We start from the raw sequence: 53952 nt of genomic DNA on the forward strand, positions 1-53952 counted from the left end.
TGAAAGAAAGCCCTGACGGGGAACTCCGGTTCCCTGTCAGGGCTTTCTTGCGTTTGCGCGTCCTTGCCCTCATGCCAGCCTTTCCAGTTCCTCCCGCCGTACCCTCCCCAGCAGTGGCATTCCCCGCACCCATCTCTCGACCTCTCCCACCGCGAACGCCCCGAGCCGCCGTACCTCGCTGCCCTGGGCGCCGGCGATGTGCGGAGTGAGCAGGACGTTCGGCAGAGCGATCAGCGGGTGCCCACGTTCCAGCGGTTCCGGATCGGTCACGTCGAGGATGGCGTCCAGGCGCCCCGAAGCGCATTCGTGCGTCAGTGCTTCCGTGTCGATCAGCGAGCCCCGCGCCGTATTGATGACCGTGCCGCCGTCGGGAATGAGGGCGAGCCGCTCGGCGTCCAACAGCCACCGGGTTTCGGGGAGTTCGGGGGCGTGCAGCGTGACGATCGTGCTCGCCCGGCACAGCGTGTTCAGGTCGACGAGTTCCACGCCCAGCAGTGCGCCCTCCGTCGCGGAGACGTATGGGTCGTACAGCAGGACCTGACAGCCGGCCTCCGACCTGTTGAGCCGGTCGATCACCCGACGGCCGATGCGGGAGGCGCCCACGACCCCGATGGATCTCCCGTCCAGACCCTGGCGGTCCCGCAACGCGGGCCATTCGTCTCCGTACGCCGCTGCCGTGCTCAGGGCCTTCTTTCCTGCCAGCAGAATGGCGGCCATGGTGTAGTCGGCGACGGGGCCGGCGTTGGCGTCCGCTGCGGAGGAGACCGCGATGCCGCGTTCCCATACGGCTTCCGTCACCAGTGACTTCACCGAACCCGCTGCGTGCACGACGGCTTTCAGCCGAGGTGCGGCGGCGAGGAGTTCGTCCGTCAGGGCGGGGCATCCCCATCCCGTGATCAGGATGTCGGCCGGTCCCAGGGCGGACTCCAGCCCCGGCTGCAACTCCAGCGACTTCGCCACCACATCGGGCCCCGGTTCCGCCACCTCCGCGAGGCGGGCCCGGAGTTCGGTGTCCAGGACGGCGGCGGCCAGCTCCGCATCTCTCATGACCACCACAACGGTCGGCCGCGTCGGGCGCTCGCTGTTCACGGGCACCCGTATGCCCTGTGCTCCGAGAGGGAAAACACATTGCCCGTGGCTTCACCCGGGAGCGACGATTTTGCGATGGACCACACCATCAGATCCGTACGGGCCGACGAATGGCGGCAGGCCAGGGAGTTGAGGCTGGAGGCGCTCCAGGACCCGGCGGCACCCATCGCCTTTCTCGACACCTATGCCCAGGCGGTGGCCCGGCCCGACAGCCACTGGCAGGAGCGGACAGCGGACAATGCCACGGGGACGGCCGGCATTGCGTTCGTCGCCGAAGGGCCTGACGGCGCATGGGCGGGCAGCGTGACCGTTCTCGTCGAACTTCCCGGTGCCGAGGGCCTCTTCGGTGAGGCGGCTGCTGCACCGCAGACCCACATCGTCGGCGTCTACGTCCGTCCCGAGCACCGCGCCTCCGGGGTCTCCCGCGCTCTGTTCGAGGCGGCCCTCGAGTGGTCCTGGGCGCTCACCGAGCCGCGCGTGGAGCGTGTACGCCTCTTCGTGCACGAGCAGAACGACCGCGCCCGCGCGTTCTACCGGAAGACGGGCTTCGAGCCGACCGGCCTCACTGTCCCCCTGCACGACGACCCCTCGCAGAAGGAATACGAGCTGGCGGTCGTCCGCCCGCGCACGGCTGGTTGATGCTTTTTCCGTGAAGCAGTTCTCCGTAAGACAGTTCTCCGTGAGGCGGATAAGGCTCGGCAGCCACTGGGCCGTTGATGCGCTGGTCGCCGTCGTCGTCCAGGCGGCGATCACGATCCCGTTCGTCGTGCCGCGCGCGGCGGACGTGCCGCCCGCCACCTGGGCCACGTACGCCGTGACGACACTTCAGGTGCTGCCGCTGCTCTGGCGCACGCGGGCTCCCCTGAGCTCGCTGGTGGCGGTCGTCGCCATGGGGTTCGTGTACCTGACGATGCACGGGCCCGGTCAGCCGTTGCCGTACCCCGCTCTCGTGGGGGTGTTCACGGTCGCCGCCCGCGGCGGTGTGTGGCAGCGGCGGGTGACGCTGGCGCTCGCCGTGCCGGTCACCGCGGTCGCCGCGGCCGTGCGTGTCGACTCGGCCCGTGAATACCTCTTCGCCTTCTTCCTCTTCGGCATGGTGTACGCCCTGGGCGTGCTGACCCGTACCCGGCAGGCGTACACCGAGGAGGTGGAGGCGCGTGCTGCCGAGCTGGAGCGGGCGCGGGTGGTGGAGGCCGAGCGCGCGGCGGAGCGGGAACGGGCGCGTATCGCGCGGGAGATGCACGACGTCCTGTCGCACGCCGTGAGCCTGATGATGGTGCAGGCGGAGGCCGGACCGCTGGTCGTGCGGTCCGATCCTGCGCGTGCCGAGGCGGCGTTCGACGCCATAGCGGGGGCCGGCCGTGAAGCGATGGTGCAGCTGCGGCGGATGCTGGGGGTCCTCCAGGATTCCCCCGGCGCCGTGGACACGCCTGGTGCCGCGTCACGCAGCCCCCAGCCGACGCTGGAGGGGCTGGAGGACCTGGTGCGCGAGGTGCGGCGCACCGGGCTGGCGGTGAGCCTCGATGTCGAGGGCACGGCCCAACCCCTTGCGTCCGATGCCCAGGTGACGGTCTACCGCGTCGTCCAGGAGGCGCTGACCAACGTTCTCAAGCATGCCGACGATGCCCGTGACGTGTCCGTCCGGCTCGTCTGGGAGGCGGCAGCGGCGGCGGAGGGCCGGTGGCTCGTCGTCACCGTGGAGAACGACGGGACAGGCGTGCCTGCCGTGCTGTCGGGCACCGGGAGCAGCCGGGGACTGGTCGGCATCCGGGAGCGGGCCGTGGCCCACGGCGGCACCGCGGAGTTCGGGCCCGGCCCCGGCGGGCGGGGTTTCCGCGTTGCCGTGGAACTGCCGGTCGTGGTCTCCTCGCCCGGGGAGGTGGGAGGGTGACGATCCGTGTGGTGGTGGCCGACGACCAGGAACTGGTGCGCAGCGGCTTCGCGATGATGCTGGGGGTGCAGCCCGACATCGAGGTGGTCGCGGAGGCGTCGGACGGCCTGGAGGCGGTCGAGGCGGTACGGAGACACGCGCCCGACGTCGTGCTGCTCGACATCCGGATGCCCCGCATGGACGGCATCGCGGCGGCCCGCACGGTGTGCGCGGAGTCGGACTGCAAGGCCGTCATGCTCACCACCTTCGACCAGGACGACTACGTCTACGAGGCCCTGCACGCCGGGGCCAGCGGCTTCCTGCTCAAGGACGTGCGCCGGGACGACCTGGTGCACGCGGTGCGGGTGGTGGCCGCGGGGGATTCGCTGCTGGCGCCGTCCGTGGCGCGCCGGCTGGTCGCCGACTTCATCAGCCGGAGGCCTGCGCGGCGGGAGTCCGGGGCGTCCGCCCGCCTGGGCAGGCTGACCGCGCGCGAGCGGGAGACGCTGGTCCTGCTGGGCCGGGGCAGGTCCAACGCGGAGATCGCGGGCGAACTGGTGGTCAGCGAGCACACGGTGAAGACGCACGTGAGCAACGTGCTGTCGAAGATGGGGCTGCGGGACCGGATCCAGGCGGTCATCTGCGCGTACGAGACCGGGCTGATCGCCCCGGGAGGGTGAGCCGGCCGGGAGACCGGGTCCCTCGCGCGGGGGAGTTGCGCGGGAGGCAAGACCCCTCGCGTCGGCGATTCGCCGAGGCGGCGGTTTCACGAGGATGGAATCCGTCAGCAGATGCCGACGATCCAGATGATCCGGACGATCCCTCGGGGGAACCGCCATGCGCCGTAAGAAGATTGCCCTTGCAGCCGCCATCGCCGCTGCCGCCGTGAGCATGGGCGTGGTCGGCCCTGCCGCTGCCGCCCAGCCCGACGACGCCGCTCTGCGCCAGGCCATGGCGGGTCTGCCGAGCGCGGACGCGACGGCGGCCCAGGTGCGGGTGGGCGGCACGGACAGGCACTGGGCGGGCGTGTCCGGTCAGTCCGACATCCGCACGCACCGGGCGGTGCACGGGGACGAGCGCTTCCGTGCGGGCAGCGTCACCAAGGTGTTCACGGCGGCGGTGGCGCTCCAGCTGGTGCACGAGCACAAGCTGGACCTGAAGGGGACCGTGCAGCAGTACCTGCCGGGCCTGCTGCCGGCCGGCTTTCCGGAGGTGCGGGTCGAGCAGCTGCTCAACTACACGAGCGGGTTGCCCAGCGGTGACACCGGCGGGCGCTTCACCACGTGGGACCACCGCAAGCTCGTCCAGGCCGGCTTCGGCCAGGGCATGGAGTTCCAGCCGGGCACCCGGCAGCACTACAGCAACATCGGGTACAACGTGCTCGGCCTGCTGATAGAGAAGGTCACCGGGTGCAGCTACGAGCAGGAGCTGCGCGACCGTGTGCTCAAGCCGCTCCACCTGAAGGACACCTACAGCCCGGGCAACGCGATCGGGATACGCGGGCCGCACACGCACGGCTACCAGGCGGTGATGGACAAGGACGGCACCACGCACCTGGAGGACGTCACCGCGTGGGACCAGTCCGGCACCTGGGCCTCCGGCGACCTCATCTCCACGACGGCCGACCTCGAGCGGTTCATGACCGCCCTGTTCAAGGGCCGGGTCGTGCCGCAGCCGGAGCTGGAGCTGATGTTCACGGTTCCGGACGTTCCGATGTACGGCGGTGGCAAGGCCGCGTACACGAGCGGACTGACCCGGATCAAGGTCGGGGACAAGGTGATCTACGGCAAGACCGGTGCCCGCTACGGCTATCAGGACGGGATAGGCGCCACGCGCGATCTCTCGCGGACCCTCGTGTACTCGGTGAACGCGACGGACGCCAAGGGCGAGGAGGGAAACGCGGTCGTCGGCAGGATCATCAAGACCGGCTTCGGGGACCGGTGAAGCGGACTGCCGAAGCGGATCGGTGCAACGGACTGGCCAAGCGGACCGGCGAGGAGGATCGGTGCAACGGACCGGTGCGACGACCGGTGAAGCGACGGGCCCGGATGCGTTCCCCCGTTGCGCATCCGGGCCCGTCGTTTTCCCCCGTGATTCGTTTGTCACTCTCTCCTGCGGGCCCGGAGTTCGGTAGTGGCATTTCTAGGGGCAAGATGTGATCCGTGATGATCGGCGATCTCATCAGGGACCTGCGCAAGGCGCAGGGGTGGAGCCAGGGCAGACTGGCCGCGGAGGTCAACCGCACCTCCGGAGCGAACCTGACGCGCGAGTACGTCAGCGGGTGGGAGCGCGGCAAGGTCCGGCCCGGGCCCTTCTATCTGCGGCACCTGGCCGTGGCTCTGGGCGTTCCGCTGAGCGTCCTGGAAGGGACGGGGCCCGGGCCGGGCCCCGCCGGGGTGCCGGACGCCCTCGTGGCCAAGGTCGCGCCCGCGGTGGCCGACGACCTGCTGAGCAGGGGGTTCGCCGTACGACTGCGGGGCGGGCCCGCGCTGGAGGAGTGGGAGGCCCGGCTGACCCGGCACGGCGTCGACTACCTGGTCCTGGGTGCGGCCGAGATGCAGCGCCGGCTCGCCGACGACCTGGTCGTCGTCCAGCAGCAGCTCGACGAGCCCCGGATGTGGGCCGTGGCCGCCCTGCTGATGACCATGTACGCCACGACCTTCTCGCAGGCCGAGGAGGCCAGGGCCGCGTCCTGGTACCGGTCGGCCGCCGAGGCGGCGGACCGCTCGGGGGACCGTGCGATCCGCGTCTGGGTGCGCGGCCGGGCCGTGCTGTCCCTGGGGTACTGGGGCACATCCCTCGGCCTCGCCGACATGTTCGCCGACCAGGCTCTGGCCCTCGACGGGCAGCCGTCGCCGGGGCTCGTGGCGGCCAACCTGAGCAAGGCCTGCTCGGCTGCCATCCGCGGGGACCGGACGGAGGCCCTGCGGCTCGCCGACGACGCGCGCAGGACCTTCGACGCCACCGAGGCCTCCGGGAGCCCGAGACCGTTCTCCATATCCGGGAAGGTGAGCGACTTCGACATCCCCGCCTGGCGCGTGAACGGCTTCCTGTCCCTGCTGTCGACCCGGCTGGGGGACGAGAAGCGGGCCGACATCGCCTACGACGAGACGCAACGCGAACTGCCCCCGCAACTCCTGCGGTTCGCCACGCACATGGAGCTGCACCGGGGCCTCGTGCTGGCGCGGTCCGGAGACGTGGCCGGCGGCCTCGCCTACGCCCAGGCCGCCCTCGACGCCCTGCCTCCCGGCAACTCCACCGACCTGCTGCAGCTGCTCATAGCCGAGATCAGGTCGCAGTCGCCCGACCGCACGCCGGACGAGTGGGCCGCGGGAGCCGCGTGAGCGAATGCCGTCCGGCTACGTCCGTGCGCCGAAGGTAGCGGCGCGGGGCCACCGGGCCCGGCCCTGCTCCTGCGAGCGCATCAGGGCCAGCGCCGGAAGCCCCAACTGCTCACCGTGCTCCAGGAGTTCCGGCAGGGACGGCAGTGGCGCCACGGCCGCCACATCGTCCAGCACCAGGGTGAGTGGTGGGTCGAGCCGACCGGAGGATGACCGTTCGGCCATGCCCCGGCCGCGCTCGACCACGCTTGCGGCGAGTGCGGTCAGCAACGGCATCGCACCCGGGCGGGTGCGGGGATCCTCAATCGCCTCACCCACCACGTAGAGAGTTCCCCCTTCGGCGATGAATGATTCCAGCGCCAGCAAATCCGTACGATGAGGATTGCACGCGTCGCGGATGTGGATGGAGTCGAGCGCGCCCAGCGCGCGTGCCGTCAACTCCTGGGCCATGTCACGCCGTTCCGGGTGGGCCGTGAGGGCGGACTCCAGCTCGCCCGCCGCGCCGCCCACCGCCTTGGGGTTGGTGCGCAGGATGCGTACGGGCTCGTGCGACGCCGAACCCTGGGCCCAGCGGTGCAGTTGGCGGAAGGGTCGGCCGTCCACGGCGGCCGCGTGGAGCCAACAGCGCAGCAGCGTCTCGGCGGTGTCGGCGGTGGCCGAGTCGAGGGCGCTCGGGGGGCGTACGGGTGCGAGGAGCGCGGCTGCGCGGGCGCCGGCGGTGGCGCGGGACTCGCAGCCCGCGGTGGGGCTCCAGCGCAGGCGGTCGGGGGTGTCGAGGAGGTGGCTGGGGTCGAAGACGTGCACCGGGCCCAGCTTGGCGCGCGATCCCCGGGTGTCCGCCCAGAGTTGGGGGTCGCTGGTGGTGACGAGGACGGGCCCGGCGGCCTCCAGGACCGCGCGGGCCGCGGCCGGGCGGCGTGCGGCGCCGTTGGCGTAGACGAGGCGAGCGGGCGCGGCGGCCGGTGCGGCGGCCTCCACGGCCGGTACCGGCACGGTGACGGGGACAGGGGCGGGGGCTGGCTGCGGTATCGGGGGTTCCGCGGCCACGGGAGCCGCAACGGCCGCTGCGGCAACGGCCGGAGTCTGCGTCGGCAACGTCCCTGTCACCGTCATCGTGCCGGTACCCGCCGCGGGCTCCCTCTCCCGTGCCCGGGCCCGCGCCCGTTCCCGGACCGCCCGCCACCGGGCCAGCGTGCCGATGACGAACACCATCAGCACGATGGCCACCAGCAGTTCGCCGACGAGGATGCCCCAGAAGAGCCCGTACCCCGACAGTTCGCCCCGAGTGGTCTCCGGCCAGGCCGCGGGCAGGTCGCGGGGTTGGGTCATCAGGTGCCGCATCGCCTGCGGGGTGTGCAGGACGGTCACCCCGTGCGGCCAGCTGCCGTGGACGGCGAGGGCCGCGAAGCCCGTCGCCGTCCAGACCAGGAGCGTCAGCCCCAGCAGGAACGCGATGACGCTGACCAACACCCCGTCGGGAATGCCCCGTTCCGGCCGGGACGTCCCCGGCTCGCCGCCCCCCGGCACCATCTCACGCCACCGTCGATTCGGACGATCCGTACGGCTCGTCGGCGTACGGCGTGCCTATCGCCGCCTGCGCCCGTTCCGCGGCCTCGGCCTCGGCGGCGAGTTCGCGGGCGGTGCCCTCCTCCGTCATGGCGCGGTCGGTGTAGACCAGCGGGCGTTCGGCGTCGGTGACGAGGTGCTTGACGACCTGCACGTTGCCGTTGACGTCCCACACGGCGATACCCGGCGTCAGGGTCGGAATGATCTCCACCGCCCAGCGCGGCAGGCCCAGCACCCGGCCGGTGGCCCGGGCCTCGTCCGCCTTCTGCGCGTAGATGGTGCGGGTGGACGCCATCTTGAGGATGGCCGCCGCCTCCTTCGCGGCAGCGCCGTCGACCACGTCCGACAGGTGGTGCACGACCGCCACGAACGACAGGCCGAGCCGCCGCCCGAACTTCAGCAGCCGCTGGAACAGCTGGGCCACGAACGGCGAGTTGATGATGTGCCAGGCCTCTTCGACCAGGAAAATGCGCTTCCTGCGGTCCGGCCGGATCCAGGTGTGCTCCAGCCAGACGCCGACGATCGCCATCAGGATCGGCATGGCGATGGAGTTGCGGTCGATGCGGGAGAGGTCGAAGACGATCAGTGGTGCGTCGAGGTCGATGCCGACGGTCGTCGGCCCGTCGAACATGCCGCGCAGGTCTCCGTCGATCAGGCGGTCCAGCACCAGGGCGACGTCCAGGCCCCAGGCGCGGACGTCGTCTATGTCGACGTTCATCGACTCCGCCGACTCGGCCTCGGGATGCCGGAGTTGCTCCACGATGTCCGTGAGCACCGGCTGCCGGCCGGTGCCGCCCTCGCGCCCCTCGGCCGGGTTTCCCTCGGCAGGGTTGCCTTCGCCCGAGCCGAATTGATCGAGCACGGCCGCGTGCGCGACCTTGAGCGCGAAGCCGGCCCGTTCGTCCAGGCCGCGGCCCGTCGCGACCTCGATGATCGTGCGCAGCAGGGCCAGCTGCCCGGTCGTGGTGATCGCCGGGTCGAGCGGGTTGAGCACGGTGCCGCCCTCGCGGGCGGACATCGGGTCCAGCCGGATGGGGGTTATGCCCAGTTGCTGGGCGATGAGGTTCCACTCGCCGACGCCGTCCTCGCCCTGTGCGTCCAGGACGACGACCTGCCGGTCGCGGAACCGCAGCTGCCGCAGGACGTACGTCTTCTCCAGGGCCGACTTGCCGTTGCCGGACTCGCCCAGGACGAGCCAGTGGGGTGCGGGCAGTTGCTGCCCGTAGAGCTGGAACGGGTCGTAGATATAGCCCTTGCCGGAGTACACCTCGCGCCCGATGATCACTCCCGAGTCGCCGAGGCCGGGGGCCGCGGTGGGGAGGTAGACGGCCTGTGCCTGGCCGGTGGAGGTCCGCACCGGCAGCCGGGTGGTCTCCACCTTGCCGAAGAGCAGGCTGGTGAAGGCCTCGGTGACGGCGGCGAGCGGATCGAGCACGGGAAACCCCTCACATCCCTCTATCGTCGGATGCCGGTCGCGAACGGCAGCGTGTTGACGAAGGCGCGGTGGTGCTCGCGGTCGCACCACTCGAGCTTGAGGTAGCTCTTGCCCGCCGAGGCTCTTATGGTCCGCTTGTCGCGCGCGAGCGCCTCCGGCGACCGGGACGAGACGGTGATGTACCCGACGAGGTTGACGCCGGCCGCTCCGCTGGCGAGGTCCTCGCCGCGCTGGTCGACGCGCGAGTGGTGGGCGACGTCGCGCGGGTCGACGACGCGGTTCATCTTGGCGGCGCGCGAGGCGTCGGCGTCGTCGTTCGTCTTCTCGGTCAGCATCCGCTCGATGGCCACCTCGGTCGGCTCCAGGTCCATGCACACGGCGACCGTGCGGATGACATCCGGCGTGTGAACGAGCAGCGGGGCCAGGAAGTTGACGCCCACCGGCGTCATCGGCCACTCCTTCACCCAGGCGGTCGAGTGGCACCAGGGCGCCCGGGTGGCCGACTCGCGCGTCTTCGCCTGCAGATAGGTGGGCTCCATCGCGTCCAGCTCGGCCGGCCAGGCGTTGCGTTGTGTCATCGCCTGGATGTGGTCGATCGGGTGGTCCGGGTCGTACATCGAGTGCACGAGCGAGGCCAGCCGGCTCTGGCCGAGCGGCTGCCGGACCCGGATGTCGGCCTCGGCGAGCCGGGCGCAGATGTCCGTCAGCTCGCGTGCCATGACGACGGCGAGCGCACCGTCGCGGTCCAGCCTGCGCCTGCCGCCCTCGTGCTTGGAGGCGCGGGCGATGGCCTGGGCCTCGGCGGCGAGCTCCCGGCTGTAGTGCATGCACGCGACCAGGTACGCGCGGTGCTGCTCGGACGACGTCGACACCATCGACTGCAGCTGGTCGTACGAATCCTTCAGCCAGGCCGGCGAGGTGTCGTCGCCGCGCCGCTCGACGTCCTTGGCGTGCGCGTCCGGGTCGGCGGGCAGCGTACGGGCGAGCATCTGGATGCGGGTGACGTAGCCGTCGCCGTTGGCGACGTGCTTGAGCAGCGTGCCGAAGCGCTCGACGAGCGCCTCCTGGTCCTCCGAGTCGCGCAGGCCCACGCCCGGGCCCTCGATCTCGATGGCGGCCGTCACGGTGCGCCGGTCCGCGTGCAGCAGGACGGCGATCTCGTCCGGACCGAAGGGCGCGGCCAGCCAGTTGATCCGCCCGATGCCCGGCGGCGGGCCGACCTCGACCTCCCGCCCGTCCAGCCGCGTACCCGCCTCGGCGGTGGCGGAACGGTACGTCGTTCCGCGGCGCACGGTGCGCTTGTACGAGCGGTTGATTTCGAACCACTTGTAGAACGTACGGCCCTTGTACGGCACGTAGACGGCGGCGAGGGCGAGCGCGGGGAAGCCGCTGAGCGTGACGATCCGCAGCGGGAGGATCGGCACCAGCAGCCCGCACATCATGCCGAGGAACGCCCCCGCGATGATCAGTGCGATCTCGCCGGTCTCCCGGTTCTTGCCGACCACCGCGTTGGGGCGGGCGCGGCCGATCAGATACGTACGGCGGGCCGCGATCGGCTGGGACTGCGCCGGGACCGTCAACTCCGCTCACCTCCGGAAGACTTGCCGTTGCTGCGGTTCTGCGCGCGGGGCGCGGGGACTGCGGAGGGGGCGTTGCCGCCGCCACTGCCGTTGCCGCCGGGGGCGGCTCCGGGGCGGGCACCGTGCGTGGACACGCCGCCCGAGACGGGGTTGGCGGGGCGCGGCTGCTGGGGGGCGGAGCCGTTGCCGCCCCCGTCGCCGCGGGCGCTGTGGGTGGTGATGCCCTGCTTGACGAGGGCGGCGGGCGAGGAGATCACGGCGGCGGCCTGGCGGGACGCCGCGTCCTTGCTCGCGTTGCGGCTGCTGACGATCTCGTCGCCGAAGCCCGGGACGAAGCGGTAGATCATCGCGCTCGCGAAGATGGCCAGCACGATGATCGCGAGGCCGGACACCACGGCGGAGAAGGAGTTGGGCCCCTTGCCGGACGACAGCGCCCCGGCCAGGCCCAGCACGACCACGATGATCGGCTTCACCAGGATCACCGCGATCATGATGCCCGCCCAGCGGCGGACATGCCCCCACATGTTCTTGTCGACGAGCCCCGCGTACACCGCGGTTCCCAGCAGCGCGCCCACGTAGAGCAGCGCGGCCCGGATCACCAGCTCCAGCCACAGCACGCCTGCGGCGAGCACGGAGACGAGCGAGACCACGATCAGCATGATCGGGCCGCCGCCGATGCTGTTGCCCTTCTGCAGGGCGTCGGCGAAACCGCCGAAGAACGCGTCGTTGTTGGACGACGAGCCCGTGGCGATCACGTCCGTGACGGCGTCGGTGGCGTTGACGACGGTGTAGAGGATGAGCGGCGTGAACGCGGAAGCCAGCACGGTGAGCCAGAGGAACCCGACGGCCTCGGTCACCGCCTCGGTGAACGGCACGCCGCGCACCGCCCGCTTGGCGACGGCCAGCAGCCACAGGACGAGGGTCAGAACGGTGGAGGCGGCGAAGACGACGGCGTACTGGCGGAGGAAGGGCGTGTTGGTGAAGTCGACGTTGCCGGTGGCGTGGACGGCCTCGGACAGCTTCTTGATGATCCAGGCGGCGGCGTCGGCACACCCTTTGGCGAGGGAGGAGAGGGGGTCGAGGGTGGATTGGGGGTCGTTGGGGGACGGCGCCGTGCCCGTGTTGCCTTTGCCCCTGCAATAGTCCTTGGCCTGGCCCACGATGAGGTCGCACGGGTCGCTGCCGCTCTGGGAGGGGCTGGGCGTCGGCGTGGCCGCGGGGGAGCCCGAGGGGAGAGTGGAAGGCGTAGTGACGGGCGTCGGGCCCGGGGCGGCGGACGCCCGGGTGGCCCAGGACATGAGCGTCACCTGGACGGCGACCACTGCAGCGGTTGCCGAGAACGCGCGTGTACGGCGGCTACCTGGCATATGTGAACCCTCCGTAACCACTGACCGCGTTGGCGATCTCGTCGGCTCCCGCTGCGCGGTCGTCTCCGCTCACGGGCGCTGGTCCCTGCTTCTGGCTGGACGACGCGACCTTCCAGTCGTTGTCCACCCAGCGGAGCTTTTCGGTGAGGGTGAACCAGGTCTGCGCCACAGGCTTCGTCGACCCTTGGCCCGCGAGGCCCACGAGGCCGGTGCACCAGACCTCGACGGTGGCGCTGTCGTCGCCGTACTCGGCGGCCTTCGACCCCACCGGGACGGTGCGCGAGACAAAGGTCAGGCCCTTGGGAGTCGTACCGTCGGGCTGGAGGCCGACGTTCCTGAGGAAGTCCGGCGAATAGGCCTTGTCGAGGTCGCCCTGAAGGGCGGGCCCGGCATCGGGTGTGTGAACGGCAGTGACGATCGCATGCCGCGTATCCGCCCGGAACATCCCATCACTGCCCAGCACCACCGCAAAGTTCGCGGCAGCGGACTGCACCCCCTGCTCCGAACGTGCGAACCCCGAAGGAATTCCCGAAGCCCCCTTCCCCTCCACGGGCTTGGTGCCCGTGGGCGCCGTCGCCCGGCTGCTCGCCCCCTTGTCGGTGCCGGAAGCGGAACCTCCGTTCCCCGAACTGCCGTCGCCCCCGCCCCGGTTCGCGAAGGCGATGGCCGCGATGAGCAGCACCACCACCCCGACGACCGTCACCAGGTTCCGCCCGGAAGGGAGCCCGCGCCGCGGCTGCGCATGCGGGGCGAACTCGCCCTCGGGGAGGCGCGTGCGGGTCATGTGGCGGTCGTCGTCGTATCCGTCGTCGCCGAGACTCATCGCTCGCCTGCTCCCTCGTACGTCGTGGCTGGCTTGCCGCCCCCGTAAGACGGTAGCGGGGTCAGCGGATTCCGGGGGGAGCACGTGGGGGTGTGAGGGGGCATCAGGAGGCAGCCTCGGTGGCGGGGGGAATCAGGGACGGGAGGGCCTGCGCGGGCGGATGCGCGGGGGGATGGGAGCGAGGCGCGTCGAAAACGCGGTCGGGCGTCAGACCGCCATGCCGTAGACGATGGTGAACAAGGTGCCGAGCGAGCCGATGATGAACACACCGGTCAGGCCGGCGACGATCAATCCCTTGCCCTGCTCGGCGCTGAAGGTGTCCCGCAGGGCCGTGGCACCGATGCGCTGTTTCGCCGCGCCCCAGATGGCGATGGCCAGGCAGAGCAGGATGGCCACGGCCATGATGACCTCGATCATGACGCGGGCCTCGTTGCCCAGTGTGCCGAAAGGCCCCCAGTTGGGGGCGATTCCGCCAATAATGGTGTTGATGTCGCCCTTACCGGCCGCCAAAAACATTTGTAACTCACCGCCCCTTATGGGTAGTTGTGCCCGCCCTGCTCAGGGCAAAGGTCGGGACCTATCTTCGCTGAAACCCCGTCATCGCATGTCGATTTGGCGGCAATTTTTGCCTCAACCCTTATGCGGCGTATTGCCGCTGCACTGACCTGCGGTGACTCTGTGTATCACGGGTGTGAACGCGGAGCAATTTCCGCCGGAGGGCGGGTTCGGGCGACAGGGTGTTCGGTCGGTACCCTGCTGCCTCAGCGCATCGCGGGGTCGTCGAGTTCAAGGTGGTACGGGTGCTGGTTGCCGGTCGGTACCGATTGGGGGAGCCCCTCGGCCGCGGCGGAATGGGCGAAGTCCGGCGCGGGACGGACGAAGTGCTGGGGCGTCAGGTGGCCGTGAAACTGCTGTTGCCTGAAGGGAGTGACGAGTCGTCGGCGGCCCGGTTCCGGATGGAGGCGCAGACCGCGGCCCGGCTGAATCACCCCCAGGTCGTCGCGGTCTACGACTTCGGCGAGTGGGACGGCCGCTTCTACCTGGTCATGGAGCTGGTCGACGGCGTGAGCCTGGACCGCGAGGTCGCGGCCCGCGGCCCCCTCGCACCGGAGCGCGTCGCCCGCATCGCGGCCCAGGCGGCCGGCGGACTGGCGGCGGCCCACGGCCAGGGGGTGGTCCACCGCGACATCAAGCCGGCCAACCTGATGCTGACCCCGAACGACACCGTCAAGATCGGTGACTTCGGCATTGCCCGCTTCGTCGACGCGACCTCGGCCGGGCTGACCCGCGCGGGCCAGATCGTCGGTACGAGCACGTACCTCGCCCCCGAACGGGCACTGGGCCGCGTCGCGGGCCCGGAGTCGGACGTCTACGCGCTGGGCTGCGTGTTGTACCAGCTGCTGACCGGCCGCCCGCCGTTCTGGTCGGAGAACCCCACGGCGCTGCTGTACATGCACGTGGACGACGCCCCGGTGCCGCCGAGCCGGCACCGCCCCGGCATTCCGTACCCGCTGGAGCAGTTCGTGCTGCGCATGCTGGCGAAGGAGCCGGGGGAGCGGCCGTCGGCACAGGAGGTGGCGGAGTGGTTCGCGGGCCGGGAGTGGTCCGGGGGACGGCCGGGGGCGGCGCCGGTACGCCCGTTGCCGCCGCAGCAGCCAATGGCTCCGCCGGTGCCGGCGGCTGCGTACGCCCCGCCCCCGCCCCCGGCCCCATCCCCGCCCGCTAGGCCGAAGAAGCGGCGCAAGACGCTGATCGGAGTCATCGCCGGCGTCGTGGCGTTCGTGGTGGCGGCGCTGATAGGCGCCTCGCTCTTCAGCGGCGGGGACAAGGGGGGAACGGGAACAGGAGGAACGGGCTCCGTAGTCCCGCCCGTCCCGAGTGGCCCGACGTCCCCAACCGCCCACACCACCCCCAACACCCCAACTACCCCGAAGCAGAAGCCTCACAATCACCACAAGCCACCGCATTCACTCCCGCCGGGATAATGGTCACTCCTCGACACCCTCGACGAAGTGGTCGAACTCCCCGGCCTTGACGCCCAGGACAAAGGCATCCCATTTGCGCTGCGTGGTGATGACGATGTTTTCGGGGTCGGTGTTGACCCGGATGTAGACGTTGTCGGCGTCGTCGCCTTCCCCGAAGGCGACTTCGAAGTACTCGGGTTCGTCACCCTCGGCCGCTTTGATCCACTTCAGCTTCGGCTCAGCCACGATCCCCCCTCTTGGGATGCCTGTCCGCGCCCACGATAGGACCCTCGCCGCGGAGCCGCTGGAGTGCGTCCTGGACGGTACGGATGAAGCGTCGAGGCCGCCGGAAGACGTCGTCATAGGTGAATCGCAGGATCTCCCGGATCTCCGGGCACCCGGCGAGCTCGTTGAACCGGATGGCGTCGTTCTGGTGAGCGCTGCGACTCCCGTGCCAGGCCAACCCTTCGATCTCGACGCCGAGCCCTTCGGCCCGGAAGAGGAAGTCCAGCCGCCGCACCCGCCCGTTGGGCGTGATGATTTCGGCCTGCGATTCGGGGAACAGCCCCGCCTCATGCATCTCCAGCCGCGCCTTGGACTCGGCGGGTGACCCCGCAGCGGGATCGGTGAGGGCCAGTGCCCGCCGCGCGGCACTGACACCGGTGCGGCGGGGACGCGGGGACGCGAGAGCGTCGGCAAGGTGCTCCCGTCGCAGAAGCCTCCGGGCGAGCACGGAGTCGGCGGCGATGACGGCTTCGTGGAGGGGGAGGGTGAGCATCAGGTCGCAGGTGGTGCGGAGGACCGTGGTGGCACGTACTCCTGCGACGACGGTGATCTCGCGGTCGGCCAGGGGCGCCGGATGCAGAGCGATCCCGGCAACCCGTGTCCGGGGGCCGCGGCGGGGAACGGTGAGCTCGATGCTGCTGGGCCGCACCATGTCGATGTCGTGAAGTGAGGCGGCTGCACTGTGACTGGCAACCCAGTGCGGACATTTGAGCTGCACGGCGCGTAACTGCAACCGCAAGTCCACACGCCGTCCGGGCTGCCCCCATACGCCGAGCAGCAACTTGGTCCAGCCTGCGCGCCGCAGGATGTCGGCGGCTCCGCTGCGCAGCAAGCCGCAGGCGACGGCCTGGGAGGTGAGCAGGATGCCCCCCTGGGATGCGGCAAGGCGGTGCAGTGGACGGTGCTCTTCTTTCACCTTCATGCACTCAGCACAGCGGATTTGGGTGCCAGGCGTGCGCCCCTGTGGATAACTCACGGAGTGAGCTCTTCCGGCAGTCCGCATCACGAGGAGGCGGCCCGTGGATTCGTGATGTGGACTGCCGGAAGCGTCGGCCTAGCGGGATGTACGGGCCAGGGTTCGCAGCCGGGCGACGTGGGCGCGGACGTCGGCGCCGTCGGGCGTCACAGCTGTGCCGTCATCGCCGCGGCAGGTCCGGCAGAGCCCGCCGGGTAGGGCCTCGGGGCGGCCTGGGACGCCGCAGCCGGTGCACTCCATGATGCGGAGGGGGACGGGCGCGGGCTCCGGCTCGGGCGGCATCTTGTCGACGAGCCGCTTGCGGGTGAAGGAACCTGGGCAGTGGACGGTGCCGGGAAGGCCGCTGGTGAGGGCCTGTACGAGCTGCGGCGCGGGCACGCCGCGGGCGAGCCACTCGGCCGCCAGGGGCTCAAGTGCTGTGCATTCGGCGGCGGACAGGGTCATGCGGGGGTCGGTGCGGCCGAGTCCGGCGAGGGCGGTGTAGGCGGCGGTGCGCTCGGGCGGGTGAACGGGCCGTGGTGGTACGGCTGCCGTCTCTACGGGCGAATCGCCGGACAGGAACTGCTGCCACCAGGCGTCGCTGTGCGGGGTGCGGGAGAAGTAGGTGCGCTGGACCCACTGCGTGCGGTCGCCGTCGAGGCGTTCGCGGACGCGGCGCAGGTGGCCGGCTGCGGAGATGGCTTTGAGGGCGGAGGCCACGGCCTGCTGCCCGTAGGCGGCGATCTCTTTGGCGAGGGTCTTGATGTCCATGGCGGCGCCGTCGGGAAGTCGGTCGATGTGGGCGGCGACGGAGGCCTCGCGGGGCGGGAGGTGCGCGAACGCGTTGCCGCTGCGCGGGGCTTCGTCGGGTACGGAGCGCTTTCCGTATCCGGGTCGGGCGATGGGCGGGGCAGGGCTAGGCTGAGCGTCAGCCATGGGATCGTCCTTACCGATCGTGATGGTCAGACCCCCGTTCCGGTGTTGCGAGCACCGGGCGGGGGTTGTTTGTTGCTGCGCACGCTACACGGCGGCGGAGGGCCGAAACGCCATGCACCGGAAATGTCATCCGGACGTGTAAGCGCGGGAGTTGGGAGGGTGGGTGGGTCTTACGTCCCACCATTCCTTGGAGAGAGCGCTCGGGTCCCGGGGCCCGGATCTCGGCCGGCTCAGGGTGCGGCTGTGCGGCCGCTGGAGAGGGGACAACTACGGACCGTCGCCTCGAGCTTCGAGACCCGGGGCCGGCCGCTGGGCCCGTTGAGCCGGAATTCCGCTGGCGGAAGCCGACGACGACATCGAGGTATCTCGTACGTGGGATCAACTGATGGATGTGTCAGCGGGGTTGCGGGTACGGCCGTACGCTCCGGAACGGACCTTGGAGGAACGAGGGGGCTGCCATGGCGCGCCGAGCACGAGAGTTGAAGCCGGACCGGTCGGCCAGGGATCTGTTCGGAGCGGAGCTCCGCAGGCACCGCGAACGGGCAGGCATGAGCCTGGAGCAGCTGGCGAAGGTCATCCGTTACAGCCGCAGCCACCTGTCACGGATCGAGGCGGCGGAGTGCATGCCACCGCCAGGCCTGGCCGAGACGCTGGATGCGGAGTTCGATACCGGGGGGCTCTTTGCGGCGATCTACAAGATCGCCCAACGCGAGGCCCACCCGGACAAGTACCGTCGAATTCTGGAGTTGGAGGCGAAGTCACGGTGCGTGAAGGAATACGCGGGAAGCTTCGTCCCAGGGCTCATGCAGACTGCGGACTACGCCCGCGCTCTCTTCCTCACCGGCGATCCCGCGCGGTCAGAGGACAAGATCGAGGAGATGGTGGCGCTGCGCATGAGCCGTCAGGCGGTGCTGCAGGCTGATCGGCCGCCGGAAGTCTCGTACATCATCGACGAGGCGGTCCTACGGCGGCCTGTCGGAGGCAGCCGCATCTGGCGCGCACAGTTGACGTCCATGGCTGCGATCACGTCCAGCCGAACAGCCCTTGTGCAGGTTCTCCCGTTCAAGCATGGTGAACACCCCTTCATGGGAGGGCATTTGATGTTATTCACCTCGGAGGGTGGTTCGACGGTGGCCTACGAGGAGACCATCACAACGTCCGAATTTCTGGAGGACCCAATCCGAACCGCTCGTCATCGTCGCGCGTACGAAACGCTCAGCGCGTGCGCGCTGTCGCCGAGCAACTCCGCAGCCTTCATCGAGACTGTCATCGAGGAGATCCCGAGATGAGCACCACCCCTATGAAGTGGGTCAAGTCCAGCTTCAGCAACAACGACGGCGGCGTGTGTCTCGAATGGGCCCCCGCCCGGATACCCACCGGCACCGTCCCCATAAGGGACAGCAAGACCGCCCCGCACGGGGCAACCCTCCTCTTCCCGGCCGCCGCATGGCAAACGTTCGCCATCGCCATCAGCACAGGCGCGCTGCACTAATTGCGTCACCTTGGCATGCTTCTCGCATGTGCATCCCGGGCCTCAGCCCACATGGCCGCGTATGCGGGATCGATCGATTTCAGCATCCCACCACCCCGCTCAACCAGAACCAGGGCGACGGAGATGAAGCCGCCGAGCAAGGACCTCAAAGCCCGGTTGTTTGAATCCTGGTAGGCCCTGACGAGGCCATCGACGAAGCCGACAAACGCCGGGAAGTCGATCTCGCACTCGTCCTCGACGATCGGGCCGAGCCCAGAGGCGCGTCCCACCAGCCGGGACAGCACCTCACCTTGCCCAAGGAAGGCCCTGGCGACGGAGTTCGAGGGGTTCCACAGGCCTTCCTCGTCTACCTGAAAATAGCAGCTCATTCTGTCCACCTGACCCCAACCCGGTTTCAAGCCGATAAAAAGAGCGAAGGAGGGTCCCGTTCCGGAATGATGTCTTCCGGTGGAAGCAACCCTCAGTTCTGGGTCGGCGAATTCGGGGTTTCTGCCGCCGGAGGTACCCACTCCTCATGGCAGAGGACGCAGCCGTCCCAGAGCGGGAGCCCGGTGAGCACGCGGTGCCTGACGCAGGAAGCCATGGCGGCCTCGTCCGGTGCGGGAAAGGGGCGGCCGAGTCCGCTGGGAGGGGTGGCCGGGTCGTACGCCTCGGCCATGGCCCGGAACTTCTCCAGGTACTGCGATGCGTAGGGCGGTTCGTAGCCCAGCTCGCCCCACCGGTGTCGGGCCAGCGCGAGGTCGGTGACGCGCAGCACGAACTCCTTGGCCGCTTCCTGCTCTTGAGGGGATGCCCCCCAGTCGATCTCCTCAAGGTCGAACCCGACGTTGCCACGACCCATGAGGTTCTGGTCCTGCAACGCGATGAGGGCGGCGAAGCGGTAGTGCCACGGCTCGTCGGCGAGCTCGGAGACGGCCAGCGTCAAGACATCGACGAAGACGGCAGTGCCGCCATTGGACATGGAGAGACAATGATCGCCGCCGTCGAAGCAGTTGCCCATTGGGAGCGGCACCTTTCTTCAGTCAGCGACGTCTTGGGCCGCGTATCCCAACAGACCGACCCCGTAAAGTCCGGGCACCATGGCCCCCAGGTACCACGACAGATCAGTCATCTCGTCCGCGATGGCCAGGCTTCGGCGGTTGATCCTCGGGGAGAAGGACACTTGCATCCTGTCCCGGAAGAACAGGAGCAATCCCCCGGTGTCCGCCTGGGAGTTGTAGAGGGAGACCCCGACGAGCTGCCCGCTCTTCTGACGCGAATCGAGGTCGGCGAGGATGCGTTCAGCCGATTCGGGCTCTCCCCTCTCCCATTCCAGGTCGCCGTCCTCGTCCTCCATCGCATACGAGACCCCCAGCGGTTCCACGGGCGACCAACCGTCCTGGGAAAGGGCCTGAACAAACGCAGAAGGCGTAACCGGCTCCTGGAATGTGAAGTCGATGTCTGCTGTTCGAGACATGTAGATCTACTCCTTTGGGATGATCTTCCAGCTGTAGCCCTTTTTGTCGAGCCACTTGACGATATTCTCAGGTATTGGATTCTCGGATATCAGGACGAAGTCTTTTCCGCGGCGAGCTGCAATGCTTCTCGCCTCGCCAAGATTGGATTTGAACTTCTCCATCACCTTAGGGTCGCTGTTAGCCCTGTCCCAGTAGGCGCCAGACTTGGCCTCGTACCACGTCGTCGCCTCTTCCTTTCCTCCCGGATAGCTGCCGTCGAATTCTCGCTTCCCTTCACGGAACGAATCGCCGCCTCCGAGCTCTTGCTTCAAGTACACTTCATATTTTTTGCCGCGCTGCTCGGCAAGGACGCCCCTCGATTGCCCGGATGCCCCTTCCTGCGGGTCGGGGTTTTGCCGCCCGGGGCCGTCATGCGCAGGGGTGTCATGGGGGCTGCCATCGCCGCTACCGCCCGATGCTTCATGACCGCCGTGAGTCGGCGACTGCCCGTTGTGGTCTGTCCCGTTTGCCTCTGCGGCCGTCCGGTGCCCAGACTCCGGGTGGTGATCAGGGCCTCCAAGGCCGTTGCCGGCTGTCGAGCGGTCGTTGCTGTGTACACGTGCGCCGCCTGAATCACGACCGGGGTCATGGCTGAAGTGGGCACCCGAATGCCCTGTTTCGCCCCCACCCGCATGCCCGGCAGCGCGGCATACATCGTCGCCGCCCCCGCCCGCGTGGGCGAAAACGCGGTGCTCCCGCCCAGCTGTGAGCTCATCGCCCCCAGGCTCCTTCCGAGCCTGCTGTCCCGGCTGTTCGACCTCGTGTTCCGTGCCGCGGATCGTGCCGTCGTGCTCCAGGTATCGGGTCTCGCCGTCCCAGCTGGGAAGCTTGACGGAACGGTCGGCGGCCGGTGTCGGTACGTGGTGCTCAAGTCTGCCCAGGCTCCGGTTCAATTCGGCGACGACATCCCCGATTTTGGGGAGTGCCACCTTCGCCGCAGCCCCGATGACTTTGCCGCCCGCGTTCGTGACGTGGGTCATCGGGTCGATGACCTCGCCGACCTTGGCGACGCCTCCCAGCACTCGTCCGGCCGTGGACGCCCCCTTCGCGGCTGCGCCCGCACGGGCGAGAGGGACCAGCGACGTCAGGCCGTTGAAGACGAGCGTGCCGCCCGCGCGGGAGGGGTTCGTCCTCCATTCGTCCCAGGCCACGAATCCCTTGTCGTTGGCCTTCATGACCTTCTTGTAGTCCTGGACCGCCTTGGGCAGCCAGGAGTCGGGCATGACGCGGGTGCCCTGGAGCCATATGAACGACGGGCTGGCGCCCACGGCGAGGATGCCCATGCTCTTCCACGCCTCGCGCGCCTTCTCACCGCCCTCCGCGCCGAAGAGCGTGCCGATGCCCTTGGCCATCCCCACGACCGTGTCGACGGCGAAGCCCCGGACCATCTGGCCCACGTCCCAGGCCGGGTACTCGCGTTCGTCTACCGTGCCCCACGGCGTGCTCTTCGCCTTCGCCGCATCGCTCGGCTTGTAGCCGTACATGTCCGGCTGGTGCGAACCGTCGTCCGTCCGGTAACCGGGGCGGCACGACAGGGCGTTGATCTTGTTCGCGCACGTGACCTCGGCGGCCTGGAAGCGGGCTTGGGCCACCGCCACCGCCTGGATCAGTTCCTCGTTGCGATCGAACTTCTTCTGGTCCCTGCGCCAGTGATCGTCGCCCTTGACCGACTCCTGGAAGGCCGACGCCTGTTCGGCCAGGTGCTTCAGCTCCTTCACCACCGGGCGGATCTCCGCCGCGTACTCCGCCAGCGCCGACTTCACCGTCTCCAGCTGCTTCGCGAAGTCGCTCCCCCGCTGCCGCACCGGGAGCGTCGCCGCCAGCAGCTGCTCCCGCTCAGGAGTGTCGAACGCGGGCGAGATGCCCTGGAACGTGGAGTGGATGGCCGCGCCGGCCCCGCGGACGCCGGACGCCGCCTTCGCCAGGGCCGACACGTCCTGCTCCAGTGCGTCGACGTCCCCCGTGAAGTGGGGTATGAACATCGGGTCGATCACCGTCACGACCGCTTCCCCCCGCCCGCGGCCTCGCCCAGGGTGTCCTTCGGGTCACGCCCCTCGACCGCCGCCCGCTCCAGGCGCTCGGCCATCTCCTGGTCGCCGTCCTCGTACGCCCCCACCGCCAGCAGCGCACCCTCCAGCGTCCGCTGCGTGCGCTCCACCATGAACTCGAGATCCGGCGTCACACCGTTCGCCCACGCCACCAGCGCCGGGCCCACCAGGCCGCCGGGCGCCTCGCACGGGCCCGCCAGGCAGCCGGCGTGCGTCGCCGCCGACTGCACATGCTTCGCATACGCATCCGCCGGGCCCTGCAACTGCCCCGCCGCCTTGGCCGTGTTCCCGACCACCGTACGAACCGTCTCCGGCTGGATGTCCCAGCGCGACATGACGACGCCCCACCCCTTCCACGTACCCCCGTGTCATCAGCAGTTACTGAAAGAAAGTATCCAATAGAGCACTGACAGTGCTCATGAGTATCCGTACTCAGACCGGAGGCGAGTGCGTCCGGCCGGACGCACGTATGACAGAGTCCACCGCCGTGGAAGAGCTACGTCCCCAGGACCCCACCAGCATCGGTACGCACACGGTTCTCGCCCGCATCGGGGCGGGCGGCATGGGGCAGGTGTATCTCGGCCGGACGCAGGGCGGGCGGCAAGTGGCCATCAAGGTCATCCGCGAGGACTTCGCCGGGTCGCCCGAGGCCATGGCGCGGTTCCGGCGTGAGGTCGAGACCGTCAAGGCCGTACGGAGCGCGTACACCGCGCAGTTGATCGACTCGTCGCTCGCCGCACCGCCGTACTGGCTCGCGACCGAGTACGTGCCCGGGCCCACGCTCGTCCAGGCCACGGCGGAGCGCGGTGCGCTGCCCGCCGAGACGTGCTTCCGGCTGTTCGCCGCGCTGGCCGAGGCGCTTGCGCAGGTGCACGAGCACGGTGTGCTGCACCGGGATCTCAAGCCGCACAACGTCCTCCTCTCGCCCGTCGGGCCCAAGTTGATCGATTTCGGGATCGCGCGGGGCGCGGAGCAGACGGCGCTGACGCAGGCGGGCTCCGCGCCCGGTACGCCCGGTTACACCGCACCCGAGGTGATCACGCACGATCAGGTCGGCACGGCGTCGGACGTCTTCGCGCTCGGCGCGACCATGGCGTGCGTCGCCACGGGCCGGCCGCCGTACGGGCCGGGGACGCTGGAGTCCGTCACCTACCGTGTGGTGCACGGCGAGGTCGACGTGGCCGGAGTGGAGCCGCGGCTCGCCGAGTTGATACGGGCCTGCACGGCGGCGGAGCCGGGGAAGCGGCCCGCGCCCGCGCAGATCATCGCCCGGTGCGGGGTGACATCGGCGCTGGTGGACGATCCGGTGTACCGGGAGCTGGCAGGGGGCGGGCAGCACGCCGTGCCGCAGCCGGCCGGCGCTTATGTACCGACGTTCGTGCCCGGCGTCGTCCCGTCGTCCGGCGGAAGAAGACGTTGCTCGCTGTCGTGGCGGCCGTGGCCGCGTTCGGCGTCGGGACGGGAGTCGCCCTGTGGGCGACGGACGGGTCGCATGCGAAGGCGAGCACGGGTGCCAAGGACGTTACGACGGCGGGCAGTACGCCCTCTTCCGCCCCTTCCGCCGTCCCTTCCTCCGCCTCCGCGCCTTCCACCGGTAACGAGCCCGGCTACATCGAGGCCACCAACCCCAACCGCGACTACTGGACCCCCAACGGCAACGGCCTCGCCGGCGGGACGTGCAATCTGCCCTCCGAAGAGCGCGCCTCCGGCTTCCAGATGGCGGTCGGCGACGTCCACGACGGCAAGGTCAAGGTCTCGTTCCGTCTCAAGTTCGCCGATCCGGCCCTCGGCAAGCCCTATTTCGTGTCCGTGGCCGTCAAGCCTCCGCACGAGATCGACTCGGACACCGGCAAGCCGATCGCGGGACTGCTTCAGCAGAACCTTGACATGGGGTACACCAGCAAGCCGGTCGACCTCTTCACGAAGGATCCGAAGCAGTGGGCCGGCCTCACCTACCCCGACGACTTCCGGCAGTTCGTGCGCGGCAAGTCCATCGGCGGCGGCATCCCGACCGGGAACGATCCGGGCAACTGGACCGTGCTCTTCTACCACGTCAAGAGCCCTGGTGAGTATGCCGGCATCTCCTGTGACGGCTTCACGGTGAACTAGCCCGTGAAGCAGGCGGCATAGACACGCACCTGACGAACCCTGAAAACTGCAGTGCGAGGAGTCTGCGTGGGGGAAGGTTGACGGGTGCGGAAGATCTGGGTGGTGGGCGGGGCGGCCTTCGGGCTGTTCGCGGCGTTCCTGGCGCTGCTCGTGCTCGGCGTGTACACGGCCGCGTGGAAGCTGGGCACTCCGGGGTCGGGGGCCGTGGGGCTGGCCGAGGGGGCGGTGCCCGCGCAGTATCTGCCGCTGGTGCAGAAGTGGGGGAACCTCTGCCCGGCCCTCAACCCGGCCATCCTCGCGGCGCAGCTCTACACCGAGAGCAACTGGGACCCGAAGGCGGTCAGTCCGGCCGATGCGCGGGGGATAGCGCAGTTCATTCCCGAGACGTGGGCCATCTACGGGTTCGACGCCGACGGGGACGGCAAGGCGGACATCTGGGACCCGGGTGATGCGATTCCGTCGGCCGCCCGCTACGACTGCGCGCTGTCGGGCGATGTGAAGAAGGTGGGCGGTGACCTCACCGACAACATGCTCGCCGCCTACAACTCCGGCCCGTACAACGTCATCAGCGCCGGCGGAGTGCCGTCGATCAGTGAGACGCAGGGCTATGTGAAGGAGATCCGTACGCTCGCCAAGAGCTTCGCCCGGCCCATCGGGCGGGTGGCGCCGCCCTCGCAGCAGGCGGCTGCCGCGATCTACTTCGCGCAGGAGAAGCTGGGCACCCCGTACCTGTGGGGCGGGGAGGGCGGCAAGGAGGACAACGGGCGGTTCGACTGTTCGGGGCTGACCAAGGCCGCGTACGAGTCCGTCGGGATCGAGCTGCCGCGCGTGGCCAACGACCAGTGGAACGCCGGGCCACACCCGAGCCGGGACCAGCTGCTGCCGGGGGACCTGGTGTTCTTCGCGCACGACTTGAAGGACCCCCGGTCCATCCACCACGTGGGGCTGTACGTCGGCGGCGGGTACATGATCAATGCGCCGTACACGGGGGCCGTCATCCGGTTCGACAAGATCGATATGCCCGACTACATCGGTGCCACCCGGGTCACCGCGGACGGGGCGAGGGCGCTGCCCAAGGCCAACGGGGTCTGAACGCCCGCCCCGGGAGGCGGGTGCGAGTCACCCTTGGGTAACGTCCTGGTGATCATTGAGTGGAGAGTGGAACGCCTGGCCGGATCAGGGCGTTCCATGGAAGTGGACAGCAGCGGCAGCGCCGTCGCTGCGGCGCACGACCACGGGGGTCAGCAGCGGGATGTAGGCACAGGCGACAGACAAGGGGCCGGGCAGTGGCTGGACTCGCGATGGGGTACACCGTGCCGGAGGCCCAGGGGGGCTCGAACCCGGACGTCGGTCTGCTGTACGACATCAACGGCATGGCCAAGGGCGCGCCCAACTGGGCGGACAAGGTCATGGAGTTCGTCGGCGAGTACGGGATCCTGATCGGGCTCTGCGTGCTGATGGTCTGTGCCTGGTGGAGCGTGCGCAAGAAGGGCGACGCGGTGCCGGCGATGGCCGCGCTGGCCTGGGCGCCGCTCGCCGCGGGGATCGCGGTGCTGGTGAACATCCCGATCAGAGGGTTCGTCAGACGGCCGCGGCCGTTCCTCGACCACCAGGGGCTGGACGTCCTGGTGAAGGGGAAGACCGACTTCTCGTTCGTCAGCGACCATGCGACCTTGGCCATGGCCCTGGGGGTCGGCTTGTTCGTAGCGAACCGGAAGTACGGGTTCCTCGGTATCGCCCTGGCCCTGTTCGAGGGGTTCAGCCGGGTGTACCTCGGCGTGCACTACCCGACGGACGTCATCGGCGGGCTGGCCCTCGGGACGGCCGTCACGCTGTTGCTCGCGCCGCTGGCGATGATGCTGCTGACGCCGCTTGCGGGGCGGGTTGCGCGGTCGCGGGGCGGGTGGCTGGTGCGGGCGCCGGGGGCGCCGGTGCCGCTGGTGGCGGTACCGGATCAGCCCGGGGCCGTGGGGCGGCGGCACAACGACCTCGCTGCCTGAGCTCGCGCCCACGCGGCGGAGCCGCATAGTGAAAGGAGCCCGCGCCCCTTACGGGGCGCGGTTTTTCACAGTGCTTGCGGGAAGTCGAAGACCCTGTCCGGGTCGTAGTTGTTCTTGATCTTCTTCAGGCTGTCCGCCGCGCTGCCGTAGTACGCCTGCCGCCAGTCCTTGAGCGCCGGGTCCGCGTAGTTCTGGTACGCCGCGCCCGAGGCGTGCCGGAGCATGGCCGCGTGGATGCCGTTCAGCCAGGACATCTGCGGGGCGCCGGAGCCGCCCTCCTGCCAGGAGGCCAGGTACTGGGCCAGGAAGCGGGAGCGGCGGTGGACGAAGGCCGTGGCCAGCGGCTGGACGCGGTTGACGGCGCCGCCCAGCGCGGTCAGCTGTACGGAGGCGCCGCCGCTGCCGCCGCTTGTGCTGAAACGTTCCAGCTGGCCGAGCAGCGTGCTGATGCCGTCCTCGCTCAGCGAGCGGTCGTAGAAGTCCGAGCGCGCCGCGTAGGTCTCGCGCCCCAGGCTGCCCTCGGTGTCGTGGCCGGGGACGGTGCCGGGGAGGTGGCACTGCTCGGCGGACTTGTCGCCGCAGCCGGCATAGGCGCGCACGGTGTCGAGGTAGGAGTGGCTCCGCAGCCGGGGCGGGGTGCCCGCGGGGGAGCCCCCGGTGTTCTCGATCAGCTGGTCCAGGGCGTTCTCGAGGTCGCCCCGGCTGCCCAGGGTGAAGGCCGCCACGGATATCCGCGGCTTGCCGCCTGCCGTGGCGGACAGGTCGCACGCGGACCAGATCTCGTCGGGGAGCGTCGGCCCCCACTCCTGCCAGGCGCGCAGCACTCCCGCGGCCCTGGACCAGGGGAAGGAGACGTAGCCGGTGACGCCGTTGCCCGCCGGGCGGGTGCGGAAGCGCAGCTCGGTGACGACGCCGAAGGCGCCGTTGCCCGCGCCGCGCAGGGCCCAGAAGAGGTCCGTGTGGTGGTCCGCGTCGCAGTCGACGGTCTTGCCGTCGGCGGTGACGAGGGTGGCACCGGTGAGGTTGTCGCAGGTCAGGCCGTAGGCCCGGGAGAGGATGCCGTGGCCGCCGCCGAGGGTGAGGCCGGAGATGCCGACGGTGGGGCAGGAACCGCCGGGGATCGTGACGCCGTGCGCGGCCAGGCCTGTGTAGACGTCGATGAGCTTGGCGCCCGCGCCGATGACGGCGGTCGTGGCGGAGCCCGTGCGGACGGTCCTCAGCCGGGAGACGTCGAGGACGAGCCGGTCGTCGCCGCTCGACCAACCCGCGTAGCTGTGGCCGCCGTTGCGTATGGAGACGGGTATGGAGAAGCGGCGCGCGAAGGCCAGGCAGGCGGCGATGTCGGGGGCGCCCGCGACGTAGGCGATGCCGGCGGGGCGCAGCCCGTCGTAGCGGGTGTTGTAGAGCCGGCGGGCCGTGGCGTAGTCGGCGTCGCCGGGGCGGACGAGGCCGCCGGAGAGGCCCTTGGCCAGGGCCGTCCAGTCGGCGGCCGCGGCCTTGGCGGAGGGGGCTCCGGTGCTGCCGGCGCCGGCCATGTGGCCGGGGGCCGTCCGGCCCGCCGCGCCGTCGCAGGAGGCGGCCCAGATGCCGGTCCCCGTCAGACCCGTGCCCGCTGCCAGCAGTTGGCGCCTGTTGATGGCCATGTCTCCCCCTTGACGCACCGCGATTCCCTGTCCCCGCGGTGAGTCAGATGGTGCGCCGGGGCAGCTGGTTCCGGCCGGGGGAGACCCGGTGCCGTCTCACGTCATCTCATGATCACCCGTCGGACACCCCTGACGGTCATCCCGCGGCGGCGAGGTGGGTCTCGGCGTCCTCGCGGGCCAGGGAGCGGGCCCGGCGGGCAGGCCCGTGCCAGCCGCAGGTGCAGCGGGCCGAGCAGAACGAGCCGCGTTCGCTGGTGCTGGTCGAGTGCTGCGCGCGTGGGCGCGCGGGGGCTGCTTCGGACACGCGACCACGCTACCCGCCCGTGACGGCGACGAGGGAGCGGTCGTTGAAAAGGACGGGTTCCATCTCGCGTGCGGCGGACAGGGGGCTTTACGGACATGGCGGTGCGCGGACACGGACGCAGACGCACGGTCGCGATGGCCGCCGGCGCGGTGGCGGGCGGGGTCGCAGCGGCCCTGCTGGTGTCCGGGTGCGCCGATCCGCAGCGGGCCGCGGCCGGGCAGGACGGCAAGCACGCCGCCGCCGGGCAGGTCCGCCAGGCGCTCGGCCCGGGCGAGCCGAGCCAGGCGCTCACCGCGGTGCGCCGGGCCGCCGGGGTCCTCGCCCGCTCGGGCGGTGCGCGGGTGCGTACGTCGATGGAGACGGTCAGCGGGGGCACCCGGCTGACCATCCACGGGCAGGGGGTCTACGACTTCTCCCGGCCCGTCGGGCAGTTGACCGTGATGCTGCCCGAGGACGCCGAGGGCGCCGCGGAACACCGGCCGATCACCGAGGTCTTCACGCCGGGCGCGCTGTACATGAAGAACCGGGGCGCGGGCGTGCCCACGGGCAAGTGGGTCCGGCTCGACGCGGGTTCGCTCGCCGACGGCGACCTGCTCACCAGCGGCGCCACGGATCCGCTGGCCGCGGTGGAACTGCTGGGCGGGGCACGGGGGGTGGCCTATGCGGGGTCCGAACAGCTCGACGGTGAGCAGGTGGCGCACTACTGGGGGACGATCGACCTCGGCCGCGCGGCCCGGACGGCGCCCGAGCGGGACCGGGCGGCGCTGGCGGCCGCGGCGAAAGGGTTCTCCAGCGGGACGGTCGCGTTCGATGCGTACGTGGACGGCGAGGGCAGGCCCCACCTGCTGCGCTACCGCTTCGGGGTGGCCGAGGCCGGGGCCCCGGCGAGCCGGGGGAGGGTGACCACGGCGGCGGCCGCGTCCGCGGTGTCCGCCGCGCCCGAGGCGCCGATGACCGTGGTGTCGACGGTCGAACTGTTCTCCTTCGGTCCGGCGCCCGAAGTTTCCCTGCCCGCACCCGCAGATATCTATGCGGGGACGGTTGCCTCGCCCCAGAAATAGTGCGGCGAGGCGCAGTTGGCCATGGAAATGGTCCATCTGTGTCATGCCCACTGTGGGAGCCGCTCACTACGCTGGACAGCCGGGGCCCGAGGGGGTGCCCCGGGGAAACGCGAGGAGGTGAATCACGTGGTTTCGCGACGCGGTTCGTCGTGCGGGACGGATCCCGTGGCCCTCGTCGAGATCGACCTCTACGGCGATTTGATGATCGCCGCATCCAGCGCCGACGAGGACCGGCTCAGCGCCGACCGGATCGACCAGGTCCTGGGTGTGGGCCCATGGGCCCCACGGGAGGACGGGGCGGACCCGTAAGGGGCGCGGGGAACTGCGCGACCGGCCACGACCGGCCCGCACCCGAAACACAACGCTAGGTCCGCAGCAGCCGCGCAATGGCGGCACTGGCCTCCGCCACCTTCGCATCGATCTCGTCGCCCCCCTTCACGGCCGCCTGCGCCACGCAGTGCCGCAGGTGTTCCTGCAGCAGCTGCAGCGCGAACGACTGCAGGGCCTTCGTGCTCGCCGACACCTGCGTGAGTATGTCGATGCAGTAGACGTCTTCCTCGACCATCCGCTGCAGACCGCGGATCTGGCCCTCGATCCGGCGCAGCCGCTTGAGGTGCTGGTCCTTCTGCTTGCTGTAGCCGTGGGGGCCGGCCGCGCCGGACGTCTCCGGTGCGCCGTGGCAGGCCCCCGTGGCCGGATCAGTGGTGCTGGTCACTGTGGCCTCCGTGGCCGTCATGCTGCCCTCCGTGCTTCCACCGGCGTATCTGCGCTGGTCATCCACAATGCATTCACAGTGCACGGGACCGCGGTCACAGCCGGTTCGTATACCCCCTGTGGGTATATTCTACCGAAATTCCCCGTCGGAGGCGGTACCGCCTTGGTGAGCACTCTGCCCGATGGGCGACACTGAGGGAATGCCAGTTAGCTGTGGCCGGATGATGCGCCTAGCATCGACGAGACCGATTCCGCTGCACCCCGAGGATCCCACGTGCGCTTTCGTCTGACCCCCAGGGAGACGAGCTTCTACGACATGTTCGCCGCCTCCGCGGACAACATCGTCACGGGCTCCAAGCTCCTGATGGAACTGCTCGGCGCGGAGCCCTCCGCCCGGGCCGAGATCGCCGAGCGCATGCGGGCAGCGGAGCACGCGGGGGACGACGCGACGCACGCGATCTTCCACCAGCTGAACTCCTCCTTCATCACGCCGTTCGACCGCGAGGACATCTACGCCCTCGCCGGTTCGCTCGACGACATCATGGACTTCATGGAGGAGGCCGTCGATCTGGTCGTCCTCTACCAGATCGACGAACTGCCCAAGGGCGTCGAGCAGCAGATCGAGGTCCTGGCCCGGGCCGCGGAGCTGACCGCCGAGGCCATGCCCAACCTCCGCACGATGACGAACCTCACGGAGTACTGGATCGAGGTCAACCGGCTGGAGAACCAGGCCGACCAGATCCACCGCAAGCTCCTGGCCCAGCTCTTCAACGGCAAGTACGACGCCATCGAGGTGCTCAAGCTCAAGCAGGTCGTGGATGTGCTGGAGGAGGCCGCCGACGCGTTCGAGCATGTGGCGAACACCGTCGAGACCATCGCGGTCAAGGAGTCCTGACCTCCGGTGGATACGTTTGCACTTGTCGTGACCATCGCGGTCGCGCTCGGCTTCACCTATACGAACGGCTTCCACGACTCCGCGAACGCGATCGCGACCTCGGTCTCCACGCGGGCACTGACCCCGCGCGCGGCCCTCGCGATGGCCGCGGTGATGAACCTCGCCGGTGCGTTCCTCGGTAGCGGCGTCGCGCACACCGTCAGCAAGGGTCTGATCGAGACACCGACCGGCAACCAGGGGATGCTGATCCTCTTCTCCGCCCTGGTCGGCGCGATCGTCTGGAACCTGGTCACCTGGTACTTCGGCCTGCCGTCCTCCTCCAGCCATGCGCTGTTCGGCGGCATGGTGGGCGCGGCCCTCGCCGGATCGTCGACCGTCTACTGGACGGGCGTCTGGGACAAGATCGTCCTGCCGATGTTCCTGTCGCCGGTCGTCGGTCTGGTGCTGGGCTACCTCGTCATGGTCGCCATCATGTGGATGTTCCGGAAGGCGAACCCGCACAAGGCGAAGCGCGGCTTCCGGATCGCCCAGACCGTGTCGGCCGCGGGCATGGCCCTCGGCCACGGTCTGCAGGACGCCCAGAAGACGATGGGTGTCGTGGTGATGGCGCTGGTCATCGGCGGCGTCGAGGGACCGGACGACCCGATCCCGGTCTGGGTGAAGATCGCCTGTGCGGTGATGCTCTCGCTCGGCACCTACGCGGGCGGCTGGCGCATCATGCGCACGCTGGGCCGGAAGATCATCGAGCTGGACCCGCCGCAGGGGTTCGCCGCGGAGACCACCGGTGCGTCGGTCATGTTCTCGACGGCGTTCCTGTTCCAGGCGCCGATCTCGACGACCCACGTCATCACCTCGGCGATCATGGGCGTCGGGGCGACCAAGCGGGTCAACGCGGTGCGTTGGGGTGTTGCCAAGAACATCATTCTGGGGTGGTTCATCACCATGCCGGCTGCCGCCGGTGTCGCTGCGCTCTGCTTCTGGGTCGGTCACCTGGCGTTTGCGTGAGGCTGCGGGTCGTTTTCGGCTGATCGCGCAGTTCCCCGCGCCCCTGACGGGGCGCGCCCCCGTGAGTGTGGGCCCGTCCTCCCTGGTGCGAACAGGGGGGACGGGCCCTTCGCCGTTGCGGCGGCACCGCCATGCAGCGCCGCAAGGCGAGTCCTATCCGAAGCGGCCCGAGATGTAGTCCTCGGTGGCCTGGACCGACGGGTTCGAGAAGATCCGCGCCGTCTCGTCGATCTCGACGAGCTTGCCCGGCTGGCCGACTCCCGCCAGGTTGAAGAAGGCGGTGCGGTCCGAGACGCGGGCCGCCTGCTGCATGTTGTGGGTCACGATGACGATCGTGAACCGCTCCTTCAGCTCGCCTATGAGGTCCTCGATGGCGAGCGTCGAGATCGGGTCGAGCGCCGAGCAGGGCTCGTCCATCAGCAGGACCTGGGGCTCGACCGCGATCGCCCGGGCGATGCACAGCCGCTGCTGCTGGCCGCCGGAGAGGCCGGCGCCCGGCTTGTCGAGGCGGTCCTTGACCTCCTTCCAGAGGTTGGCGCCCTGCAGCGACTTCTCGACGACGGTGTCCAGCTCGGACTTGCGGACGCGGGTGCCGTTGAGGCGGAGGCCGGCGGCCACGTTCTCGTAGATGGACATGGTCGGGAAGGGGTTCGGCCGCTGGAAGACCATGCCGACCGTGCGGCGCACGGAGACCGGGTCGACGCCGGGGCCGTAGAGGTTCTCGTCGTCCAGCAGCACCTTGCCCTCGACACGGCCGCCGGGCGTGACCTCGTGCATGCGGTTGAGGGTGCGCAGGAAGGTGGACTTGCCGCAGCCGGAGGGGCCGATGAAGGCGGTCACGGAGCGGGGCTCGACGGTCATGGAGATGTCGTCGATGGCCTTGTGGCTGCCGTAGTAGGCGGAGAGGCCGCTGACGTCGATTCGCTTGGCCATGGGGATCACTACTTCTTTCACAACAGACGCGGTCAGCGGCTGGACTTCGGGGCCTTCCAGCGGGCGATGCCGCGGGCCACCAGGTTGAGGATCATGACGAAGGCGATGAGGACCAGGGCCGCCGCCCAGGCGCGGTCGTAGCTGGCCTCGTTGCCGGCCGCCCACTGCTCGTAGATGTAGTACGGCAGGGAGGACTGGGCTCCGTCGAACGGGTTGTTGTTGATGACCTGGGAGCCGAAGACCAGGAGGACGATCGGGGCGGTCTCGCCGGCGATGCGGGCGACGGCCAGCATCACGCCGGTGGCGATGCCGCCGATGGCCGTGGGGAGGACGACCTTGAGGATCGTGCGCCACTTCGGCACGCCGAGGGCGAGCGAGGCCTCGCGCAGCTCGTTCGGCACGAGCTTGAGCATCTCCTCCGTGGAGCGGACGACGACCGGGACCATCAGGATCGCCAGGGCCATCGATCCGGCGAAGCCGGAGTAGCCGTTGTCGAGCATGAGGATCCAGAAGCTCAGGATGAACAGGCCCGCGACGATGGACGGGATGCCCGTCATCACGTCGACGAAGAAGGTGACGGCCTTGGCCAGCCGGCCCCGCCCGTACTCCACCAGGTAGACCGCGGTGAGCAGGCCGACGGGGGCCGCGAAGGCGGTGGCGATGCCGACCTGTTCCAGGGTGCCGATGATGGCGTGGTAGACGCCGCCGCCGGGCTGGATGGTGAGGACGCCGGCCATGGAGTGGGTGAGGAAGTTGCCGTCCAGGACCTTCACGCCGCGGGAGATGGTCTCCCAGACCAGGGAGACCAGCGGGACGACCGCGAGGACGAAGGAGACCCAGACGAGGCTGGTGGCCAGCCGGTCCTTGGCCTGGCGGCGGCCCTCGACGCGGGTGGCGAGGACGTACATCGCGGCGACGTAGAGGAGTGCCGCGATCAGGCCCCACTGTATGTGGCTGCTCAGCCCGGCGCCGAGGCCGATGCCGGTGCCGGCGGCGACCGCGGCGGCGGCCAGGGCGGCGGGGGTCCAGCGGGGGAGGCGCGGCTGGCGCAGGCTCGACGGCGGCTGCGGGGCGCCGGCCTCGGCGGTCGCCGTGTGGTCCATGGTCACTCCGCTCATGCCGAGTACTCCTTGCGGCGGGCGATGATCATCCGGGCCGCGCCGTTGACCAGCAGGGTGAGGACGAAAAGGACGAGACCGGAGGCGATCAGGGCGTCCTTGCCGAGCTCACCGGACTCCTTGAAGCTGCTGGCGATGTTCTGGGCGAACGTGCCGCCGCCCGGGTCCAGCAGGCTGGTGCTGATGGTGAAGCTGGGGGAGAGGACCGTCGCGACGGCCATGGTCTCGCCGAGTGCGCGGCCGAGGCCCAGCATCGAGGCGCTGATGACGCCCGAGCGGCCGAAGGGCAGGACCGACAGCCGGATGACCTCCCAGCGGGTGGCGCCGAGGGCCAGGGCGGCCTCCTCGTGCATCTTGGGGGCCTGGCGGAAGACCTCGCGGCTGACGCTGGTGACGATCGGAAGGATCATGATCGCCAGCAGGATGCCGATGGTGAACAGCGAGCGGGCGGCGCCGTCGTGGTAGGCGAGGATCCCGGTCCAGCCGAGGTAGTCGTTGAACCAGCTGTAGAGCCCGCCCAGGTGCGGCACCAGGAAGAGGGCGCCCCACAGGCCGTAGACGATCGAGGGCACGGCGGCCAGCAGGTCGATGACGTACGACAGCGGGGTGGCCAGCTTGCGCGGCGCGTAGTGCGTGATGAACAGCGCGATGCCGATGGAGACCGGGACGGCGATGACCATGGCGATCAGCGAGCTGACGATCGTGCCGAAGGCCAGCACCGCGATGCCGAAGACCGGCGGGTTGGTGTTGGCGTTCCACTCGAAGGTGGTGAAGAAGTTGCCCTGGTCCTGGGAGATGGCGTGCGCGGCACGGACGGTGAGGAAGACCGCGATGGCGGCCATGATCACCAGGAGCAGGATTCCGGAGCCCCGGGAGAGGGCGAGGAAGACGCGGTCACCGGCGCGGGCGGCCGTTTTGGCCGGCTGTCGGGCGTGGGAGGGGCCGTTGCCCGGTGAGGGCGGTGGGCTTGCTGTGGCGGGGGTTATGTCCATGGGGTTTCTCCGGTCTGCGGAGCCGGGCCCGGTCGGGGTTCACGGCTCCTGGCGCGGCGGTGCACCGGATGGCGCGGCCGGCCCCCGGGTGAGGAGGGGGCCGGCCGCCCCGGGTCAGGAGATGTTCGCGACGGCGTCGCGGACCTTCTTGGCGATCTCGGCGGGCAGCGGGGCGTAGCCGAGGTCCTTCAGCACGGACTGGCCGTCCTCGCTGGAGATGTAGGTGAGGAAGGACTTGGTGGCCGCGAGGGTCTCGGGCTTGTTGCCCTTGTCGCCGACGATCTCGTAGGTCACCAGGGTGATCGGGTAGGCGCCCTCGGCCTTGGTGTTGTAGTTGAGCTGCAGCGCGAGGTCCTGGCCGGTGCCGGTGACCTTGGCCTCGGCGATCGCCTTGGAGGCGTTGTCCGAGGTGGCCTCGACCGGGGCGGAGGCGCCGGTGTTGAGCTTGACCGTCTTGATGGAGTTGGCGCTCGCGTAGGACAGCTCGAAGTAGGAGATGGCGCCCGAGGTCTGCTTGACCTGCGAGGAGACACCGGCCGAACCGTCGGCCGACTGGCCGCCCTTGACCGGGAAGGCCTTGCCGGACTCGTACGGCCACGACTTGCCGGCCGTGGCCTTGAGGTACTTGGTGAAGTTGTCCGTGGTGCCCGACTCGTCGGAGCGGTGGAAGGCCTGGATCTTCAGGTCGGGGAGCTTGGCGTCCTTGTTGAGCTTGGCGATCGCCTCGTCGTTCCACTTCTCGATCTTGCCGTCGAAGATCTTGGCGAGGGTGTCGGCGTCGAGGACCAGGTTGTCCACGCCCGGGACGTTGTAGCCGATCGCGATCGGGCCGCCGACCATCGGGAGGTCGATGCCCTGGCCGCCCTTGAGGGCGCCCTTGGACTTCTCGACCTCGTCCGGCTTGAGCGCCGAGTCGGAGCCCGCGAAGGCGGTCTTGCCCTGGAGGAACTCCTGGATGCCCGCGCCCGAACCGGTGGGCTTGTAGTTGATCTGGATGTTCTTGCAGGCAGCCGTGAAGTTCTTGACCCACAGGTCCATGGCGTTCTTCTGGGCCGACGAGCCCGAGGCCAGCAGCGAGCCCTGGCCGTCGCACTTGATGTTGCCGGCCGCCTTGGTGGAGTCGCCGCCACCGCTGGAGCCGCCGCTGTTGTTGTCCGAGCCGCACGCCGTGAGGACCAGGGCGCCGGAGACGGCGATGGCGCCGAAGGCGACGGCGCGGAGCCGGTTCTTGCGCTGAAGCTTCACTGTTGGGGTGTTCCTTCCGGGAGCCGCCGCTGGGGCGGCGTGCGAGAGGTTTGTGTTGCTGTTCAGCCGTGGGATCCGGCTGTGTCGGGTGGAGGCCGCTTGGACGGTGCGGTTTCCTCACCCTCGCAGCCGAAATTAGGCAGATCAGGTGAAGCAGTCGATGGGTGTGAGTGAACGGAGGGTGAACCTCGGCCATCAGGGTGGTGGCCGGGTTCGCGGCTGGTTCCTCACGAAGTGTGACCCACGTCTCTGTTCCATTCCAGGCAGCCGTGGCACGATCCGAACTTCGAGTGACGGAGAGTCAGACGCGGGGTCGAAGTCGCGGAGGTGTCCTGTGCGGGTTCCTGGACTGCGGTCGGACGGAGGGGCGGGCCGTGGCAGGCGGGTCGCCACCGCCACCGCGCTCGTGTGTGCGGCGGGGACGCTCCTCGCGCTGGCCGCGCCCGGGGCGTACGCCGAGCCGAGCCCTCCGGCCCCGTCCCTGGAGGACGTCCACCAACAGGTGGAGACCCTGTACCGGCAGGCCGAGGCGGCCACCGACGCGTACAACGCGGCGAGCGCCCAGCAGCGCCTCCAGGAGAAGTCCGTCGCCGACATCACCCGAGCCCTGACCGAGGCGCAGCAGCGCCTGGACCGGCTGAAGGACCAGGCCGGCGCCCTGGCCCGGGCCCAGTACCGCAACGGCGGGATGTCGCCGCAGGCCCAGCTGTTCTTCGCCCCCTCGCCCGACGCCTTCTTCAACGGCGTCTCCCTGCTCCGCAAGGGCCAGCAGGCCACCCGCGACCTGATCGCCGAGCAGACCGCCGCCCGCGCCGAGCTCGACCGGTACGCCAAGGCCGCCGACGAGCGCCGGGAGCGGCTCGACGCCGACCGCCGGGAGAAGGAGGACGCGAAGAAGGAGATCGAGTCCCGCCTGGCGGCCGCCAAGGAGCTGGAGTCCCGGCTGCAGGAGAAGGAGCGGGAGCGGCTGCGGCAGCTGGAGGAGGAGCAGGCCCGGCAGGCGCAGCAGAAGTGGCTGGCCGGGCAGGGCGGTGCGCTCACGGGCTCCGGCGCGGCGAGCTCCGACGGCCGGCAGGCCGTCGATTTTGCGACAGCGCAGATCGGCAAGGACTACGTCTGGGGTGCCGAGGGCCCGGACACCTACGACTGTTCGGGCCTGACCCTCAAGGCCTGGGCCGCGGCCGGGCACGCGATACCGCGCACCTCGCAGGAGCAGTGGCGGCAGCTGCCCCGGGTGGACGTCAAGGACATGCGCCCCGGCGACCTGGTCATCTACTTCGCCGACGCCAGCCACGTGGGGATGTACGTGGGCGACGGCATGATCGTGCACGCGCCGCGCCCCGGGCGGCAGGTGACGACGACGGGCGCGGGCTCGATGCCGGTCCTCGGGGTGGTGCGGCCGGGTTAGGGCGTGTCCGGTGGGTCGGTACGGGCCCTGTGACGCTCCCCCAGCTACCGCTGGGGGTGCCCCCAGGAGGTGCCCCCAGGCACGGTGCCTCGCCGCGTTGTCGCATCACCCGAGTACGCCCAGTACGCGGGTAATGCTCCGCCTTGCGATCCTCCCCCAGCTACCGCTGGGGGTGCCCCCAGCACCAGACGCCGCAGGACCCGCACCGACCCACCGGACACGCCCTAGCACCGGCTCCGCCCGACGTCCACGGAACGAGACGGAAGCCTGAGCGGACGCTCGTCCCGCGTGACCCTGGTCATGTCATGTCCGCATCGTTATGCGGCCGAAAGGGTCCTTGGCGTGGGCATATGACAGAGGCGGATGGCTCCGTACCATTCCGTTCGCCCGGGCCCTGGCGCTAGGGTCACGTCCGGTGCCGCCCGTCGGCGGAGCGCCGTGCCCGCGGGGGGAGAGAAGGAAACCGAGTGATGTCCGTACCCGCGCAGAGGCAGGCGGAGCCCTCCGTCGTGCTGCCCGAGGGCGGACTGACGCTGCTCGTGATCGAGGACGACCCCACGGGCTCGCTCTCGGTCCCCGCGATGGCGGAGACCACGTGCTCCGCGGGCCGCCCCGTCCGCATCCGCACCGCCCGCAACCTCACCGAGGCGGAGCGGCTGCTCACCGACGACGTCCACTGCATCCTGCTCGACCTGGCCCTGCCGGCCGTCGGCCTCCCGGAGGGTGCGCCCGTCGGGCCGCCCGAGGAACTGGCCATCCTGCGCCACGTGCTGCGCCTCGCCCCGCGCCAGGCCGTCCTGGCGCTGACCGCCGAGGCCGACGCCGAGCGCGCGGCCGAGGCCGTGCGGGTCGGGGCGCAGGACTATCTCTTCCGCGACGAGCTCGACGGCCGGGTGCTCAGCCGGGCCATCCGGTACGCCGTGGAGCGCAAGCGCGCGGACCTGGCGCAGCGGCAGCTGACCGAGTCGCGGCTGCGCGCCCAGGAGAACGCCCGGCTGGAGCGCGGCCTGCTGCCGACCCCGCTGCTGGCCGGATCCGGCCTGCGGTTCGCCGCCCGCTACCGGCCCGGCCGCAGCCGGGCGCTGCTCGGCGGCGACTTCTACGACACGGTCCGCACGCCCGACGGCACCGTGCACGTGATGATCGGCGACGTCTGCGGCCACGGCCCGGACGAGGCCGCCCTCGGTGTCGAACTGCGCATAGCGTGGCGGGCGTTGACGTTCGCGGGGCTGTGCGGCGACGAGCTGCTCGGCACGCTCCAGCAGGTGCTGGAGCACGAGCGCGCCGACGAGGAGATCTTCGCGACGCTGTGCACCGTCGACATGGCGCCGGACGGGCGCTCGGCGGGCCTCTGCCTGGCCGGTCACCCGGCCCCGCTGCTGGTGCGCCCCGGCCTGGCCCCGGGCCTGCTGCCGCAGGAGGGCGGCGGCCCCGCGCTCGGCCTGCTCCCGCAGGCGCGCTGGCCGCACCGCCGGGTCGAACTCGGCGACGCCTGGAGCCTGTTGCTCTACACGGACGGGCTGATCGAGGGCAGGGTCGGCGCCGGCGCACGGCGGCTGGGCCAGGAGGGCATGACGGAGCTGGTGACCCGCCAGGTCAAGGAGGGACTGGCCGGCGAGGAACTGCTGGACGCGATCGTCGCCGAGGTACGCGCCCTGAACGGCGAGGAGTTGACGGACGACCTGGCCGTGCTGCTGCTCGACCGGGATTAGGGCGTGTCCGGTGGGTCGGTGCGGGTCCTGCGGCGTCTGGTGCTGGGGGCACCTCCCAGCGGTAGCTGGGGGAGCATCGCAAGGCGGAGCATTACCTGCGTACTGGGCGTACTCGGGTGATGCGACAACGCGGGGAGGTGCCGTGTCAGGCGTCGCGGAGCCTGTGCTGACCCATCGGACAGGCCCTAACGTCCGCCGTTGTAGGGCCCGTACGGCCCGTCGGAGCTGGAGCCGCGGCGGCGGGGGCCGCGGCCGCCCGAGACCTGCTTGAGCGCCGGGCGCACGTCCACGACGTAGACGATGGTGGCGATCAGTCCGAGGATCGGCAGGAACGACATGATCCCGAGGAAGAGGTTCACGGCCACCGCGATGCCGAGGATGATCAGCCAGAAGCCCTTGCTCTGCTTGTCCGCCGCGCGATAGGCGTCCTCGCGGCGGATCGTGGCGTCCAGGAACGCGACCACCGTGAAGACCAGCAGACCGACCGACACCCAGTAGAGAATCTCGTTGAAGCCTTCGACGAGCATGCCGCCACCTCCGTACGGTCCACCGTACAGGCCCGCGCCCCCGTGAGGGGCGCGGGGAACTGCACGGCCGGCCGGGCCGCTCAGCCCTCGGTCTTCTTGGCGGCAGGCTTGCGCGTGGCCGTGGTCGTCCGCCGGGCGGCCGCCGGCTTCGGCTCGGCGTCGGTCTCCTGGGCGGCGGCACCGTTGTCGGCGGCAGCCGGCTCGACGGCCACCGGGGTCTCCGAGACGGGCGCCTCGGAACCGTCCTCGCCCCGCCACGTCTTCACGGCCTCGCGGCCGCGAGCGGTCAGCTTCCCGTAGCCGTCGCCGGCCGCGGCGGCCAGGCTCACGGCCTGCCCGACCCCGCCCAGCACGAGGTCCTGGACCTGCTGGCCCACCTTCTTGACGTCGGTGTCGATCGACCCGGCGATCTCGGTGAACTTGGCGCTGACCTGCGCCTGCGCCCCCTTGGCACCCTTGGTCACGCGCTCCTGCACGGCCTTCGGGTCGGTGTTGCGCAGCTGCTCGAAACGCTCCGGCGCCTCGGCGACGAGCCGGCCGATCGTCTCCGCGGTGAGGTCGGCGGCACCGGCGGCCGCGTAACCGGCGTTGGTGGCCGTCTTGCGGATGTCCTGGGTGGTGATGGCCATGGCGATGATCTCCCGGGGTCAGCTGGAAGGTGTGGTCTCGCCCGGGCCGGCGCCCGGACGGTCGTTCTCCGCCTCGGCGGCGTTCTCCTTGCGGAAGGACTCGTAGATCTGCAGCAGCACCTGCTTCTGCCGCTCGTTGATCGACGGGTCGGCGAGGATCACGCTGCGGACCTCGGCCTCTTCACGGTCCCGCTCGTCGAGGATCCCGGCCTGCACATACAGCGTCTCGGCGGAGATCCGCAGCGCCTTGGCGAGCTGCTGCAGGATCTCGGCGCTCGGCTTGCGCAGGCCGCGCTCGATCTGGCTGAGGTACGGATTGGACACTCCGGCGGCGTCGGCGAGCTGCCGCAGGGTCAGCTGCGCGGTGCGCCGCTGCTCGCGGAGGTACTCGCCGAGGTTGCCGACGTTGAGTGAGGCCATGTCTGCGATGCTGCCGTACCTTGCTAACTTTTGCAAGCAGCCCGCTTGCAAAAGTGCGTGCAAGGAGAGCTACAGCTCTGCGGCGGCCTGGCGCAGATGGCGGCTCACATCGCCGACGAGGTTGATGCGGACCCGTCGCTCCACGAAGCGCCACTGCCCGTCGCGGCGCTCGAAACGGTCGTGGTACCGGCCCCCGGCGATGGTCTGCAGCGGCAGGCCGGGCAGCGCCTGCAGCACGGTGACATACGAACGCGAGACCGCCGTGTCCGCCTGTTCGTCGACCTCGACGGCGACGTTGGTCGTGACGTGCTGCGTTCGCGGTGTGCCGTCGGCGTAGACGATCAGGGTGTCCCGGAACATCCTCTCGATGGCGTCCCGCCCTCTTACGGGTTCGCCGCCACCCGTGAAGGCGGCGTCGGCGAGAAGGGCGCCGAGGCCAGCGAAATCGCCGTCGTCCACGAGCTCGGCGTACCGCGCGATCAGGTTCTCGACGGCCCGATGGCTCGGTACGGGGGCGGATGCGGACATGGTCTCCTCCGGGCGGGGCGGTCGGCTTTCGATGCGCCGCCAGTCTGCCGTGGACCCGTACGGGCCGACCCGCCCCCCTACCCCTAGTACCTGGGAGCTACAGGCCAAGTGGGCTCCCCGGTGTGACGCCGGCGAGGGTGCCGGATTCCTAACGTCCTGTCCATGCTCACCCGTTTGCGCCGCGGCCTGATCGCCGCGCTCGTCGCCGCGTCCGTGGCCGTGCCGGTCTCCGGCGTGGCCCGCCCCGCGGCCGTCCCGGCGCCCGCGCCCGATCCGTCCGCCGTCGCGCCGCTCGCCTCCGCCGACTCGACGGCTCTGCAAGCGCGTTACGCCGCCAGCCGTGAGGGCGTCCGGGCCGCCGAGCGCGCGGCCGCGGACCACGGCGACCGTCGCCGGGCCGCCGAGCTGCACGCCATGGCCGGGACGGCGCGGCAGTTCCTCTCCTTCGACGGGCGCGACGGCGGGCGGACCGCCGAGGTCTTCGGCGACCTGTCCCGCGCCGAGCGCGTCGCCGTGCTCGTACCGGGGTCGGACACCAGCCTCGACACCTACGAGCGCTTCCGGTCCGGGGCCGTCGCCCTCCGGCGGCAACTCGGCGGCTCCCGGGCCGCGGTGGTGGCCTGGCTCGGCTACCGGACGCCGGGCACGGTGAGTCCGGCGGTCACGACGGCGGGCCGAGCGGACGACGCCGCGGCCGGACTCCGCGCATTCGCGGGTGAGTTGACGCACGCCAGGCCCGGCGCCCGGATCGCGCTCCTCTGCCACTCCTACGGCTCCGTCGTCTGCGGCCGCGCCGCCCCGGGCCTGCAGGTCGCCGACATCGTGCTGTACGGCAGCCCCGGCACCGGCGCCGGCAGCGTCCGTCAGCTGCACACCCCGGCAACCGTCTGGGCGGGGCGCGGCGCGGACGACTGGATCGCCGAGGTGCCGCACGTCCGGCTCGAACTCCCCTTCGCCACCGTCGGGTTCGGCACGGACCCGGTGTCGAAGGAGTTCGGCGCCCGGATCTTCGACGCGGGCGACGGCGGTCACAGCGACTACCTGAAGCCCGGATCCATATCCCTGAAAAACATCGCCCGGATCGTGGAAGGGGCGTAGCCGCCATGCATGGATGGGTGCAGCGAATCGAATCGGCAACCCCGCCCGGCCGCGACCGGGCCGTCGACGCCCTGCGGGCGTTCGCCATCCTGGGCGTGGTGCTCGGCCACTGGCTGGTGACGGCCCTGGTCGCCGACAGCGGCACGGTGCACGGCGCCAGCCCGCTCGCGTACCTGCCCGAACTCACCCCGGTCTCCTGGGTGTTCCAGACCCTCGCGGTCTTCTTCCTCGTCGGCGGCCAGGTCGGTGCGCAGAGCCACGCCTCCGCCCGGGCCCGCGGTACGACGTACGGGCAGTGGCTGGGCGGCAGGTGGGTGCGGCTGTTCCGGCCGGTCGCCGCCGTCCTGGCGGTGTGGGGCGTGGCGGCGGTGGCGATGCTCGCCGCCGGGGTGGACGCGGACACCCTGCACACGCTCCTCAAGCTCGTGCTCTCGCCCCTGTGGTTCCTGCTGGTCTTTGCCGGGCTGACGGCCGCGACCCCGCTGGTCGCCCGGCTGCACCCGCTGTGGCCGCTGGCCGTCGTGCTGTACGTCGACCTGTACCGGTTCGGCCACGGCGGCCCGGCCTGGACCGGCTGGATCAACGTGGCCGCGGGCTGGCTCGTCCCGTACTGCCTGGGCGCGGCCTGGGCGCGCGGCGGCCTGCAGAGCCGGGCGACCGGGTGGGCGCTGCTGCTCGGCGGCGCCGCCGGCACGGCCGGCCTGGTCCTGTGGGGCGGCTACCCCGCCTCCATGGTCGGGGTGCCCGGCGCCGCGATATCCAACCTCGACCCGCCGACCCTGGCCGCCGTCACCTTCGGGCTCGCCCAGTGCGGAGCGGCGCTGCTGCTGCGCGGCCCGCTGCGCCGGGCGCTCGCGCGGCCCGCCGCGTGGGCGGTGGTGGCGCTGGTCAACCTCTCGGCGATGACGGTCTTCCTCTGGCACCAGACCGCGATGATGGCGGTCACCGCGGCCGGCCTGCTCGCGGGGCACCCGCTGCCGGGGCTGCACACGGTGCCCGACGGCGCGGTCTGGGTGCTCGCCCGGCTGGCCTGGCTGCCGGTGTTCGCGCTGGTGCTGCTGATCTGCTGGGCCGCGTTCCGGGGGTACGAGCAGCGGCGGCGGCCCGTGGCCGAACCGACCGTCCACCGGGTGCATCCCGCCCGGCCGGCAGGGGCGCGGCGTGCCTAAAGTGACGGATGTGAAAACGGGGGACGGGGTGGGGCGGCGTTTCGCGCGCGCCCTGCGGGCGGTGCCGGGGGCGCTGCGCGAGGACTTGTGGGCGGAGGCGGACGAACCGCTGCCGGCCGGGGCCAGGAGGCCGCGCTGGCAGAACTGGTGGCCGGCGTTCATGCCGCCGCTGGTGCTGATCGGGTTCCTCCTGTGGATCGTCCTCCAGCGCGACTACGGATACGGGTACGGACTCGGCGCCCACGTCGGCCTGCTGCTCGGCGGGGTCCAGGCTGCGGCGTTCGTCGTCGCGGTGTTCCGTCCGCTCCAGGCGTGGTGGGCGTCGACGGCCGTCGTGGTCACGGCCGCGGTGGCGACGCACATCGACCGCGACGTCCACACGCTGTTCCCCTGGACCGGCGACGGACTCCTGGTGCAGGCCTGGTTGCTGTTCCTGGTGGCACTGCGGTGCCGTCCCCGGGCCGCGTTCGAGGCGCTGGTGATCTCGCTGGTGACGCCGCTGGCCTGCGGCCCGTTCGAGATGTGGGGCCGCTACGACGACGTCCGCCTCGCCTTCGCGGCCCTGACGGGAACGACCCTGGTCGGCGCCCTCGTGCGCGCCCGCCGCGTGGCCCGGTCCCAGCTGGTCGTCCAGGAGGAGCTCACCGCCGGGGAACGGGCCCGGCGCACCCGGCTGGAGGAGCGCAACAGGATCGCGCGCGAGCTGCACGACGTCGTCGCCCATCACATGTCGGTCGTCTCGATCCAGGCGCAGGTCACCCCCCACCTGGTCGACGACCCCTCCGACGCGCTGCGCGAGAACGTCGCGGGCATCCGCGAGAACGCCGTCGAGGCCCTCGCCGAACTGCGCCGCGTCCTGGACGTCCTGCGCTCCGAGGACGCCGTGCCGGACGGCGTGCGGCACGCCCCGCAGCCCACCCTCGACCAACTCGGGGAGCTGATCGAGAACGTGCGCGCGGCAGGGCTCACCGTCACCGCGGGGACGACCGGCGAGCGGCGCCCGCTGCCGCCCGGCGTCGAGCTGTCGGCGTACCGCATCGTGCAGGAGGCGCTCAGCAACGCGATGCGGCACGCGCCGGGGGCGGAGGTGCGCGTCGAGACCGGGTACGGGGCCACCGGGGTCACGGTCCGCGTCACCAACTCCGCACCGGGCCGGGCCGCTTCGCTTTCGGCGGGCGCCGGGCACGGCCTGCTCGGCATGCGCGAGCGCACCACGATGCTGGGCGGCGAACTGGCCGTCGGACCCACGCCCGAGGGCGGCTGGGAAGTGACCGCGATCCTGCCCGACTCAGCCGCTCCTATGAGGGACGTTCCATGACCCATGAACCGCCGCCCATCCGCGTACTGATCGCCGACGACCAGATGATGGTCCGCCAGGGCTTCACGGTGCTGCTCGACGCCGAGCCCGGCATCGAGGTGGTCGGCCAGGCGGTGGACGGGCTCGACGCCGTCGCCAAGGTCGCCGAACTGGCCCCCGACGTCGTCCTGATGGACATCCGGATGCCCGGCCTCGGCGGCATCGAGGCGACGCGCCGCGTCACGGCCCCGGCCGGCGCGACGGTGAAGGTGCTGATCCTGACCACCTTCGACCTGGACGAGTACGTGTACGAGGCGCTGCGCGCGGGCGCGTCCGGCTTCCTGCTGAAGGACGCGTCGGCCGCGGAACTCGCCCAGGCGGTACGGGTGGTGGCGGCCGGCGAGGCGCTGCTCGCGCCGAACATCACGAAGCGGCTGATCGCCGAGTTCTCCCGGGTGACGGCCGGTTCCGCCGTGCGCACCCCGGTCGGGCAGCGCGCGGCGGGCCTGACGGAGCGCGAGACCGAGGTGCTGGTCCTGATCGCCCAGGGGCTGTCGAACGGGGAGATCGCCGGGCGGCTGGTCGTGGCGGAGCAGACGGTGAAGACCCACGTCGGCCGCATCCTGGGCAAGCTGGGGCTGCGGGACCGGACGCAGGCGGCGGTCTTCGCGTACGAGACGGGGCTGGTGCGGCCGACGGGGTACTGAGGGGGCGCCGAGGGGGCCTGTGGGATTCGGTTTCGGGGGTGCTTTGCAGCCGCCGCGGCGATGTTGAATACCTGCGGCAACACTGGCCGTACAGGCCTGAAGAAACCCCGACGAAGAGGAACTCTCCGTGAACCGCATCGTGCCCACCGACACCCTCCGCGCCCGCATCCGCGGCTGTCTGCTCGGGGGTGCGATCGGTGATGCCCTCGGCAATCCGATCGAGTTCCTCTCCCTGCCCGCGATCCGCGGCACTTACGGTGCGGCCGGGATCACCGGGCTGGTGCCCGAGGGGGACGGGGTCGTCGGGCGGGTCACCGACGACACGCAGATGACCCTCTTCACCGCCGAGGGGCTCATCCGCGCCCGGGAGACGCCGGGCGCGGCCACCGGGGCCGTCCGCAACGCCTACCTCCGCTGGCTGGAGACCCAGAACCACCCCGCCCCGCCGCCCGCGGCGGACGGGTGGCTGCGCCGCCAGCCGTGGCTGTACGCGCGCCGGGCGCCCGGCAACGCCTGCCTGTCCGGGCTGCAGCACACCCACGTCCCCGACCCGCACCGCCCCCTCGACGGCACCCCCGGGCCCGTCAACTCGCAGTCCAAGGGCTGCGGAACGGTCATGCGCTCGGCGCCCTTCGGGCTCACCGGCGCGTCCGCCGCCGAGGCCTTCGACCTGGCCGCCCGCTGCGCGCAGATCACGCACGGGCACCCCACCGGGTACTACGCGGCCGGTGCGTTCGCCGCGATCGTGCGGCATCTGCTGGAGGGCGACTCCCTGGAGGGCTCCGTGCTCAGAGCCCTGGAGCTGCTGGCCCGCTTCCCCGGCCACGAGGAGACGACGGCGGCGCTGCGCGCGGCCCTCGCGCTGGCCGCCGACGGCGCGCCCACGCCCGAGAAGGCCGAGACGCTCGGCGGCGGCTGGATCGCCGAAGAGGCCCTCGCCATCGCCGTGTACGCCGCGCTCGCCCACCCGCACCCCGGCTCCGTGGCCGAGGCCCTCCTGCTGTCCGTCAACCACTCCGGCGACAGCGACTCCACCGGCTCCCTCTGCGGCAACCTCCTCGGCGCCCTGCACGGCGACGCGGCCCTCCCGCCGTACTGGCTGGCGCAGACCGAAGGCCGCGCGGTCGTAGCGGAGTTGGCCGACGACCTCTCGTACGCCTTCCACTCCCACGGCCGGCCGGTCTTTCCTGCCGAGCGCTACCCGCACAATTGACCTTGTCTGCCTCGGTGTTGGCAATTCGCTCCGTCTTCACCCGGACGGATGACCGTTTGCCGCGCGGCCGGAAGGTGTTTTCGGCTGCAGTCCTAATGTCGGACCATGGTGACTTCGCCTCACGAGGCATCACACCGGATCTTCCAGGACCGTCCTGAGATCCTTGCCCCGGTGTTCCGGATCCTCGGCGTGCCGCTGCCGGTCAAGGCGGCCGTCGAGGTGCTCACGGCGGATGTCACGGAGATCCGTCCGCTGGAGCGGCGCGTGGACAGCGTGCTGCGCATCGAGCCGCCCGACGGCAATGGTTTTCTGCTGGCCATCGAGGCGCAGGGGTGCCGTGACCGGGCGAAGGAGGCCAGCTGGGCGTACTAGGTCTCCTACCTGAAAGCGAAGTACGGCTGCCCGGCGCTGCTGCTGGTGATCTGCCAGGACCGGGCCACCGCCGGCTGGGCGGCCGGGCCCTTCCGGCTGGGTCCGGAGGGCTGGACCGCGCTCACCCTGCATCCGCTGGTTCTGGGGCCCGGCAACATCCCGTTGATCACCGATCAGGAAGAGGCCGCCCGGGACCTGGCGCTGGCGGCCTTCTCGGCTATGACACATGGCAGCAACAGGGACGCTCCGGCCATACTGGAAGCGCTGGCGTGTGCGCTGCGGACGGCCGACCAGGATACGGCCCTGTACTACTCGGAGCTGGTGGAGATCGGCCTGGGGGACACCCCGGCGAGAGACATCTGGAGGAAACTGATGCCAGGCACCTACATTCCCCCGGGAGGCACCTACTTCCCCGGCCGCGGCACGATCTTCGAGGAGATGTACCTCGAAGCCAAGGCCGAGGGTCAGGTGAAGGAGCGGGTGCAAATCGTTCTGCGGGTGCTGGAGAACCGCGGAATCCCCGTCGAGGCCGCCGTCCGGGAGCGGGTCACCGCGTGCAGCGACCTGGACGCCCTGGGCCGATGGCTGGACCGTGCCTTCGTGGTCGGCCAGGCCGAGGAACTCTTCGGCGAGGAGTAGCGGACCGGGGGCTTCGGCCCCCGGCCCTACGTCCGCGGCCCCAGGCGCGGCGGCCCCCGCGCCGGTAGCGTCACCGTCCATGAAGATCGTCGAACCGCCCCGCGCCCCTGCGCAGCGCAAGCGCGACGTGCTGGAGCGGCTGCGCAGCGAGCTGGACGTCTGGGTCGCCTCGGCCGATGCCGACGGTGTGCCGTGTCTGGTGCCGCTGTGGTTCGTGTGGCACGGCGAGGCGCTCTGGCTGGCCACCCGTGCCACCAACCCGACAGGCCGCAACCTCCGGAACGCGGGCCGCGCCCGGCTCGCGTTCGGGCACACGCGGGACGTCGTGCTCATCGACGGCACGGTGGAGGCCTTCGCCGCGGGCGAGGTGCCGGGCCGGGCGGCGGACGCGTTCGCGGAGCGGACGGGGTGGGATCCCCGCAACAGCGGCCGGTCGTATGCCTACTTCAGGGTCGTCCCGCACGCCGTGCAGGCCTGGCACGAGGAGCACGAGCTCCCCGGCCGGCACCTGATGCGCGACGGGGTGTGGACCGTGGTCTGATGGTCCCGTGAGCCGCGCCGTCGAGGAGTCCAACCGCCGTCTGCTGCGCGCCCGGGACGCGATGGACCGGGCCTATGCGCAGCCCCTCGACGTTCCCGCGCTCGCGCGGATCGCGCACGTCTCCGAGGCGCACTTCACCCGCACCTTCCGGGCCGCCTTCGGGGAGACGCCGCACCGGTACCTGCAGCGGCGGCGGGTCGAGCGGGCCATGTTCCTGCTGCGGGAGACCCGGCGGCCGGTCACCGAGATCTGTTTCGAGGTCGGGTTCGGCAGTCTCGGGACGTTCAGCCGGACGTTCCGCGACATCGTGGGGCACTCCCCGCGGGAGTACCGCAAGCGGACGCCGGCCACCGTGCACGTGCCCAACTGCTTTGCCATGGCATGGACGCGGCCCAGCAGTTAGAGCGGCTCGAGCAGTTTCGGAGAAGTTTTGCGGCTGCGGGGGCTCCTAGGCTGATGCACATGTTCAACGCCATCACGCAATCGCAGATATACGTCCTCGACCAGGACGAGGCCCTCGACTTCTACGTCGGCAAGCTCGGCCTGGAGGTGGCCGCCGACGTGCCCCTCGGGTTCATGCGGTGGCTCACCGTCTCCGTCCCCGGCGAGCCCGGCCGGCAGATCCTGCTGGAGAAGCCCGGCGCCCCGGCGATGTCCGAGGAGACGGCCCAGCAGGTCCGCGAGTTGGTGACCAAGGGGGCGATGGGCGGCTGGCTCATCTTCACCACAAACGACTGCCGCAAGACCTACGAGACCCTGCTCGCCCGGGGCGTCGAGTTCACCGAGGGGCCGACGGAGCGCCCGTACGGGATCGACTGCGGGCTGCGGGACCCCTTCGGCAACCGCATCCGGTTCACCCAGCCGCTCGGCTGACGGGCGTTCAGGCGCCGTACGGGCGCTTCGTCCGCGCCTCGCGCAGGGCCAGGGCCCACCAGCCGAGCTGGTCGAGCAGCACCTTGGCCGCCCCGGCCGCGGACTGGCCGGCCGCCTCGTCCAGGTGGCGGCCGGAGCCGTCCAGCTTGCCCCAGGGGCTGTGGAAGCTGACCGTCTCGCGGATGGTCACCGCGTGCAGCTCGGCGAAGACCGGGCGCAGGTGCTCCACGGCGCGCAGACCGCCGGAGAGTCCGCCGTAGGAGACGAAGGCCACGGGCTTGGCCTGCCACTGGGTGTAGTGCCAGTCGATGAGCTGCTTCAGGGAGGCGGGGTAACTGTGGTTGTACTCGGGGGTGATGACGACGAAGGCGTCCGCCCCGGCCAGGCGCGGTGTCACGGCGGCGAGGGCGGCGGCGTCCTCCGGGCCGGGATCGCGGCTGAGGCTGGCCGGCAGCGGGTGGTCGGCGAGGTCGATGACGTCGGTCTCGACGTCGTCGCGCTGCGCGGTCTGCAGGGCGAGCCAGTTGGCCACCGTGGGGCCGAAGCGGCCCTCACGCGTGGAGGAGACGATGACGGCGAGGCGGTAGGGGCGCTCGGACGTGACGGGCATGGAGGGTGCGGAGGATGCGGAGGACATGAAGGGTCTTCTCCCCGTGTCGTGGCGTGAAGCGGTACGGGGAGAAGCCTTCAACCTCAACAAAGGTTGAGGTCAAGTCCGGCCGTGTCCTGCCGCGCCCGTCAGAAGATGTCCGGGCACCACGGCCGCGCCGCCGTGCGCAGCACCGGCTCCGCGCGGGCGGCCGCCCCCGGGCTCTCCTCCGCGACCCGGCCCAGCGCGGCCAGCCGCAGCACGGACTCGTCACCGAGGTACAGCGCCCCCAAGTCGCCCACCCCCAGCACCAGTTCGGCCGGGCGCCGGGTGGGCGTGCAGCTCGCGCCGTCCGGCCCGGCCTCCAGCAGCCAGCGCCCGCCGGCCAGGCCCTGCGGGTCGGCGACCTCCAGGACGAGCGAGCCGGGGCAGGCGTAGGTGCGGGCGGCCAGCAGGGCCGGCACGTCGAGCGGGCGCAGCCACAGGAAGTCCGCGTGGGTGAGCACCCGGGCCGCCCGCGGGTCCGGCAGCAGCAGCGGGAGCAGGTCGTCGGGGGCGCGCAGGCCCGTGGTGACCTTGGTGACCCAGTCGATCGTCAGCAGGAAGTGCCACAGGGCGCGCTCCGCAGCGGGGGAGACGGCCACGAGGTCGCGCACGCCGGCCGAGCACAGCGGGCGCTTGGCCTCCCAGACGTCGTCGCCGGTGTAGGCGACCAGGCCGTCGACGCGCCCCTCGGGCGAGCGGTACACCGCGTAGAACGGCTCGGTCCAGGTGAAGCCGTGCCGCGGCAGGTCGCCCGTGGCGAACCGCCACCAGCGCTCGGCCCGGTCGACGGCGCCGTGCCGCAGCGTCCGCAGCCGCTCGTGCAGGGCGGGGCCGAGCTCGCGGACGGCGGCGCCGTCGACGAGGTCGACGCGGCCGCCGCACTCCGGGCCCGCGTAGCGGCCGGAGAGCCCGGTGCGGGCCGTCTCCACCTCCCACTCGGTGACCCAGGTGGCCGGGCCGAAGCCGTGGCGCCCGTAGATCGGGTACTCGGCGGAGATCAGCGTGGCCGCGGCGTCGCCGCGCTCCTTGGCGGCCCGCAGGTCGCGCTCCATCATCGTGCCGAGCAGGCCGCGCCTGCGGTGCGTCGGTGCGACGGTGACGTTGCAGACCGCGTTCGCGGGCACGGACGCGCCGCCCGGCACGGAGATCCGCTGCGCGAAGCTGCGGAACGTGGCCACGCAGCGCCCGTCGTCGAATGCGCCCTGTGTACGGCCCAGGTCCATGCCCGCCAGGCGTATCTCCACCTCCTCCTTGGGCACCACAGGCGGCCTGAGGAAGCCGGTGCGCATGACGCGCAGCCAGTCGGGCAGGTCGGAGTCGTCGAGCGTGCGGATCGATGGGTGGGCCGGGCGAGGACTCACAGGGCTCATGGAGGCACGCTAGGGGTGGCCCCACATCGCCCGCACGCCAATTTTCCTGGCCGCCACACGGCGCTCACACGCCCATGGTCACGTGAGGAGATCGTCCACCTGCGCCTCGCCGTCGCGGTACCGGCGCGCGATCTCCGCACCGCAGTCGTCCGCGGTCTGCTGCAGCAGGCGGCGACGGGCCGACACCTGCCGCTCGTACCCGGCCAGCCGCGCCATCCCCTCGCGCAGCTCCTGCTCGGTCCGGGCCTCCGGGTCCGAGAGTCCCACCTCGGAGAGCATCTCCTCGGCCAGTTGCCGGTACTCGTCGCCGACCGGCGTGCCCAGCCGCACGTGCCGGGCGGACGAGCGGTGCGCGGAAGGGCTGTCCGCGAGGATCTCCGGCAGCCGCTCCACGACGGGCGAACCCGGTGCAGAGCGGCGGGACAGCTCGGCGCGCAGGATGTCGACACGGCCCTGGAGCAGCCGGCGCACGTAGCTGAGATCCGCCTCCTCCCGCTGCGCGTCGCGGAGCCGCGTCCGCAGCTCCGCGAGGCCGACGTCCGCCAGCCTGCCCGAGCGCTGGCTCGGGGGCCGGGGCGCGAGGGCGTTGCGCAGGGCGCCCGCCGTGTCCACTGCCGTGGTGTCCAGTGCCTTGCGTGTCGTCATGGCCGCCATCCGTCCCCTAGGGCCCCTGGGGCGGCGCGCATGGAGCACCGCCTGCACGCATCGTGCCACCGAGCGCGCCCCCCGCGCAGGGTCTCGCCACCCGAACGGCCCTGTCGCCGTACGAGGCATCATGGTCGGTATGCGTGCTGTGGTGCAGAGGGTGAACGGGGCGAGCGTCGTCGTGGACGGCGAGGTGGTCGGCGAAATCGTCGGAGCCGGGCTGTGCGTGCTCGTCGGGGTGACGCACGACGACACGGCGGCGAAGGCGGCGCAACTGGCCCGCAAGCTGTGGTCCCTGCGGGTGCTGGAGGACGAGAAGTCCTGTTCGGACGTGGGGGCGCCGCTGCTGGTGATCTCCCAGTTCACGCTTTACGGTGACGCGCGCAAGGGGCGCCGGCCCACGTGGAACGCGGCGGCCCCCGGCGGGGTGGCCGAGCCGTTGGTGGACGAGGTCGTCGCGCAACTCCGGGCGCTGGGCGCCCACGTGGAGACCGGGCGCTTCGGCGCTGACATGAAGGTGGCCCTGACGAACGATGGGCCGTTCACGGTGCTGGTGGAGGTCTGAGCGCCCCGAAGGGGCGCGGGGAACTGCGCGAGTAACCGGAGACGGCCCGCACCCGTGCGACGACGGGTGCGGGCCGGTGGGTGGCTGATCGCGCAGTTCCCCGCGCCCCTTTACGGGGCGCTACGGCTCGACCACGACCTCCTGTGACGCCGCCGTGCCCTCCCCCACGAGGAGCGCCGCGTCCAGCGGCACGTTTCGCTTGACCAGGGCCAGGGCGATCGGCCCGAGCTCGTGGTGGCGGGCCGAGGTCGTGACGAAGCCCAGCTGGCGGCCCTCCGGTCCGTCCGAAGCCAGCCGCACGGCTGCCCCGTGGCCCGGCAGGGTCACCCCGCTCCCGTCCAGGTGCAGGAAGACCAGCCGTCGCGGCGGCTTCCCCAGGTTGTGGACGCGGGCCACCGTCTCCTGGCCGCGATAGCAGCCCTTCTGCAGGTGGACGGCCACACCGATCAGGCCCAGCTCGTGCGGGATGGTGCGGTGGTCGGTCTCCAGGCCGAGCCGGGGCCGGTGCGCCTCGACCCGCAGGGCTTCAAGGGCGAGGACGCCCGCCGCGGGGCCGTGTGCCCCGGCGAACGCCTCCAGCCGCTCGCGCGGCAGGAAGAGGTCGCGCCCGTGCGGCGTCTCCCGCACCACCACGTCGGCGTCCGCCTCGGCGATCGAGCCGGCGGGCAGGTGCACGACGGCGATGTCCGCGGTCCGGTCGGCGACGTCGACCCGGTAGAAGAACTTCATGCTCTCCAGGTAGGCGATCAGCGCCTCCTGGGTCCCGGGCTCCACGTGGGCCCAGGTCGTCTCCCCGTCGTCGACCAGGTACAGCGCGTGCTCGATGTGACCGTGCGGCGAGAGGACCAGCGCCTCGGCCGCATGGCCGGGCGGCAGTTCGCTCACGTGCTGGGTGAGCAGCAGGTGCAGCCAGCTCAGCCGGTCCGGGCCGGTGACCGTGAGGACCCCGCGGTGCGAGAGGTCGACGAAACCGGACCCGCCGGCGAGCGAGCGCTGCTCGCGGAACAGGTCGCCGTAGTGTGCGGCGACGCCTTCGTCCGGGCCCTCGGCGGGGACGGCGCCGGGCAGCGACAGCAGAGGGCTCTTCGATGGAAGCAGCATGATCTCAAGCCTACGGCGCCTCGGGGGACTCCTTCGCGGCGCACTGTGTGCACCGGCCGAAGATCGCGAAGTGCTTCATGTCGGTGTCGAAGCCGAAGTCCTCGCGCAGCTTCGCGGTGAAGTCCGCGGCCACCGACAGGTCGGCCTCGATCACCTCCGTGCAGTCACGGCACACGAGGTGTATGTGGTGGTGCCGGTCGGCCAGGTGGTAGGTCGGCGCGCCGTGCCCGAGGTGGGC

The 53952-nt window shown here is 70.9% G+C and carries 59 protein-coding genes and 1 pseudogene (1 of these 60 only partly in view); 29 read left to right on the forward strand and 31 right to left on the reverse strand.

The window, feature by feature from the left end; all coding sequences use genetic code 11:
* Positions 1-69: 69 nt before the first annotated feature.
* Positions 70-1047 (reverse strand): hydroxyacid dehydrogenase, encoded by a 978-nt coding sequence (locus ACLHRZ_RS29380; RefSeq protein WP_490421588.1) that lies wholly within the window; start codon positions 1045-1047, stop codon positions 70-72.
* A 117-nt stretch (positions 1048-1164) separates the two neighbouring features.
* Between ACLHRZ_RS29380 and ACLHRZ_RS29385 the strand changes: the two genes are divergently transcribed.
* The 5 genes from ACLHRZ_RS29385 to ACLHRZ_RS29405 all read left to right on the forward strand — a co-directional run bounded on the left by ACLHRZ_RS29385 (position 1165) and on the right by ACLHRZ_RS29405 (position 6303).
* On the forward strand, positions 1165-1728 hold the full coding sequence (locus tag ACLHRZ_RS29385) for a GNAT family N-acetyltransferase (RefSeq protein ID WP_490421589.1): 564 nt from the start codon (positions 1165-1167) through the stop codon (positions 1726-1728).
* 10 nt (positions 1729-1738) lie between these two features.
* Positions 1739-2980 (forward strand): sensor histidine kinase, encoded by a 1242-nt coding sequence (locus tag ACLHRZ_RS29390; protein ID WP_490421590.1) that lies wholly within the window; start codon positions 1739-1741, stop codon positions 2978-2980.
* Positions 2977-3639, forward strand: a complete 663-nt coding sequence (locus ACLHRZ_RS29395) for a response regulator (protein ID WP_490421591.1) — start codon at positions 2977-2979, stop codon at positions 3637-3639. The genes ACLHRZ_RS29390 and ACLHRZ_RS29395 overlap by 4 nt, the downstream gene beginning before the upstream one ends.
* A gap of 157 nt (positions 3640-3796) precedes the next feature.
* Positions 3797-4903: a serine hydrolase domain-containing protein gene (locus tag ACLHRZ_RS29400; protein ID WP_490421592.1), complete on the forward strand. Its 1107-nt coding sequence runs from the start codon at positions 3797-3799 to the stop codon at positions 4901-4903.
* 221 nt (positions 4904-5124) lie between these two features.
* Positions 5125-6303, forward strand: coding sequence for a helix-turn-helix domain-containing protein (locus tag ACLHRZ_RS29405; protein ID WP_490421593.1), 1179 nt, complete (start codon positions 5125-5127; stop codon positions 6301-6303).
* A 15-nt stretch (positions 6304-6318) separates the two neighbouring features.
* Here ACLHRZ_RS29405 and ACLHRZ_RS29410 read toward each other — a convergent pair whose 3' ends face one another.
* From ACLHRZ_RS29410 to ACLHRZ_RS29435, 6 genes are all read right to left on the reverse strand, one after another.
* The gene (locus ACLHRZ_RS29410; protein ID WP_490421594.1) at positions 6319-7830 is read right to left on the reverse strand and encodes a type VI secretion protein; all 1512 of its coding nucleotides are present in this window, start codon (positions 7828-7830) and stop codon (positions 6319-6321) included.
* A 1-nt stretch (position 7831) separates the two neighbouring features.
* A complete protein-coding gene (locus ACLHRZ_RS29415; protein ID WP_490421595.1) occupies positions 7832-9301 on the reverse strand; it encodes an ATP-binding protein in 1470 nt (489 codons plus the stop codon).
* 20 nt (positions 9302-9321) lie between these two features.
* Positions 9322-10881: an SCO6880 family protein gene (locus tag ACLHRZ_RS29420; protein WP_490421596.1), complete on the reverse strand. Its 1560-nt coding sequence runs from the start codon at positions 10879-10881 to the stop codon at positions 9322-9324.
* Positions 10878-12248 (reverse strand): hypothetical protein, encoded by a 1371-nt coding sequence (locus tag ACLHRZ_RS29425; protein WP_490421597.1) that lies wholly within the window; start codon positions 12246-12248, stop codon positions 10878-10880. The genes ACLHRZ_RS29420 and ACLHRZ_RS29425 overlap by 4 nt, the downstream gene beginning before the upstream one ends.
* Positions 12238-13071 (reverse strand): hypothetical protein, encoded by an 834-nt coding sequence (locus tag ACLHRZ_RS29430; RefSeq protein ID WP_490421598.1) that lies wholly within the window; start codon positions 13069-13071, stop codon positions 12238-12240. Before ACLHRZ_RS29430 ends, ACLHRZ_RS29425 begins: the two co-directional genes overlap by 11 nt.
* 207 nt (positions 13072-13278) lie before the next feature.
* The gene (locus ACLHRZ_RS29435; protein WP_171086940.1) at positions 13279-13587 is read right to left on the reverse strand and encodes a DUF8827 family protein; all 309 of its coding nucleotides are present in this window, start codon (positions 13585-13587) and stop codon (positions 13279-13281) included.
* 284 nt (positions 13588-13871) lie between these two features.
* On the opposite strand from ACLHRZ_RS29435, the gene ACLHRZ_RS29440 reads away from it, so the two are divergent.
* Positions 13872-15056: a serine/threonine-protein kinase gene (locus ACLHRZ_RS29440; RefSeq protein WP_490421599.1), complete on the forward strand. Its 1185-nt coding sequence runs from the start codon at positions 13872-13874 to the stop codon at positions 15054-15056.
* Between the two features lie 3 nt (positions 15057-15059).
* On the opposite strand, the gene ACLHRZ_RS29445 is transcribed toward ACLHRZ_RS29440, so the two are convergent.
* From ACLHRZ_RS29445 to ACLHRZ_RS29455, 3 genes are all read right to left on the reverse strand, one after another.
* Positions 15060-15281 carry a DUF397 domain-containing protein gene (locus ACLHRZ_RS29445; RefSeq protein ID WP_490421600.1) on the reverse strand — a complete coding sequence of 74 codons (222 nt, stop codon included), beginning with the start codon at positions 15279-15281 and terminating at the stop codon, positions 15060-15062.
* Positions 15274-16242, reverse strand: a complete 969-nt coding sequence (locus tag ACLHRZ_RS29450; protein ID WP_490421601.1) for a hypothetical protein — start codon at positions 16240-16242, stop codon at positions 15274-15276. Before ACLHRZ_RS29450 ends, ACLHRZ_RS29445 begins: the two co-directional genes overlap by 8 nt.
* 132 nt (positions 16243-16374) lie before the next feature.
* Complete coding sequence (locus ACLHRZ_RS29455; protein ID WP_490421602.1) at positions 16375-17211, reverse strand: hypothetical protein; 837 nt, start codon at positions 17209-17211, stop codon at positions 16375-16377.
* 458 nt (positions 17212-17669) lie between these two features.
* On the opposite strand from ACLHRZ_RS29455, the gene ACLHRZ_RS29460 reads away from it, so the two are divergent.
* Positions 17670-18500, forward strand: coding sequence for a helix-turn-helix domain-containing protein (locus ACLHRZ_RS29460; RefSeq protein ID WP_490421603.1), 831 nt, complete (start codon positions 17670-17672; stop codon positions 18498-18500).
* The gene (locus tag ACLHRZ_RS29465; protein WP_490421604.1) at positions 18497-18703 is read left to right on the forward strand and encodes a DUF397 domain-containing protein; all 207 of its coding nucleotides are present in this window, start codon (positions 18497-18499) and stop codon (positions 18701-18703) included. The genes ACLHRZ_RS29460 and ACLHRZ_RS29465 overlap by 4 nt, the downstream gene beginning before the upstream one ends.
* Before the next feature lie 5 nt (positions 18704-18708).
* On the opposite strand, the gene ACLHRZ_RS29470 is transcribed toward ACLHRZ_RS29465, so the two are convergent.
* From ACLHRZ_RS29470 to ACLHRZ_RS29490, 5 genes are all read right to left on the reverse strand, one after another.
* Entirely contained in the window at positions 18709-19071 is a 363-nt protein-coding gene (locus ACLHRZ_RS29470; RefSeq protein WP_490421605.1) for a DUF6086 family protein, read from the reverse strand.
* 92 nt (positions 19072-19163) lie between these two features.
* Positions 19164-19664 carry a hypothetical protein gene (locus ACLHRZ_RS29475; RefSeq protein WP_490421606.1) on the reverse strand — a complete coding sequence of 167 codons (501 nt, stop codon included), beginning with the start codon at positions 19662-19664 and terminating at the stop codon, positions 19164-19166.
* Positions 19665-19721: 57 nt separating this feature from the next.
* Entirely contained in the window at positions 19722-20159 is a 438-nt protein-coding gene (locus ACLHRZ_RS29480) for a hypothetical protein (protein WP_490421607.1), read from the reverse strand.
* Positions 20160-20165: 6 nt separating this feature from the next.
* A complete protein-coding gene (locus tag ACLHRZ_RS29485) occupies positions 20166-22199 on the reverse strand; it encodes a hypothetical protein (protein ID WP_490421608.1) in 2034 nt (677 codons plus the stop codon).
* Positions 22196-22582 carry a DUF6507 family protein gene (locus ACLHRZ_RS29490; protein WP_490421609.1) on the reverse strand — a complete coding sequence of 129 codons (387 nt, stop codon included), beginning with the start codon at positions 22580-22582 and terminating at the stop codon, positions 22196-22198. The genes ACLHRZ_RS29485 and ACLHRZ_RS29490 overlap by 4 nt, the downstream gene beginning before the upstream one ends.
* A 227-nt stretch (positions 22583-22809) precedes the next feature.
* Between ACLHRZ_RS29490 and ACLHRZ_RS29495 the strand changes: the two are divergent.
* The 4 genes and pseudogenes from ACLHRZ_RS29495 to ACLHRZ_RS29510 all read left to right on the forward strand — a co-directional run.
* Positions 22810-23454 (forward strand): annotated as a pseudogene (locus ACLHRZ_RS29495) (serine/threonine-protein kinase); the annotation flags it as partial.
* Positions 23455-23663: 209 nt separating this feature from the next.
* Positions 23664-24356: a hypothetical protein gene (locus ACLHRZ_RS29500; protein ID WP_490421610.1), complete on the forward strand. Its 693-nt coding sequence runs from the start codon at positions 23664-23666 to the stop codon at positions 24354-24356.
* Positions 24357-24440: 84 nt separating this feature from the next.
* Entirely contained in the window at positions 24441-25448 is a 1008-nt protein-coding gene (locus ACLHRZ_RS29505; protein ID WP_490421611.1) for a C40 family peptidase, read from the forward strand.
* Positions 25449-25657: 209 nt separating this feature from the next.
* A complete protein-coding gene (locus ACLHRZ_RS29510) occupies positions 25658-26356 on the forward strand; it encodes a phosphatase PAP2 family protein (RefSeq protein ID WP_490421657.1) in 699 nt (232 codons plus the stop codon).
* A gap of 65 nt (positions 26357-26421) precedes the next feature.
* Here ACLHRZ_RS29510 and ACLHRZ_RS29515 read toward each other — a convergent pair whose 3' ends face one another.
* Both ACLHRZ_RS29515 and ACLHRZ_RS29520 read right to left on the reverse strand, forming a co-directional pair.
* The gene (locus ACLHRZ_RS29515) at positions 26422-27993 is read right to left on the reverse strand and encodes an FAD-binding oxidoreductase (protein ID WP_490421658.1); all 1572 of its coding nucleotides are present in this window, start codon (positions 27991-27993) and stop codon (positions 26422-26424) included.
* A 142-nt stretch (positions 27994-28135) separates the two neighbouring features.
* The gene (locus tag ACLHRZ_RS29520) at positions 28136-28303 is read right to left on the reverse strand and encodes a hypothetical protein (RefSeq protein WP_490421612.1); all 168 of its coding nucleotides are present in this window, start codon (positions 28301-28303) and stop codon (positions 28136-28138) included.
* 134 nt (positions 28304-28437) lie between these two features.
* On the opposite strand from ACLHRZ_RS29520, the gene ACLHRZ_RS29525 reads away from it, so the two are divergent.
* Together ACLHRZ_RS29525 and ACLHRZ_RS29530 are read left to right on the forward strand one after the other, a co-directional pair.
* The gene (locus ACLHRZ_RS29525) at positions 28438-29364 is read left to right on the forward strand and encodes an SCO4651 family lipoprotein (protein ID WP_490421659.1); all 927 of its coding nucleotides are present in this window, start codon (positions 28438-28440) and stop codon (positions 29362-29364) included.
* Between the two features lie 126 nt (positions 29365-29490).
* Entirely contained in the window at positions 29491-29673 is a 183-nt protein-coding gene (locus ACLHRZ_RS29530; RefSeq protein WP_490421613.1) for a hypothetical protein, read from the forward strand.
* Positions 29674-29728: 55 nt separating this feature from the next.
* On the opposite strand, the gene ACLHRZ_RS29535 is transcribed toward ACLHRZ_RS29530, so the two are convergent.
* Positions 29729-30100 carry a metal-sensitive transcriptional regulator gene (locus ACLHRZ_RS29535; protein ID WP_490421614.1) on the reverse strand — a complete coding sequence of 124 codons (372 nt, stop codon included), beginning with the start codon at positions 30098-30100 and terminating at the stop codon, positions 29729-29731.
* 252 nt (positions 30101-30352) lie between these two features.
* Between ACLHRZ_RS29535 and ACLHRZ_RS29540 the strand changes: the two genes are divergently transcribed.
* The gene (locus ACLHRZ_RS29540) at positions 30353-30973 is read left to right on the forward strand and encodes a DUF47 domain-containing protein (protein WP_490421615.1); all 621 of its coding nucleotides are present in this window, start codon (positions 30353-30355) and stop codon (positions 30971-30973) included.
* 6 nt (positions 30974-30979) lie between these two features.
* Complete coding sequence (locus ACLHRZ_RS29545; RefSeq protein WP_490421616.1) at positions 30980-31978, forward strand: inorganic phosphate transporter; 999 nt, start codon at positions 30980-30982, stop codon at positions 31976-31978.
* 153 nt (positions 31979-32131) lie between these two features.
* On the opposite strand, the gene pstB is transcribed toward ACLHRZ_RS29545, so the two are convergent.
* The 4 genes from pstB to pstS all read right to left on the reverse strand — a co-directional run bounded on the left by pstB (position 32132) and on the right by pstS (position 36266).
* On the reverse strand, positions 32132-32911 hold the full coding sequence (pstB, locus tag ACLHRZ_RS29550; RefSeq protein WP_490421617.1) for a phosphate ABC transporter ATP-binding protein PstB: 780 nt from the start codon (positions 32909-32911) through the stop codon (positions 32132-32134).
* Positions 32912-32943: 32 nt separating this feature from the next.
* On the reverse strand, positions 32944-34029 hold the full coding sequence (gene pstA / locus ACLHRZ_RS29555; protein WP_490421618.1) for a phosphate ABC transporter permease PstA: 1086 nt from the start codon (positions 34027-34029) through the stop codon (positions 32944-32946).
* Positions 34026-35021 carry a phosphate ABC transporter permease subunit PstC gene (pstC, locus tag ACLHRZ_RS29560; protein ID WP_490421619.1) on the reverse strand — a complete coding sequence of 332 codons (996 nt, stop codon included), beginning with the start codon at positions 35019-35021 and terminating at the stop codon, positions 34026-34028. Before pstC ends, pstA begins: the two co-directional genes overlap by 4 nt.
* A gap of 114 nt (positions 35022-35135) precedes the next feature.
* A complete protein-coding gene (gene pstS / locus ACLHRZ_RS29565) occupies positions 35136-36266 on the reverse strand; it encodes a phosphate ABC transporter substrate-binding protein PstS (RefSeq protein ID WP_490421620.1) in 1131 nt (376 codons plus the stop codon).
* Positions 36267-36600: 334 nt separating this feature from the next.
* Here pstS and ACLHRZ_RS29570 point away from each other — a divergent pair, with 334 nt between their 5' ends.
* Complete coding sequence (locus ACLHRZ_RS29570; protein WP_490421621.1) at positions 36601-37674, forward strand: C40 family peptidase; 1074 nt, start codon at positions 36601-36603, stop codon at positions 37672-37674.
* 470 nt (positions 37675-38144) lie between these two features.
* Positions 38145-39386, forward strand: coding sequence for a PP2C family protein-serine/threonine phosphatase (locus tag ACLHRZ_RS29575; RefSeq protein WP_490421622.1), 1242 nt, complete (start codon positions 38145-38147; stop codon positions 39384-39386).
* Between the two features lie 185 nt (positions 39387-39571).
* On the opposite strand, the gene ACLHRZ_RS29580 is transcribed toward ACLHRZ_RS29575, so the two are convergent.
* The 4 genes from ACLHRZ_RS29580 to ACLHRZ_RS29595 form a co-directional block, all read right to left on the reverse strand.
* Positions 39572-39913, reverse strand: a complete 342-nt coding sequence (locus tag ACLHRZ_RS29580; RefSeq protein WP_490421623.1) for a DUF2516 family protein — start codon at positions 39911-39913, stop codon at positions 39572-39574.
* An 80-nt stretch (positions 39914-39993) separates the two neighbouring features.
* Entirely contained in the window at positions 39994-40542 is a 549-nt protein-coding gene (locus ACLHRZ_RS29585) for a hypothetical protein (RefSeq protein WP_490421624.1), read from the reverse strand.
* An 18-nt stretch (positions 40543-40560) separates the two neighbouring features.
* The gene (locus ACLHRZ_RS29590) at positions 40561-40962 is read right to left on the reverse strand and encodes a helix-turn-helix domain-containing protein (protein ID WP_490421625.1); all 402 of its coding nucleotides are present in this window, start codon (positions 40960-40962) and stop codon (positions 40561-40563) included.
* 69 nt (positions 40963-41031) lie between these two features.
* Complete coding sequence (locus ACLHRZ_RS29595) at positions 41032-41490, reverse strand: nuclear transport factor 2 family protein (protein ID WP_490421626.1); 459 nt, start codon at positions 41488-41490, stop codon at positions 41032-41034.
* Positions 41491-41652: 162 nt separating this feature from the next.
* Here ACLHRZ_RS29595 and ACLHRZ_RS29600 point away from each other — a divergent pair, with 162 nt between their 5' ends.
* The 10 genes from ACLHRZ_RS29600 (at position 41653) to ACLHRZ_RS29645 (ending at position 49399) form a co-directional block, all read left to right on the forward strand.
* The gene (locus ACLHRZ_RS29600; protein ID WP_490421627.1) at positions 41653-42588 is read left to right on the forward strand and encodes an alpha/beta hydrolase; all 936 of its coding nucleotides are present in this window, start codon (positions 41653-41655) and stop codon (positions 42586-42588) included.
* Positions 42589-42593: 5 nt separating this feature from the next.
* Entirely contained in the window at positions 42594-43757 is a 1164-nt protein-coding gene (locus ACLHRZ_RS29605) for an acyltransferase family protein (RefSeq protein ID WP_490421628.1), read from the forward strand.
* Between the two features lie 10 nt (positions 43758-43767).
* The gene (locus ACLHRZ_RS29610; RefSeq protein ID WP_490421629.1) at positions 43768-45075 is read left to right on the forward strand and encodes a sensor histidine kinase; all 1308 of its coding nucleotides are present in this window, start codon (positions 43768-43770) and stop codon (positions 45073-45075) included.
* Positions 45072-45761 (forward strand): response regulator, encoded by a 690-nt coding sequence (locus tag ACLHRZ_RS29615; protein ID WP_490421630.1) that lies wholly within the window; start codon positions 45072-45074, stop codon positions 45759-45761. The genes ACLHRZ_RS29610 and ACLHRZ_RS29615 overlap by 4 nt, the downstream gene beginning before the upstream one ends.
* A 127-nt stretch (positions 45762-45888) precedes the next feature.
* Positions 45889-46974, forward strand: a complete 1086-nt coding sequence (locus ACLHRZ_RS29620) for an ADP-ribosylglycohydrolase family protein (RefSeq protein ID WP_490421631.1) — start codon at positions 45889-45891, stop codon at positions 46972-46974.
* Positions 46975-47079: 105 nt separating this feature from the next.
* The gene (locus ACLHRZ_RS29625) at positions 47080-47346 is read left to right on the forward strand and encodes a hypothetical protein (RefSeq protein ID WP_490421632.1); all 267 of its coding nucleotides are present in this window, start codon (positions 47080-47082) and stop codon (positions 47344-47346) included.
* A 45-nt stretch (positions 47347-47391) separates the two neighbouring features.
* Positions 47392-47985, forward strand: coding sequence for a hypothetical protein (locus ACLHRZ_RS29630; RefSeq protein ID WP_490421633.1), 594 nt, complete (start codon positions 47392-47394; stop codon positions 47983-47985).
* A 79-nt stretch (positions 47986-48064) separates the two neighbouring features.
* A complete protein-coding gene (locus ACLHRZ_RS29635; protein WP_490421634.1) occupies positions 48065-48526 on the forward strand; it encodes a pyridoxamine 5'-phosphate oxidase family protein in 462 nt (153 codons plus the stop codon).
* Positions 48527-48533: 7 nt separating this feature from the next.
* Positions 48534-48929, forward strand: coding sequence for a helix-turn-helix domain-containing protein (locus ACLHRZ_RS29640; protein ID WP_490421635.1), 396 nt, complete (start codon positions 48534-48536; stop codon positions 48927-48929).
* A gap of 59 nt (positions 48930-48988) precedes the next feature.
* Positions 48989-49399, forward strand: a complete 411-nt coding sequence (locus tag ACLHRZ_RS29645; protein ID WP_490421636.1) for a VOC family protein — start codon at positions 48989-48991, stop codon at positions 49397-49399.
* Between the two features lie 7 nt (positions 49400-49406).
* Here ACLHRZ_RS29645 and ACLHRZ_RS29650 read toward each other — a convergent pair whose 3' ends face one another.
* From ACLHRZ_RS29650 to ACLHRZ_RS29660, 3 genes are all read right to left on the reverse strand, one after another.
* The gene (locus ACLHRZ_RS29650; RefSeq protein ID WP_490421637.1) at positions 49407-50036 is read right to left on the reverse strand and encodes an NADPH-dependent FMN reductase; all 630 of its coding nucleotides are present in this window, start codon (positions 50034-50036) and stop codon (positions 49407-49409) included.
* 101 nt (positions 50037-50137) lie between these two features.
* The gene (locus ACLHRZ_RS29655; protein WP_490421638.1) at positions 50138-51403 is read right to left on the reverse strand and encodes a GNAT family N-acetyltransferase; all 1266 of its coding nucleotides are present in this window, start codon (positions 51401-51403) and stop codon (positions 50138-50140) included.
* 78 nt (positions 51404-51481) lie between these two features.
* Positions 51482-52057 (reverse strand): RsiG family protein, encoded by a 576-nt coding sequence (locus tag ACLHRZ_RS29660; protein WP_490421639.1) that lies wholly within the window; start codon positions 52055-52057, stop codon positions 51482-51484.
* Positions 52058-52187: 130 nt separating this feature from the next.
* Between ACLHRZ_RS29660 and dtd the strand changes: the two genes are divergently transcribed.
* Positions 52188-52613, forward strand: a complete 426-nt coding sequence (gene dtd / locus ACLHRZ_RS29665) for a D-aminoacyl-tRNA deacylase (protein WP_490421640.1) — start codon at positions 52188-52190, stop codon at positions 52611-52613.
* Between the two features lie 120 nt (positions 52614-52733).
* Here the strand turns inward: dtd and ygfZ are convergent, their stop codons facing one another.
* Both ygfZ and ACLHRZ_RS29675 read right to left on the reverse strand, forming a co-directional pair.
* On the reverse strand, positions 52734-53714 hold the full coding sequence (gene ygfZ, locus ACLHRZ_RS29670; RefSeq protein WP_490421641.1) for a CAF17-like 4Fe-4S cluster assembly/insertion protein YgfZ: 981 nt from the start codon (positions 53712-53714) through the stop codon (positions 52734-52736).
* Between the two features lie 10 nt (positions 53715-53724).
* Positions 53725-53952: the 3' portion of a Fur family transcriptional regulator gene (locus ACLHRZ_RS29675; RefSeq protein ID WP_490421642.1), read on the reverse strand. 210 nt of this gene lie beyond the right edge of the window; only the last 228 of its 438 coding nucleotides appear in the window; the start codon falls outside the window, past its right edge; the stop codon is at positions 53725-53727.

The organism is Streptomyces sp. AM25 (assembly GCF_058146165.1).

Excerpts from the sequence above, each read along its gene's own strand:
- ACLHRZ_RS29380 (WP_490421588.1), bottom strand. The coding sequence starts at position 1,047 with ATGAGAGATGCGGAGCTGGCCGCCGCCGTCCTGGACACCGAACTCCGG.
- ACLHRZ_RS29385 (WP_490421589.1), top strand. The coding sequence starts at position 1,165 with ATGGACCACACCATCAGATCCGTACGGGCCGACGAATGGCGGCAGGCC.
- ACLHRZ_RS29400 (WP_490421592.1), top strand. The coding sequence starts at position 3,797 with ATGCGCCGTAAGAAGATTGCCCTTGCAGCCGCCATCGCCGCTGCCGCC.
- ACLHRZ_RS29405 (WP_490421593.1), top strand. The coding sequence starts at position 5,125 with ATGATCGGCGATCTCATCAGGGACCTGCGCAAGGCGCAGGGGTGGAGC.
- ACLHRZ_RS29410 (WP_490421594.1), bottom strand. The coding sequence starts at position 7,830 with ATGGTGCCGGGGGGCGGCGAGCCGGGGACGTCCCGGCCGGAACGGGGC.
- ACLHRZ_RS29425 (WP_490421597.1), bottom strand. The coding sequence starts at position 12,248 with ATGCCAGGTAGCCGCCGTACACGCGCGTTCTCGGCAACCGCTGCAGTG.
- ACLHRZ_RS29430 (WP_490421598.1), bottom strand. The coding sequence starts at position 13,071 with ATGAGTCTCGGCGACGACGGATACGACGACGACCGCCACATGACCCGC.
- ACLHRZ_RS29435 (WP_171086940.1), bottom strand. The coding sequence starts at position 13,587 with ATGTTTTTGGCGGCCGGTAAGGGCGACATCAACACCATTATTGGCGGA.
- ACLHRZ_RS29450 (WP_490421601.1), bottom strand. The coding sequence starts at position 16,242 with ATGAAGGTGAAAGAAGAGCACCGTCCACTGCACCGCCTTGCCGCATCC.
- ACLHRZ_RS29455 (WP_490421602.1), bottom strand. The coding sequence starts at position 17,211 with ATGGCTGACGCTCAGCCTAGCCCTGCCCCGCCCATCGCCCGACCCGGA.
- ACLHRZ_RS29460 (WP_490421603.1), top strand. The coding sequence starts at position 17,670 with ATGGCGCGCCGAGCACGAGAGTTGAAGCCGGACCGGTCGGCCAGGGAT.
- ACLHRZ_RS29465 (WP_490421604.1), top strand. The coding sequence starts at position 18,497 with ATGAGCACCACCCCTATGAAGTGGGTCAAGTCCAGCTTCAGCAACAAC.
- ACLHRZ_RS29470 (WP_490421605.1), bottom strand. The coding sequence starts at position 19,071 with ATGAGCTGCTATTTTCAGGTAGACGAGGAAGGCCTGTGGAACCCCTCG.
- ACLHRZ_RS29475 (WP_490421606.1), bottom strand. The coding sequence starts at position 19,664 with ATGTCCAATGGCGGCACTGCCGTCTTCGTCGATGTCTTGACGCTGGCC.
- ACLHRZ_RS29480 (WP_490421607.1), bottom strand. The coding sequence starts at position 20,159 with ATGTCTCGAACAGCAGACATCGACTTCACATTCCAGGAGCCGGTTACG.
- ACLHRZ_RS29490 (WP_490421609.1), bottom strand. The coding sequence starts at position 22,582 with ATGTCGCGCTGGGACATCCAGCCGGAGACGGTTCGTACGGTGGTCGGG.
- ACLHRZ_RS29510 (WP_490421657.1), top strand. The coding sequence starts at position 25,658 with ATGGGGTACACCGTGCCGGAGGCCCAGGGGGGCTCGAACCCGGACGTC.
- ACLHRZ_RS29525 (WP_490421659.1), top strand. The coding sequence starts at position 28,438 with ATGGCCGCCGGCGCGGTGGCGGGCGGGGTCGCAGCGGCCCTGCTGGTG.
- ACLHRZ_RS29535 (WP_490421614.1), bottom strand. The coding sequence starts at position 30,100 with ATGACGGCCACGGAGGCCACAGTGACCAGCACCACTGATCCGGCCACG.
- pstB (WP_490421617.1), bottom strand. The coding sequence starts at position 32,911 with ATGGCCAAGCGAATCGACGTCAGCGGCCTCTCCGCCTACTACGGCAGC.
- pstA (WP_490421618.1), bottom strand. The coding sequence starts at position 34,029 with ATGAGCGGAGTGACCATGGACCACACGGCGACCGCCGAGGCCGGCGCC.
- pstC (WP_490421619.1), bottom strand. The coding sequence starts at position 35,021 with ATGGACATAACCCCCGCCACAGCAAGCCCACCGCCCTCACCGGGCAAC.
- ACLHRZ_RS29575 (WP_490421622.1), top strand. The coding sequence starts at position 38,145 with ATGTCCGTACCCGCGCAGAGGCAGGCGGAGCCCTCCGTCGTGCTGCCC.
- ACLHRZ_RS29580 (WP_490421623.1), bottom strand. The coding sequence starts at position 39,913 with ATGCTCGTCGAAGGCTTCAACGAGATTCTCTACTGGGTGTCGGTCGGT.
- ACLHRZ_RS29585 (WP_490421624.1), bottom strand. The coding sequence starts at position 40,542 with ATGGCCATCACCACCCAGGACATCCGCAAGACGGCCACCAACGCCGGT.
- ACLHRZ_RS29590 (WP_490421625.1), bottom strand. The coding sequence starts at position 40,962 with ATGGCCTCACTCAACGTCGGCAACCTCGGCGAGTACCTCCGCGAGCAG.
- ACLHRZ_RS29595 (WP_490421626.1), bottom strand. The coding sequence starts at position 41,490 with ATGTCCGCATCCGCCCCCGTACCGAGCCATCGGGCCGTCGAGAACCTG.
- ACLHRZ_RS29600 (WP_490421627.1), top strand. The coding sequence starts at position 41,653 with ATGCTCACCCGTTTGCGCCGCGGCCTGATCGCCGCGCTCGTCGCCGCG.
- ACLHRZ_RS29605 (WP_490421628.1), top strand. The coding sequence starts at position 42,594 with ATGCATGGATGGGTGCAGCGAATCGAATCGGCAACCCCGCCCGGCCGC.
- ACLHRZ_RS29615 (WP_490421630.1), top strand. The coding sequence starts at position 45,072 with ATGACCCATGAACCGCCGCCCATCCGCGTACTGATCGCCGACGACCAG.
- ACLHRZ_RS29625 (WP_490421632.1), top strand. The coding sequence starts at position 47,080 with ATGGTGACTTCGCCTCACGAGGCATCACACCGGATCTTCCAGGACCGT.
- ACLHRZ_RS29635 (WP_490421634.1), top strand. The coding sequence starts at position 48,065 with ATGAAGATCGTCGAACCGCCCCGCGCCCCTGCGCAGCGCAAGCGCGAC.
- ACLHRZ_RS29645 (WP_490421636.1), top strand. The coding sequence starts at position 48,989 with ATGTTCAACGCCATCACGCAATCGCAGATATACGTCCTCGACCAGGAC.
- ACLHRZ_RS29650 (WP_490421637.1), bottom strand. The coding sequence starts at position 50,036 with ATGTCCTCCGCATCCTCCGCACCCTCCATGCCCGTCACGTCCGAGCGC.
- ACLHRZ_RS29655 (WP_490421638.1), bottom strand. The coding sequence starts at position 51,403 with ATGAGCCCTGTGAGTCCTCGCCCGGCCCACCCATCGATCCGCACGCTC.
- ACLHRZ_RS29660 (WP_490421639.1), bottom strand. The coding sequence starts at position 52,057 with ATGGCGGCCATGACGACACGCAAGGCACTGGACACCACGGCAGTGGAC.
- dtd (WP_490421640.1), top strand. The coding sequence starts at position 52,188 with ATGCGTGCTGTGGTGCAGAGGGTGAACGGGGCGAGCGTCGTCGTGGAC.
- ygfZ (WP_490421641.1), bottom strand. The coding sequence starts at position 53,714 with ATGCTGCTTCCATCGAAGAGCCCTCTGCTGTCGCTGCCCGGCGCCGTC.